The sequence below is a fragment of the Pseudoduganella sp. RAF19 genome (genome assembly GCF_052114165.1).
GTDB lineage: Bacteria > Pseudomonadota > Gammaproteobacteria > Burkholderiales > Burkholderiaceae_D > Rugamonas.
Genome location: NZ_JBFREF010000009.1, coordinates 109,805 through 166,652, shown reverse-complemented (window position 1 = coordinate 166,652; position 56,848 = coordinate 109,805). Strand labels below are relative to the sequence as shown.

Below are 56,848 nucleotides of genomic sequence, written 5' to 3'. Positions count from 1 at the left end.
ATCATACAGAGGGAAGTAGCCGCTGTCTCCAGGCGTATTGCTGTCGACAATTCTTACACTTAGCCTCGCTGTAATTTATTCTTTGCAACTAAGTATTTGATCCTGTTGAGATAGCGCTACTTGGCACACGAAGTGCTTAATCTCACTGTTCAAACTCGACAGACGCAGGGAGGTTATTATGCTTCGCAAGTCTCAGTTCTTTGCCGCTACTTTGCTTGCATTGGGCTCACTGGGCAGCCTGCCCGCGAAAGCAAACCTCGTGACCAACGGGGGTTTTGAAACCGGAGACTTCACTGGATGGGGAAACGGGTTCAACGCAGTCTGGGACGGCGTAGATGGCCTGGCGCCTCAGTCAGGTTCGTTCGCCGCGTTCTTCGGCAATCCCGGGGGCATCAGCACCATCAGCCAGAGCTTGTCGACCGTGGCCGGAACCCTTTATTCGATTTCATTCTGGCTGCAAAACGAGGCGGACGTGACCGGCAACGCCGCCCCCAATTCGTTTGAATTCGATTGGGACGGCGTCACGCAAATGTCGCTGACGAATGCGCCCGGTTCCGGTTACACCGAATACACGTTCCAGCTTGTCGCGAGCGGAGCCACGACCAACCTGGCCTTCAACTTCAGCCAGACGGCCGCTTTCTGGGATTTCGACTCGGTCGTAGTCGAGGCCGCGACCGTGCCGGAACCGGGCAGTCTCCCATTGCTGGCGGTAGGCGGCGTGCTGGCCTTCGCCACCCTGCGCGCCCGCAAGAACAGCTGAATCCGGCGTCGCCCGGCGCCAAGCCAGCGCCAGTGTCGCTAATAACAAAGTCGACCACAAGGCAGTCTTGAAAATCAAAGGCTTTTCCTGAAGCGTTATCACTTCAACGCATGCACTCAGGAGGCCGGGATGAAGCGGTATGTCGAGGGAGCAGATCGCAGCCAGTGTATTCTTTTTCCAGAGCAGTTGGACGACTACGTTGGCGAGGATAATATTGTTCGTGTCGTCGATGCTTTTATCGAAGCCCTGGACCTCAATGCTCTTGGCTTTACCGGCGCCGAACCTGCACGCACGGGCCGGCCTGCTTACCATCCGGCGGTTCTGCTCGGCATTTACATCTACGGTTATCTCAATCGAATTCAGTCCAGCCGACGCCTGGAGCGAGAAGCGCTGCGCAATGTCGAATTGATGTGGCTTACCGGAAGGCTTACGCCCGATTTCAAAACCATCGCAGATTTCCGTAAGAATAATGGCGATGCCATTTGCCAGGTGTGCAGGCAGTTCGTGCAGGTATGTCGTCGGATTGGGATGTTCTCTGAGAGCAGCGGCGTGGCTATTGACGGTAGCAAGTTCAAAGCGGTGAATAATCGTGACCGGAATTTCACCAACAATAAGCTGCAAGCTCGAATCGAACAGCTTGAAGAAGGCATTTCGCGTTATATGGAAGAGCTTGACCGAGCTGACCGGGAACCCATCCTGGTTCCGGAGGCACGCGTGGCGCATATCAAAGACAAGATCGCAGCCATCAAAGGTCAAATTGAAAGTCTTGCCGAAATCGACAAGAAATTGAAGGCCACACCAGACCAGCAGATTTCGCTGACGGATCCGGACGCACGCTCGATGTCAACAACCGGACGAGGCACGGCGACGGTAGGATACAACGTACAAACCGCCGTGGATACGCAGCATCATCTGATCATCGCTCATGAAGTAACCAATGTTGGTCATGACCGCACACAGCTCGCGTCGATGGCCAAGCAAGCCAGTGAGGTGCTACACAAGGGCGGTCTGGTGGTGTATGCCGACCGAGGCTATTTCAGCGGCCCTGAAATTCTGGCGTGTGAAGAGCTGGGGGTGATCCCATTGGTCCCCAAACCGCTAACTTCCGGCAATCGAGCAAAAGGGCAGTTCGACAAACGCGATTTTCAATACCTACCCGAGAGTGATGAGTTCCAATGCCCGGCAGGTGAGCGAGCAATACTGCGTTTCACCATAATGGAAAAGGGGCTTCTTTTCAAAAAATACTGGTCCTCAGCATGCCCCAAATGTTCAATCAAATCGCAATGCACCACTGGCACCAATCGCCGAATCGCACGCTGGGAGCACGAAGAAGTCCTTGATCGGATGGCGCAGAGGCTAGCCGAACGGCGGGACACTGCCAAAATTCGACGACGCACAGTGGAGCATCCGTTCGGCACTTTGAAATCGTGGATGGGGGCAACGCACTTTCTCACCAGGACTTTTTCGCGAGTGCGGACAGAGATGAGTTTGCATGTTCTCGCCTACAACCTGAAGCGAGTGATGCGCATCCTGGGAACTAACGGGCTGAGAACAGCCTTGATCGGGCTGTAAGCCCTTTCTTCTTCGACGCGTCTTCAATCGGTTCGACTCGTCTCGCCGACTGCAGCACCGGTAGCATCCAGCCGCGTTTTCACACGGCCTGGCCCCATTGCCGACGGTCGTCCTCGCTCCAATTTTGGATAGTGAGCGTGACTGAAAAGTTGTTCAACTTATCAGTCGTCGCTCGTACCATCGCATTAAAGGACGAACAGTTGCGCCATGGACGAGGATAGAAACGGCTGTGACACCAAGCGTTACTGATCGAAACTTTGAATCCGTCTTCCTCTAGTCCCTGGCGGATCGTTTCGATCACTTCTCTTCCTCGCCCAGCAGGGACGCCAGCTTTTTTCGAGCACGCAGTTCAAGCATCGCTTCACCATAGGCTTCTTGCAGCTCTTTGATCTGGCGTTCGTACTATTCGCGCACATCCAGGGGCTTAGCCCGTAACGCGTTCTCCATTCCGCGCTTGGCCTCGTCGACCCATTCCTCGATTTCAGACGGTGGCATATCGAAGGCACGACTGGCCTCGGCAACCGTCGTCTTTCCTTGGATAATTTCCGTCACCAGCGCCGCTTTGCGCTTCGCGTCCAGCGTTTTACTTCCTCTTCCATGACCATGCTCACGTGATGTCCTTTCTGTATTATCACCTGAGCAGGAATTCACTGGGTCATTACATGATGATACTAATGTCAGCAAAATTTCTCTGAGCGCCGCGTGAATGTTACGGATGAATCAAGTATCTCATTTTCTTAACAGAGATTTTTCTCTTTCCGCTTTCCCAAGAATGAGCTGCCTCAATCTAAGTATCGCTTTATGGAGCTTCTTGCGAACAGCAGCTTCGCTTAGGCACACAGGGTTTCGTCTGAGGGGCCGCTTTGCATCAAGTTGAGTCGACTTGCGGAGGATCGAAACGGCGTGGAAGCCCTGTGCCGGATAGTACCCGCTTAACGACATGCAACGGGACGCATCGGGACTGCACATAACGCCGGGCCTCATCCGCTCCGATAACGCTGCGTAGGGCAACGCCATACTGGACAGTTTCAGCGGTCCATATATCTATCCGGCGCACTACTTTTGCAGCGTCTTTCATTGGCTCTACTTCGGCGTCACCTAACCTCAGGAGTCGGAGGATGAATCGATTAGGTCGTCCAATGATCTCACAAAGAGGGTAGTAATATGGTTCACCCTGAAGAACTCTTGCGCTTGTGTCACGCGATCTTCTTCAGACATAGCATTTACTGTAAAGTGATAAAGGTCCGCATCCCACCTAAGAATTAAGTCCATCAGGTCTTCACTCAACGGTTCGCTTGGCATCCCAATATAAAGTGTGCCGATGCTTCCGTCCTGGCGGGCGTAGCAGGCTTTCCACTGCAGAATTCTATCCATCGAAAACGTCCTTCTCCGCATCATCCAAGCTCACCGTCATGCACGCGCGACACGTCCGAAGTTCACCGCTCGTATCGGCTCATGATCTAGTCCGAGGAAATGCCCGCTTGATAAGTTCGCTTCTTATCGAAGCGATTGAGGTAAAAACGAAGTTAAGGGCAACGGGATCGCTCGCAGGAAAAGTACCGCACAATGCTTCGTCTAAAGCCGCATCAAGGCGCACCTGCTCCACCGTTTCCGCCTCGTCACCCAGCAGCACATCGCCCCCATACTGGGGCACTGATAAGAATTCGCCCATGTTAACCTCGCATAAGGCTTGAGAGTCATCTGCGACCTGGCCATTAGTTCATCGACCGTGCAGATGTCTCGGTCAGATGCATCAGCTTCAACATCATCCAAAATCTAGATGTGGTCGGTACGTATGCTCACACATGGGCACAAAAGTCCGCCTGGGACGCGCTTGCATTCTGACTTCCCGCACGACCTGCCTGCCGAGTGATTTCTTCAACCAAAACGGATCTGAACCATGGCGAGTCGCGCATGGCGAGCTTAGGCTCCGTGGTGCAAGACAGACGTGAATATGTTCTAAGTCTTCACCGCGTGGCTACTTGATTTCAACAGTTACTTGGGGCTGGCAGATATCTCGTGGCGTGGGAGTGTGATGGTAAAAACACAACCAACATCAGGCAGATTACGGACGCTAAGAGCGCCACCATTTTCCACTACGAACTGCCTCGCGATCGTCAGCCCCAGACCGAGCCCCGTACGGTCGGTACCGCCCTGCTCAAATGGCTGAAACATACGTTCAGCCAAGTCGGAGCCTAGCCCGCCACAATGGTCGGAGACCTCGATCAAAATACTGTCAGCCAAAGTACGACACGCCAGGGTTACCTCGGTGTGCACGTGCGTGAATTTGAAGGCGTTTTGCAATAAATTTACAACTGCCGCGAGAAGCATTGCCCGGTTACCTTGTATAGCCAACTGTGGATTACCGGGCAAAACCGTCAGGCGGCATTCCTTCGCAACTGCAGCCAACGCTGTTGTCGTTTCCACTTCCGCGATAAACTCAGCAAGAGAAAAAAGGTTGCTTTGGTGATGGATCTGTTCGTCGCGTACTAACGAGACGGTGGTACTAATCAGATCCTCTAAGCCGTCCAAGCTGCGGCCCAAAATGCTCCCGGTTGCGCCATCCAGACTCAGATTGCCGACTTTACAAGCAGAAAAGGCCAATTTGGCGGTGCCAAGGAGATTGCGTAGCTCATGCACAAAGAAACCCATCCGTTTGTTTTCCTCGGCGTTGTGACGATCCGCCTCTCTGAAGTCGTGTTTGAAGCTAAATGCTGTAACCGCATACGCAATTGCTACATCAAGACAGCGATTCAAAGTCCTAAATTCGTCGACGGAAAAGGGAGCGTCACGCTCCACTGCAATATCTGTGATGGCCTGGCATAAATCACCGTAGTTGTGGACCACGTCATTGATAGTAAAGCCCAGCGTCATCATAGCTTCGCCGTGCAGTGTGGCGGACGCGCCGAGTTCACCCTTAGCAAGTCCCCCATCTGAGAGGGGAATCAATTGAAGTTCGAAAGCACTATTCGTGTGCTGAGCTCGTAAAGTACGAATAAGCTGTTCAAGAAACATCGGAACGCCGTTCCGCAGTTGCTCGGCAGTAGCGGTGTGCTCACGTGCAGCAACTTTTGCCCGACAACGGCTGATGAGTTCGGCTCGGTTGTTAGCCAGGAATTCGTGTAGCACCCGATCCCTCCTCTTCACAAATACTCGACCCAAGGTGTCTTAGGCGTGCATCAAAATCTGCCCTCATGCTGTAGTGTAGGCGAAAATCAGGGCATTGCGGACGCAGCGCAGATGGATACCATTGCAGCCTCAAACACCTGCTTGCTGAATAATAATTGAACTCTACCATGAATGGCGTGACCTCATAACTGCTCTTCAACTAAATTTGGCGCAGGATGGGTCTACCGCAACTGTTGCGGCGCACGATGCCGCAAGGGCTATGTCAGCTCAGCACGATTCAACTGATGGGAGGATAATGCGTATACTCTAGTGAACTGAATTAATTATATTTCGCACACGGAAGGAAAAAATAAATGCTCCAACAATCGTGCGCGACCGGCACACGCGTATATTGGCTAGACCGACGACGCATCTAGCCTATAAAGTGCTTGTTGGTGTCGCTATGACAGTAGGCAATTCTACTAAGTCCGGAACCTCTTGCCCAAAAGCGCGCGTAGCTCTCTCAATTAGGATGTGAATCGCATGCTATCCAGCTAGCAACTTTACCATCGAGCGTCGCCTCTAATTGCGGCGTACATCGGTATCGCTACGGTTAGGCGAAGAGCGTATCCCACGCTAAGAGTCGAAAAGCTGCTGCGGCAACACTTGAGCCCCGTGATCTATTTGTTCAATCGCGATGCGCTAAGGAAAACATTCAGTACAAGCAAGGGAGCTCTACGAGTTCTTTGCGATGCCACTGCGCTTAAGTAGGGGCCTAGCAGTCGTCTATCGAGGAGTCATCAATATGAAGATCGGGATCGTCGGTACAGGCGCCGTCGGCAGTACCGCCGCTTATGCGATGCTGATTCAAGGCATCGCCAGCGAGCTAGTGCTCGTAGATAGCAACTTGGCTTTAGCCGTAGCACATCGAGAAGACTTGCTACATGCGACGCCCTTCAGCTTTCCTATCCATATGCAGTCAGGCGACTTCCCTTTGCTTGACGGCTGCTCGATAGTTATCATTGCCGCCGGCGTAGCGCAGGTTCGTGATGAAACGCGCATGCAGCTCCTTGAACGCAACGCGGCGGTGTTCGCGCAAATAGTGTCCGAGATTATGCGTTACGCGCCTGGGGCCATACTATTGGTAGCCACCAACCCGCTTGACGTTATGACCCAGGTTGCCACGAATTTATCGGGACTTTCGCCTGATCGCGTAATCGGTTCCGGCACCATGCTCGATACTGCTCGCTTCCAGTCGCTTTTGGCCACGCGCTTAAAAATATCGCCGTCGTCAGTACACGCCTATGTGCTCGGTGAACACGGCGACTCGGAAGTGCTAATCTGGTCATCGGCCAGTGTGGCGGGCATTCCACTTATCGAATGTGCCGCACTGTGCGGCTATAAGCTGGATGACTCGGAAATTGTAGCCGTCGACCAGGCAGTGCGCAAAGCGGCCTACAAAATTATTACCGGAAAAGGCGCGACCTATTATGGCATTGGTGCAGCGTTAGCATTCCTGGCGCGTGCCATCCTACAGGATGAGTGTCGGGTTGTGAGTGCGTCTGCAGTAGCTCCGTCGTTTTCTGATGTCTGTGACGTTGCAATGTCACTTCCAGTCGTCATTGGCAAGCATGGGGTCCAACAACGTCTTGAGCCTGCTCTAAATACGACTGAACATGAAGCCTTGAAAGGCAGCGCTGCTTTGATCAAGAACAGCGTCAATCAGGCAATGCTTAGCATTAAGCAGGGCAATTAGCAGTGTTTGATGCCATCTGGGTGGCGTCATCGTTAAATAGGAGGAAATATGAACCGTCTGGATGCGGCGACGCGAAATCGTGTTTTGGAAATTATGAATCAAGCCAACGACATGACATTGGCAACGATTCGTCCAGATGGACACCCGCAGGCGACGACTGTTTGCTATGTAAATGAAGGGCTCACTCTTTATGTAGGCATCGGGTTAGGTAGCCAAAAGGCGGCGAATATTCAGTTCAATAACAAAGTTTCGTGTACGATCAATTTGAGTTACACGGATTGGAATCACATTCGTGGCTTGTCTTTAAGTGGCACTGCGGAATTCGTTCGCGGAGAAAATGACATAGAGCACGTAGGTAAGGCATTGCTTCAAAGGTTCCCGCAATTTGCCCATGTCTCGCCGGGGCCGGGCGCAACGCCTATAGAAGGAATGTTATTCGTACGGGTCACCCCAGTGATCATCTCCTTGCTAGACTATCGGCAAGGCTTCGGTCACACCGAACTGTATTCGGTTACTTAACTACAACAATCATTGGCTTCGATACGCTGACTAAAATGCGCGTCCCTCAGCTTTAGCCGTAAGCGTTGTCTGGGCACCGTCTAAACGCGATCCTGTCACTCAACCATGATCGAATTTCGGCACAGCGGTTGTGCCCACAAATTTGAGTTATGAAAACAAATTTCGATCCGGTCATTTCCCGCGGCTCGCGCGGCAATATCGCCAGCATTCGCTGGAATTCAAGCTAGCCCTGGTCGTGCTGGCCCTGCAGCCTGGCGCCTCAGGCGCCCGCATCGCGCGTGAGCACAACCTCAACGCCAACCTATTGTTCTGCTGGCGCAAGTTGTACCGGGCCGGATGTCTTGGACCTGCTCCGGAGCCGGCAGCCGCTTTGCTGCCGGCGGTCATGACTGGCGGGCCTGCGGCCTGCTTAGCCTAAGCGTCTGCTTCGTACCGTCTTGAGGGAAATCGGTGATGGCGCGATGATTTGCAGCGCACCGCTGGGAAGCGGAGTTCACGCTCGAGGCGTTTGGCGAACAGGCACAGGCCATCACCATCCCACCACAGCAGCTTGACCAGATCGCCGCGTCGGCCGCGAAACACGAACACGTGGCCACCGACAGTAATCACGGGCCTTACTTGATGACCTGGAACGCTGGCTAAACGCCACGCTCGGCACGCTATCGCGCAAGTCCGATACGGTGAACTCCGCTTCCCAGCGGTGTGAAGCGCATCATCGCGCCATCACTGAATTTCCTCAAGACGGTACGACGCAGCTGCTTACCTACTAAAGGCGGTCTGGCATTTCCAAACGTTCAGAAATTCTGCTTTATCGGTGGGGGGCGGCGCTGATCGAAGACCGGGCCGAAAATGGCAATGGCGCGGCTCAGGCGTTCGCCATCTGGTGCACCTGGTGTCGGAGATCGAGGCGAAGTCCGCCGGTCGGAAGCCGAAGCACTACACGATTTCTGACCTCACCGACCTAATTAAGCCTGCATGTCGCGCCGATCCACGCTAGTGTTCGTCCGCGCATCCCCCCGCCTTCGCGGACCGAGAGGTGATAAACGCGGTCAATAATCACTGTCGGAACGCCAACTCCCAATAAGTGACGCTTTGCCTCTACGGCACCCGCAATTAGTTTTTTGTTGGGTCACGCTTGCTCGATGGGCTACCTGGGCCCCGTGGCAAACATCAAGCACACGCAGCCGGACGAGGTCACAGCCTCGCAGCTTACTGTCGATGGCCAGGTAAAATAACGCCAGGTCCCTCGTTCTATCGAAGATTTCGAGTCGAACCCGTATCGCCCAAATTTCGCTGATCCTAAGCGGCGCCTTTTGGCCGACTAGTTTGCCCTTGTTCCAAGGAATCCGAGGGCTGTTGGTGAGTTCAAGTGTTTCCATGATAGACCTCCTTTGAAGGAAGCTTCACTTTGCATCAGGATCTACGCCGTTCAAGCCGCTCTCCTGAATTGTCGGTGTGAGAATCCGCGTATTTTTTCTTCCAAGCAAAATGTTATGCTGCCGCTGGGTGGCCAACGCCTCCATCTCCATAGGCCGGAGCTGCGTGGCAATATGTCAACGTTAGCTGATCACAGTTTTCAGGGGGGAAAAGGATGTCCGACGTGATGAACTGCTGTCCCTGCTGCGACTCAAAGGTAATAGAGTGTTCGTTTGTGAGCAGGATTGACCCGGTCGATTTGACCCTCCCTCCATGTCCTCGCGAACGCCGCGACCCTGTCGTAAGACCCCTCGAATCCTAATTCTTTTAGGTCCTCATGGATCTGCTTTAGCGTGCGTCGCTGCTTGCGCGATCGTGCCGCCTCAGTCTTGAGCATTGCCGAAAGTTGGAAAGCGTATTGGTCGATGGCGCGTTTGGAGCGCCGCTCAGCGTAGGCTGGCTCTATGGTTTCCGAACGCAGATAGCGCCGAACGGTGTTTCGCGAGATGCCCAAACGCCTGGCGATCTCTCTCAATGGGACCTGGTCTCGAATATGCCAGCGTCGAATAATGCCTAGTAATGCCACGTCGATCACTCCAATTCCCCGCTCAGTATCGTGAGCAGGATTGTGTCTTATACGTGGGTCAGATTCGTTTGCAAATTACGCGGTAAAGTGGGTCAGATTTCGCTGCAAATCAACACCTACAGCGAAGAGAATGCCACTTTCAGTGTAGGACTGGCTCTTATCGAGGCTGAGCATCTTGGAAAGGACAACCGAGATCAGAAACGGTCAATGAAGAAAGAGTTCCGCGAGAGCATTTGTTGGATACTGAAGGATCATCCTTATCCCGAAAACTTGCTCGCGCGCTTACCGGCTGCAATATATTCAGAAATAACCACGCAGCGATCCGGCTTGCAACGCGTGCTAACGCTACTTCGTCTGGTGACAGGCCGCGCCATTCCGCGACATGTTATTGCCAGCGTTGCCAACCAAAAAGATCCGCTTAAGCGGATTCGCAGCAATGGCGGAGCTAGATCAACCTTATGGAGTGACGGTCTGCTGGTTTTAAGCGGCACATATGTAGCCGATCGCGAGATAGCGGCGGAAGTATGCGGTATCGCGCTAGCGCGTGATGAGGTCATGTCCCTCAGTACGAAGTCAGCCGGTCCCGCGCCAATAGCGAAATATCGCGCTGAACATGGGCTATAGCAGCATGTCCTGGCTAGTCCCACCCATTTCCCCTTTTACGCGTGGGTTGCGGCTTCATCCGCTCTTACAGAAACGAATTAGATTGCACGCTTAAAATCGACAAGTATCAGATAGACACCATTCTGGATCGACTGACTTGTTCGTCGAAACGCCGACCTGCACGAGTCGGCGTTTTTGCTTTCATTCTTAGCACATCGAAGATAAATCCAACGCACTGACTTGTCTCAGACTTTAATTGCACGTCTCAGACTTTAATTGCATGTCTCAAACTATATTTGTACGAAACACCAGGGAATCACCATTCTTTGTTTTATTCGACCGTCACCGATTTCGCCAGGTTGCGAGGCTTGTCGACGTCGGTGCCGCGGGCCAGGGCGGTGTGGTAGGCCAGCAGCTGAAGGGAGACGACGTGCAGGATCGGGGATAGTTGGCCGTAGTGTTCCGGCAGACGGATCACGTGGACGCCGTCGCCGGAAGTGATGCGGGAGTCGACGTCGGCGAAGACGTAGAGCTGACCGCCGCGGGCGCGCACTTCCTGCATATTGGATTTCAGCTTTTCGATCAATGCGTCGTTCGGCGCGATCGTCACGACAGGCATTTCTTCCGTCACCAGCGCCAACGGGCCGTGCTTCAGTTCTCCCGCAGGATAGGCCTCGGCGTGAATATAGGAAATCTCCTTCAGCTTCAGCGCGCCTTCCAGGGCGATCGGGTAGTGCATGCCGCGACCCAGGAAGAGCGCGTTTTCCTTGCGGGCGAACTCTTCGGCCCAGGCGATGATCTGAGGTTCCAGCGCCAGCACGGATGCGATGGCGGACGGCAGGTGGCGCATCGCCTTCAGGTGTGCGGCTTCCTGCTCATCAGTGAGGCGGCCGTTGACTTGCGCCAGGCTCAGGGTCAGCAGGAACAGTGCGGCCAGCTGGGTGGTGAAGGCCTTGGTGGAGGCCACGCCCACTTCCACGCCGGCGCGGGTGATGTAGGCCAGCTTGCACTCGCGAACCATGGCGCTGGTGGACACATTGCAGATGGTCAGGGTGTGCTCCATGCCCAGTTCGCGCGCGTGCTTCAGCGCGGCGATGGTGTCGGCGGTTTCGCCGGACTGGGAGATGGTGACCACCAGCGTATTCGGATTCGGCACGCTGTCGCGGTAGCGGTATTCGGACGCGATCTCCACGTTCACCGGCAGCTTGGCGATCGATTCGATCCAGTATTTGGCGGTCAGGCCGGCGTAGTAGGAGGTGCCGCAAGCCAGGATCAGCACGCGGTCGATCTGCTTGAAGACTTTGTAGGCGCCGTCGCCGAACAGCTCGGGCATCACGCCGGTCACGCCTTCCAGCGTGTCGCCCACTACGCGTGGCTGCTCGAAGATTTCCTTCTGCATGAAGTGGCGGTAGGGACCCAGCTCCGCCGCACCGGTGTGAGCGTGAACCGTCTTGATTTCGCGTTGAACCTGGCGGCCGTGCACGTCGACGATCCAGGTACGGCCCAGCTGCAGGTCGACCACGTCGCCTTCTTCCAGGTAGATGATCTGGTCGGTGGTGCCAGCCAGCGCCATGGCGTCGGACGCGACGAAATTTTCGCCCTGTCCCAGGCCCACGATCAGCGGCGAGCCCTGGCGCGCGGCGACCACGCGGTGTGGTTCTTCGCGGCTGAACACGGCAATGGCGTAGGCGCCATGCAGGCGCTTGACGGCTTGCTGCACGGTTTCGAACAGGTCGCCGTTGTACATGTGGTCGACCAGGTGGGCGATCACTTCGGTGTCGGTCTGGCTCTGGAAAACATAGCCCAGTTTGGTCAACTCGGCGCGCAGCTCGTCATGATTTTCGATGATGCCGTTGTGAACCAGGGCGATACGGGCGTTGTCCGAGCTTGGCGAGAAGTGCGGGTGCGCATTGTGCGAGGCCGGGGCGCCGTGAGTAGCCCAGCGGGTGTGGGCGATGCCGGTGAAGCCTTGCAGGCCGACTTCGTTGATCTGCTTTTCCAGGTCCGCCACGCGCGAGGTGCTGCGGGAACGCTGCAGGGCGCCGTCCACGTGCAGGGCGACGCCGCAGGAGTCATAACCGCGATATTCCAGGCGCTTCAGGCCTTCCAGCAGGATTGGAGTGATATTGCGTTGCGCTACCGCGCCGACGATGCCGCACATAAATGCCTCTTCTCGTAAAAGAAAAACTAATGGATTTATCGTAGAGCAGTGGCGATGAAATATGCTTTCTTAATTTACCCGTGCGTGACAGAATATTTCATCGCTACTGATGCATGAAATATTCTTTCAAATGAACGAAAATTTTGACGAAATAGATCGTCGCATATTAAACGCTTTACAACAAGATGCGGCGCAAACCAATGCGGAACTGGCGCAAACGGTACATGTTTCGCCACCGACATGCTTGCGGCGAGTCAAACAGTTGACGGAAAGCGGCGTGATCGAGCGGCAGGTGGCCATCGTCTCGCCGGAAAAAGTGGGAGCGCGGCTGACGGCGATTGTGGAGATCACGCTGGATGTGCAGGCCTCCGATCGCATGGATGAGTTCGAGGCGCGCGTGGCCGGCGAGGAAGCGGTACTGCAGTGTTATCGCGTGTCGCCGGGTCCGGATTTTGTGCTGATCGTGCAGGTGGCGGACATGCCGGCTTACCACGCCCTGGCCCACCGTTTGTTCGCAACCCAGACCAATGTTCGCAATGTAAAGGCTTACTTCTCCACATTTCGGAGCAAGTTTGAAACCAGAATCTCGGTGTAGACCAGTTTTCCAATGCAATCCACTGGCCTTTCCACAGTGTTTTCCACATTAGCCGTGCAGCAACGTTGGGTTATTCAGCGCTGTGCACGTGCTTTTCACCGGATTCAAGCAGGCTTACACACAGCCTTATCCACAATTCGAAGTTATCCTGACTTATGAAATTGGTATGCACAGGCTTTTCCACAGCCTCATGCGAAAGTTATGCTGGGTAGTGCGCTGGGGATAACTGGACCATACCAGTTGGCGCTTATTCAGATGCTATCCAGTCCTTATACCGGGCTTCTTAAACCCTTTCAAACGTGCTTTTGCACATCTTTATCCACAGCCGTCTAGAATGGGCGCATGAACTATCTCGCGCACATCCTGCTAGCCCGCCAGAGCGACGCGGCCATGATCGGGGCGATGCTGGGCGATTTCGTGAAAGCGAACGATGTGCGGAACTATCCGGCCGAGATCGCGCTGGAAATCATCCTGCACCGGAATATCGACAGCTTTACGGACAACCATCCGGTGTTCCGCTCATCCGTGCAAATGTTTGGCGAAGGCCGGCGGCGGTATGCCGGCATCGTGCTGGACGTGCTGTACGACCATTTCCTGAGCCAGCGCTGGGATAACTTCTGCGATATCCACAGGCCGGAATTTATCGAACGCTTTTACCGCGCGCTGCTGGCGCATCAGGAAATGCTGCCGGAGAAATTGCGGGTGCTGGCGCCGCGCATCGTGCAACAGGACTGGCTGGGCAGTTATGGCGAACTGGAAGGCGTGGAGAGGGCGGTGACGCGCATTTCGCAGCGACTGAGCCGCAATGGCGAGCTACTGCGTGCGGGGCTGGCGGACGTGCGCGTGCACTATGCCGCCATTGCCGAGGGCTTTGAGGAATTCTTCCCGCAGTTGATGCGCTACGCCGGGGAACGGCGTAGCGAGTTGGTGCTTACTTCTTCACTTTGACCGGACGGGTCCAGCCTTCGATGGTCAGCTGCTTGGGGCGGCTGATGGTCAGCTTGCCTGGCGGCGCGTTCTTGGTCAGGGTGGTGCCCGCACCCAGAGTGGCGCCGGCGCCAACCGTTACGGGCGCCACCAGCTGGCTGTCGCTGCCGATAAAGGCGTCATCTTCAATCACGGTGCGGAACTTGTTGGCGCCGTCGTAATTGCAGGTAATGGTGCCGGCGCCGATGTTCACGCGCGAGCCGACCGTGGCGTCGCCCACGTAGGCGAGGTGGTTGGCCTTGCTGTGTGCCGCAACCTGGCTGTTCTTCACTTCTACGAAGTTGCCGATGTGGACGTCTTCGCCCAGTTCAGTGCCGGGACGCAGACGGGCATATGGGCCGATTTGCGAGGATGGGCCGACCTTGGCTTCTTCGATATGGCAGAAGGGCTTGATATAGGCGCCCGCTTCGATGGTGGCGTTGACCAGCACGCAGTTGGCGCCGATGGTCACGCCTTCACCCAGCTCGACCTTGCCTTCGAAGACGCAGCCGACGTCGATACTCACATCGCGGCCGCAGATCAGTTCACCGCGCACGTCAATGCGCGCCGGGTCGGCCAGCGTGACGCCGCGTTCCAGCAGAGCGTTGGCAATATTGGTCTGGTGGATGCGCTCCAGCTGGGCCAGCTGCACCTTGCTGTTCACGCCCAGCACTTCCCATTGCGCACCCGGATGGGCGGACACCACACCCACGCCTTCCTCCACCGCCATGGCGACGATATCGGTCAGGTAATACTCGCCCTGCGCATTCTCGTTCTTCAGCGCGCTCAGCCACTTCTTCAGCTTCAGCGTCGGGATGATCATGATGCCGGAGTTGATTTCCTTGATCAGGCGCTCAGCTTCAGTGGCATCCTTTTCTTCCACGATGCGCTTGATGGCGCCGCCGTGGCGGACGATGCGGCCCAGGCCATAGGGATCATCCTGGATCACGGTCATGATGCCGAGCTTGTCGTTGCCGGCCGCTTCCGCAAGGCGGCGCAGCGAGTCATCCGTGGTCAACGGCACGTCGCCGTACAGCACCAGGGTCGGCACGTCATTGTCGAGATGCGGCAGGGCTTGCATCACGGCGTGGCCGGTACCCAGCTGTTGTTCCTGCAGGGCGGACAGGATGGTCGTACCGCCCATGGTCATGTATTTGCCTAGCGAGGCCAGCACCGCTGCGCCGCCGTGCCCGTAAACCACGCATAATTTGGCGGGAGAAAGGCTGCGTGCCGTTTCGATAACGTGCGACAACAGTGGCTTACCTGCCAGCGGGTGAAGGACTTTTGGAAGCGCAGATTGCATACGCTTGCCCATGCCAGCGGCGAGGATGACGACGTTCATAGACCGTTCAATTTGTGAGTTAACAGATGAGAAAGTTTAACACGTGCATCGTAGCGGCTTTGTTACTTCTGCTCGCGGCGTGCAGCTCTCTTCGCCTCGCCTACAACAACGGCGATACCCTGCTGTACTGGTGGCTCGATGCCTATGTCGATTTCGACTCCGGGCAGAAGGGCGAGGTGAAGCAGGACATTGATGACCTCTTCCGCTGGCACCGCAAGACTCAGCTGCGCGACTACGTGCAGGTGATGCAGAAGGCGCAGCAGCAGTTGCAGGGCAATGTCACCCAGGCCGATCTGCTGGCGGATTATCAGGATATCCGCGCCCGCACCATGGCCCTGCTGATCAAAGCTTCACCGGATATTGCCGATCTGGCCCTGTCGCTGAAGCCCGAGCAGCTGGCGCAGATGGAGAAGAAATTCGCCAAGAACAACGCCAAGTTCCGCAAGGAGAACATGAAGGGCGACGCGGAGGAGCAGAACAAGTTCCGGTACAAGAAATCGATGGAGCAGTTCGAACTGTGGTTCGGCAGTTTCAGCAAGGAGCAGGAAGGCATCATCCGCAAGGCTTCCGACGCGCGTCCGCTGGACAATGCGCTGTGGCTGGATGAGCGCACACGCAGGCAGCGCAATATCCTGAACCTGGCGAAACGCATCATGACGGAGAAACCTTCGAAGGAGGTGGCCACCGGGTGGATTCAGGATCTGATCCGGCAGAGCTTTGACCGCATGGAGCATTCAGAACGCAAGCCCTTCTTCGACACCTACACCAATAGCACGGTGGAGCTGGTGAATCTGGTGGTGCATATCGCTACGCCGGAACAGAAGGCGCACGCCCAGAAACGCATGCAGGGCTGGATCAGCGACTTTAATACCCTGGCCGCCGAATCGCATTGAAACCCACGGCGTGAAACTGGTGGCAGGCACGCCGTGCCTGCCACCGGGGGTAACGGTTTCGGCGATAATATGGTCCATGCAAAAGAAGAAACCTCAACAGGTACGCATCATTGGCGGTGCCTGGAAACGCACGCCGCTACCGGTGCTTGATGCGCTGGGCTTGCGGCCTACGCCGGATCGCGTCCGCGAAACGGTGTTCAACTGGATTAATCACTTGCGCGACGGCGTTTGGGACGACGCACAGGTCCTGGACCTGTTCGCCGGCTCCGGCGCGCTCGGTTTCGAAGCCGCCAGCCGCGGCGCAGCCGCTGTGGCCATGATCGACGCCAACACCGCGGTCGTACGCCAACTGGAAGCGAACAAGGCCAAGCTGAATGCGGGTACGGTACGCGTCACCCGCGGCGATGCGCTGGCGGCCGCACAGTCGATGGCCGCACGTGGCGAGAAATTCGACCTGATCTTCCTGGACCCGCCCTATCAGCTGGATTTGCTTAGCCGTAGCCTGCCGCTGTGCCTACAATTAGTGAAGGAAGGTGGGCTGGTCTACGCTGAATCAGACACTCCGCTGGGCGAAACGCCCGGCTGGGAAGTGATCCGATCCGACAAAGCAGGCATGGTCTACTACCACCTGCTACGGGCAAGTGCCTGATTTTCAGGCATAATGCGCGTCTGAATGATGCTTTTAAGCAGGGAGCCGTAATGGTTACAGCAGTTTATCCAGGAACGTTCGACCCGCTGACCCGTGGCCACGAGGATCTGGTGCGCCGTGCGTCCGGCCTGTTCGACACCCTGATCGTTGGCGTGGCGGACAGCAAGAACAAGCGCCCCTTCTTCACCGTGCAAGAGCGGCTGGAGATTGCGAACGAGGTGCTGGGCCACTATCCGAACGTGAAGGTCGAGAGTTTTTCCGGCCTGCTGAAGGATTTCGTGCGCGAACATGATGCGCGCGTGATCGTGCGCGGCCTGCGCGCGGTGTCCGACTTCGAATTCGAGTTCCAGATGGCGGGGATGAACCGCTATATGCTGCCCGACGTCGAAACCCTGTTCCTGACCCCTTCCGACCAGTATCAGTTCATCTCGGGCACCATCGTGCGCGAGATTGCCGAGCTGGGCGGCGACGTATCCAAGTTTGTGTTCCCCTCGGTCGACCGCTGGCTTCGCAAGAAGATCGCGGCCAACAAGGGCGAATAAGCGAGTATTGCCATGGCTTTGATGATTACCGACGACTGTATCAATTGCGACGTTTGCGAGCCGGAGTGCCCGAACGACGCGATTTATATGGGCGCCGAGATTTACGAGATCGACCCGAACAAGTGCACCGAGTGCGTGGGCCACTTCAACGAGCCCCAATGCCAGCAGGTGTGCCCGGTGTCCTGCATTCCGTTCAACCCGGCGTGGCGCGAGACGGAAGAAGAGTTGCGCGCAAAATACGAACGCCTGCAGGCAGCCAAGACTGCCTGAACCATCTGTCTCCAAAATAGCATTACCGTGCGTTAAGGGTGGTATATTGCTTTCCGCAAGACACCCTAGGAGACAGAATGAACACCACCCGTAGAAAAATCATGCAGGGCGCCGCTGCCGCCGTCCTGCTCGCGTCCGCGTTCGTCCAGCCTGCGCTGGCTGCCGTGGAAGTCGCTGGCGTGAAATTCCAGGACATGGCCAATGTCGGCGGTCACGATCTGAAGCTGAGCGGCGCCGGCGTGCGTACCAAGCTGGTGTTCAAAGTGTATGCCCTGGGCTTCTACATGCAAGAGCCGCAAACCACGGTGCAAGGCGCCCTGAACATTGCCGGTCCCCGCCGTATCCAGCTGGTCAGCCTGCGCGACCTGAGCTCGGACGACTTCGGCCAGGCCTTCATGACCGGCCTGAACGCCAATACCACGGCGGACGAGCGCACCAAGTTCCTGCCGCAAACCAAGGCTTTCGGCGAAATGTTCGGCTCGATTGATGGCCTGAAAAAAGGCGATGTGCTGCTGGTGGACTGGCTGCCCGGTGTGGGTACGGTGTGCACGCTGAACGGCAAGAAGGTCGGCGATACGCTGCCGGACGTGGGCTTCTTCAACGCCATCATGCGGATCTGGATCGGCGACAAGCCGGCGGACAGTTCGCTGAAGCCCAAGCTGCTGGGCGGCCAGCCGAAGTGATTTTGCTGCGGCGCGGCAGGGACCTGCCGCGCGATAAGGCTTAAACGCGCGATGCCAGAGCTTGCAGCTCGGCAACGTGGCTTGGCGAGCCTTCCATCGAATTCAACATACGCTTGAGCATCATTGCATCGCGCATCTGGCGGCGCTGCAGGCGTTCTTCTTTGGTCAATTTTGGCTTAACAACAAGCACGGCGGCCTTGGCGCAACCGAACAGCAGGGGCTTGAAAACCATCACCAGCGCCAGCGCGAGGATCACCAGCGGCCAGTTGTGCACGATTTCCATCAGGGTCATGTAGGTAGACATGGGTGTTTCATTACAATTAGAATCTGATTGTAACTATAGTGCGCCGCAACATATTAATCCAATTGCGTTTCTCCATATCAATCATTCTTGCGGTGAATAACCCATGAGCTTCCTCACGCTGGACCTCAACCTGCTGCGCGTTTTCGATGCGGTAATGACCGAGCAAAACCTGACGCGCGCGGCGGGCCACCTCGCCATGACCCAGCCGGCGGTGTCCAATGCCATCAAGCGCCTGCGCGAAAGCCTGGGGGATGACCTGCTGATCCGTACCGCCTACGGCGTGAAGCCAACGCCGCGCGCCGAGGCGCTGTGGCCGCACGTGCGCAGCGCGCTGGCGGCGCTGGAGTCGGCGGTGACGCCAGGGACGTTTGACGTGTCCAAGGCCCATGCCACCTTCCGTCTGGCGATGGCGGACGCGACGGCGGCATTCTGGCTGCCTTCGCTGATGCRTTCGATCGAGCGGGAAGCCCCGGGCGTGAACGTGCGCATGGTGCCGCTGACCACGCGCGAGCCGCGTCCCATGCTGCTGCGGGGCGATATCGACCTGGCGGTGGGCTTCTTCCCAGGCGTGGCCGCTCAGCTGATGAGCGAGCCGAGCTCGCCGATCCGGCATGAACGGCTGTATTCGGGCACCTATGTGTGCGTGATGCGCCGTGGGCATCCGCTGGCCAAGGGCGAGCTGACGCTGGATAGCTATTGCTCCGCCAATCACCTGCTGGTGAGCTTCTCCGGCCGCGCGCACGGCCTGGTGGACGAGGCGCTGGCCCAGTTACAGCGCGAGCGTCGGATTCTGCTGACCGTGAATCAGTTCTTTACCGCGGGCCGCGTCGTGGCCAATTCCGATCTGGTGACGGTGCTGCCGAAACACCTGATCGCATCCACCGGCATGAAAGATGAGCTGATTTACAAAGATCTGCCGTTCCAGCTGCCGGCCGTGCACCTGGACATGCTGTGGCACGAGCGCGATGCGCGCAGCCCGGCGCACAAGTGGCTGCGCGGGCATCTGGAAAGCATGAATTCGGTGGCGGCCAAGACCGCGCCGAATACTTCGCCCAAAAGCGATACCTATTGAAACCCAAGGCGTGAACCTGGTGCCTGCCACGATGTGGCAGGCACCTGCTTTAACGGTTTAGTGGGCTGAAGAGCGGTAGCCGATCCGGAAGCCGCCCCAGTGCTTCCCATCCACATAAATCGGCGCCGAGAGGTCGTGCATGACCTCGCCCGTGTCGCGTTTATAGGTCTGTAGCAGGAAGGGCCGGGTATTCGAACCGCAGCGTTTTCCGGTGCGATCGCTGAAGATGCGCTTGGTTCGATTATTAATGATATCCACATCGTAGTCCCCAGTCAGCGGCTGGGAGAACTTCTTATTGTGGGTGGGGAAATACCCATTGTTATCCACAGCTCCGGCATAGGCCAGCTGGGGCATTGAGGACAGCAAACCTTCCTGTAAATCCGGCAAAATTTTATCGGTAAAGCGGTCAAACGTCGTGTGGAATTTGGGCGGATTCGTGTTCGGAATTTCCTCATAGCGGCGGTCGAACAACGCATCGCGGCTGATCTTGCCTGCCGCAATGGCGGATTCGAACATGCGGCCCACTTCGCGCGCCGCGTGCTGGGCGGCGCGGCGGATTTCATCGTGGGGCGTTTCGACGTCGGCGTCGCCCAGAGCGCCGGCAATGACCTCGGCGCGCTCCGCCAGGGCCATGGCGGAGCCCGTCACGCGCGGCAAATCGCGGTTGGTTCCCAGCATGGAGTCGCGGATCTGGGCGATAGCGTCCGCAATCACCTGCGTGGTTTCGACGTGCTCGCGCGAGGCATGGGCGATTTCGTCGATCTTGGCTTCGGATTCGCCAGAGGAATTCTCGATATTGCTCAGCAGGACATGGACCTTTTCCACATTCGAGGCCGCCTCCTTCACGTCCGTCGCCAGGGAGGACATGCCGCGCGAGGCTTTTTCCGCCTGCTCATTGATTTCACGCACCATCTGGCTGATTTCGTCGGTCGCTTCCTTGGTGCGCTGGGCCAGCTGGCGCACTTCCCCCGCCACGACAGCGAAACCGCGGCCTTGCTCGCCGGCGCGGGCGGCTTCGATCGCGGCATTCAGCGCCAGCAAATTGGTGCGAGCGGAAATTTCCGAAATGGCGGTAGTAAAACCGGAAATGCGGCGCGCCTTTTCCTGAAGGCTGGCCATGGTTTCGGCGGCAGCTTCGGCGTCGCGGCGGGCGGTGGAGATGCGTTCCAGGCCCTGGTCCGCCTCGGCGCGGCCGGCCACGGTTTCCTCGCGCACGCGGTGGGCGACGCGGGAAGCGCTTTCGGCGTTGGTAGCGATAAGTTCGGTCGTGCGGGCGTTCTGGCCGGAGCTGGCGACGATGCCGCTGGCGGTCTGCACGTCCTGCTCGATTTTCTTTTTGACGGAATCGACGAAGTAGGAAGTTTCTGCGGCGCCGATCATGATGGCGTCGATTTCCTTGCCGACCGTCTGCGCGAAGCGGCGCGGGCCGCCGTCCTCAGTGCTGCTGCGATTTGCCAGGGTGAGGCCGGCGCTGGCGGCGAGTGCCGCGAGGAAGGCGGTCCAGACGGGTCCTATGCCCGTCATCCATTGCACCAGCCAGGCTACCAGAGTTCCTACAACGAGGGCCGCGAGCAGGCCCCAGTTTCGCCGCAACAGCTCCATGCATCCTCCGTCTCCGGGAGCAAGGCGCCGTTGTGAAGATCGTTATTTAATCGGCAACTTGCTCGTGTTCTTAACTTCTTCCATCACGGCATAAGTATGGGTCTCGCGTACACCTTTTTGCAACAAAGTTTTTCCAAGGAATTCACGATAGGCGGCCATGTCCTTCACGCGCGCTTTGACGAGATAGTCAAAACCGCCCGCCACCATGTGGCATTCCAGGACTTCGGGGATGAGTTGTACGCTGTGTTTGAAGGCGTCGAACACCTCCGGTGTGGTGCGGTCGAGTACCACTTCGATGAAGACAAGCAGTGACACATCCAGCAATTGCGGATTAAGCTGGGCGGTGTAGCCCATGATGTATCCCGCCTCGTGCAATTTACGCACACGCTCCAGGCAAGCGGCCGGCGACAGATTGACGCGTGCAGCAAGTTCCACGTTGCTGATCCGTCCGTCGCTTTGCAGCTCCATCAGGATCTTTTTACTGATCTTGTCCAGCATGTAAATCCCCTGTTTAATTTTATTTGGTTAAATTCTCTCACCAAAAAGAATGTATTGCTAGCCCCCAGCAATACCAGAATTAATCCAGAAGATTCCGGCTTACAATCGAATCATCAGCAGTACCGCCAGACACGCCTCGCAAACACGCTTTGCCGGGCGTGTTTTTGTACGTGCTGCCATTAACTAAAAACCACACTTAATAGAGTTTTTACATGCATTCTAAAGATCTTCCGTTCGCCACCCTCCAGAGTGAAATCCTGCGTGATCCGACCCCGCTGCGCGCTGCCATTACTGCCGCCTACCGCAAAGATGAGCAATCCGCCGTGCAGTGGCTGCTGTCGCAAATCCGCGAGGGCGCGCCGGAAACCACGCTGGAAGCCCAGTCGCTGGCGAAGCGCCTGGTGACAGCTGTGCGCGAGAAGCGCACCCGTTCCTCCGGCGTGGACGCACTGATGCACCAGTTCTCCCTGTCGTCGGAAGAAGGCGTGGCACTGATGTGCCTGGCCGAAGCCCTGCTGCGCATTCCGGACAGCGCCACCGCAGACCGCCTGATTGCAGACAAGATTTCCAAAGGCGACTGGAAAAAACACCTCGGCGAATCGCCATCCCTGTTCGTGAATGCCGCGACCTGGGGCCTGGTGGTGACCGGCAAGCTGGTCAGCTCGTCCAGCGAAGAAGGGCTGGGCGCTGCGATTACCAGCCTGATCGCCAAAGGCGGCGAACCGCTGATCCGCAAGGGCGTGGACCTGGCGATGCGTATGCTGGGCAACCAGTTCGTGACCGGCCAGACCATCGACGAAGCGATCAAGAACGGCAAGGACAACGAAGCGCGCGGCTATCGCTATTCCTACGACATGCTGGGCGAAGCCGCTTTGACCGAAGCGGACGCCGCCTACTATTACGCAGCCTACGAAAAAGCGATCCATGCGATCGGCAAGGCATCCAATGGCCGCGGCATCCGCAACGGCCCCGGCATTTCGGTGAAACTGTCCGCCCTGCACCCACGCTACAGCCGCGCTCAGCGCGACCGTGTGATGAGCGAACTGCTGCCGCGCCTGACCAAGCTGGTGCAGCTGGCCAAGGAATACAACATCGGCCTGAACATCGATGCGGAAGAGGCTGACCGCCTTGAGCTGTCGCTGGACCTGATGGAAGCGATGGCTTTCGATCCGTCCCTGGCCGGTTTCGACGGCATCGGCTTCGTGGTGCAGGCTTACCAGAAGCGCTGCCCGTTCGTGATCGACTACCTGGTCGACCTGGCCAAGCGCAGCGGCCGCAAGTTCATGGTGCGTCTGGTGAAGGGCGCTTATTGGGATGCGGAAATCAAGCGCGCCCAGGTGGACGGCATGTCCGGCTATCCGGTCTATACCCGCAAGGTCTACACCGACGTTTCCTACCTGACCTGCGCCCAGCGTCTGCTGGCTGCGACTGACGTCATTTACGCGCAGTTCGCCACACATAACGCGCAAACCCTGTCGATGATTTACACCTGGGCCAAGCGCGATGGCGTCACCGGCTACGAATTCCAATGCCTGCACGGTATGGGCGAAACCCTGTACGACCAGGTTGTCGGCGCCGACAAGCTCGACAAGGCTTGCCGTATCTACGCTCCGGTCGGCTCGCACGAAACCCTGCTGGCTTACCTGGTACGCCGCCTGCTGGAAAACGGCGCCAACTCGTCCTTCGTGAACCAGATCGTGGACGAAAGCATTCCGGTCGATTCGCTGATTCAGAATCCGCTGGACGTGGCGCGCGAGCTGCAAGGTTCGCCGCACCCGGCCATCAAGCTGCCGCTGCAAATGTTTGGCGACGAGCGCAAGAATTCCAAGGGCCTGGACCTGTCGAACGAAGACGTGCTGCGCGAAGTTTCCGCAGTGCTGGCCGAGCCTCGTAGCTGGACCGCTGGTCCGCTGCTGGCTGTTGAAGCGAGCGCCGGCGCTGCTCAGCCGGTGATCAATCCTGCTCGCAAGGATGACGTGGTTGGCCAGGTAAGCGAAGCCAACGCCGCCGATGTGGATGCCGCGCTGACCAGCGCCAGCCATTTTGCGATGGATTGGCAAACCACCGAACCTTCGGAACGCGCTGCTGCACTGAACCGCGCCGCCGATCTGTTCGAAACGCATATGCTGGAACTGATGGCGCTGGCAATCCGTGAAGCAGGCAAGTCGCTGCCGAACGCCATTGCTGAAGTGCGCGAGGCGGTCGATTTCCTGCGCTACTACGGCGCGCAAATCCGTACGTCGACCAATTCCCTGGCGCTGGGTCCCGTAACCTGTATCAGCCCCTGGAACTTCCCGCTGGCGATCTTCACTGGCCAGGCTGCTGCTGCGCTGGCTGCCGGTAACGTCGTGCTGGCCAAACCTGCGGAGCAGACCCCGCTGATCGCTCACCGCGCTGTGCAGCTGATGCATGAAGCGGGCATTCCGCGCGCTGCGCTGCAATTCCTGCCGGGCCGCGGCGAAGTGGTTGGCGCTGCGCTCACCAACGACAGCCGCGTGAAAGGCGTGATTTTCACCGGCTCGACCGAAGTAGCCCAGCTGATCAACCGCACCCTGGCCAAGCGTGCCGTGGCTGAAAATGTGGATATTCCGCTGATCGCTGAAACCGGCGGTCAGAACGCCATGATCGTGGATTCGTCCTCGCTGCCGGAACAGGTGGTAATCGACGCGATTTCGTCCGCTTTCGACTCGGCCGGCCAGCGTTGCTCGGCCCTGCGCGTGCTGTTCCTGCAGGAAGATATCGCCGACAAGACGATCAAGATGCTGAAGGGCGCAATGCAGGAGCTGAAACTGGGCTCGCCGGACCGCCTGGTGACCGACATCGGCCCGGTGATCGACACCGAGGCGCAGCAGAATCTGCTCAACCACATCGAAAAAGTGAAGAAATCTGCCAAAGCGAGCTTCTCGCTAATCGTTCCAGACGCGGACCAGGGCACTTTTGTGCCGCCAACCGTGCTGGAAATCGGTTCCCTGGACGAGCTGACCAAGGAAGTCTTCGGTCCGGTCATGCACGTGATTCGCTACCACCGAGCCGACCTGCCGAAAGTCATCAATCAGATCAACAACAGCGGTTTTGGCCTGACCCTGGGCGTGCATTCGCGTATCGATGAAACCATCGATTTCATCACTTCTCGCGCTCATGTCGGCAATATCTACGTGAACCGCAATATCGTCGGCGCAGTGGTGGGTGTGCAGCCATTCGGTGGCGAAGGTAAATCGGGCACTGGTCCGAAGGCTGGTGGTCCGCTGTATCTGAAACGCCTGCAAAAAGCCGTGGTTTCGACCGAACGCCATGAGCGCCAGGCTTCTGCCGGTGCTGATGCACTGGCTGGCTGGGCGAAAGCACAGGGCAAACAGCGTCTGCTGGCCCAGGTCGAGCAGTATGTTCGTACCACGCCGGCCGGTACGGTAATTGGTCTGCCAGGCCCAACGGGTGAACGCAATACGCTGAGCTATGTTCCGCGTGGCGCAATTGCTTGCGTGGCTGGTAGCCGTGAAGTGCTGCTGAATCAATTGGCAGCCGTGATGGCGACCGGCAACCAGGCGGTGATTGTGGATGGCGCAGCACTGCTTCCAGGCGATTTGCCGGCAGCTGTGAAGGGCCGCGTACAGATGGCGCAAGGTTTGAATGGCCTGAAAGAGGGCATCCAGATCGCACTGGTTGAGTCCGGCATGAGCGCAGGCGTGCGCGAACAACTGGCAGCACGTGATGGCGCCCTGGTTTCGGTCATTGATACGACGGAAGAGGGTGAAATTCCGCTGTGGCGTCTGGTTGCAGAGCGTGCTCTGTGCGTCAACACCACAGCGGCGGGCGGTAATGCCTCCCTGATGACGCTGGAGGCTTAACCGGACGGCGGATCAATGATCCGCCTTACGCCTTACGCATTACAGAAGTTTTTAATGATGCCAAAGGCATAGCGGGACGCGACGGTTTTCACGAAATGCATGAAATCCGTCGCTGCATCCTCATTCGCGTTGTCGGAAATCGTCCGGATTACCGCAAACGGCACGCCCAGTTCGAAACAGACCTGGGCGACTGCCGCTCCTTCCATTTCCACTGCCAGTAAATCGGGCAGTGCGTCTTTCAAAGCCGCCAGTTTCACCGGATCGCTCATGAATTGATCGCCGCTGCCGATCAATCCACGGTGCAATTGGGGATTTTCAGTCTCGTTTTCCAGGAAATCGCGTGCTGCGGCACCCAATTTGCGGCTCAAATCGCGGTCAGAAGGCAGGTGCGACAGGCCTGTCAGGGGAACTTCAAAGCGCGGAAACAGCGGGCTGGCATCAACATCGTGCTGAACCAGGCTTTCAGCGACCACAACATCGCCAACTCGAACGCCAAAATCGGCACTTCCAGCGACGCCGGTAAAGATGATGTGGGTAACTCCGAACTTCTCCACAAGGCTGGTAGCTGTCATGGCAGCAGCAACCTTCCCAATTCGCGATAAAACGCACACAGAATCGATTTTCCAGAGATTTCCGGCTGTGTACTCACGCATGCCGTGGATGAGCTTAGAAGGGCTCTCCATGGCTTCGATCAATCCTTGCTGTTCTTCCGCGAGAGCGGAGATGATGCCAAGTCGCATAAAACTTTTCCTTTAATAAGGTAAAAGTATAGATAAGGATAGTAGTAGATAGTAAACGAAGGGTCATCTGTGGATAAAGCTGTTAACATCCACAAGATCAGTAGTTTACGATTTGCAAAACCTGCTGAACAAGCATTGTATCCAGCGAGGATGAGTTCTGAGCAAATTTTTGGCCTGTGCGTAGTTTGGGCGTTTACGCACATTCGATCCTGTGGATATTCATGAGGTTATCAACAGCTGAGTGAGTTCTTCGGCTGAAATCGGGCCTTTGAGCAGATATCCCTGAGCAAAATCACATCCAGCGGCCGTCAGATTGGCCATTTGCTGCTCGGTTTCGACATGTTCGGCCACGACCTTGATACCCATGCGGTGCGCCATCACCGTGATTGCTTCGCAAAGATCCGGATTGTTGGTGAAACCGGGGTCCAGTTTCAGGTAATCGAGCTTGAAGTGCTTCAGGACGGCCAGAGAGGAGTAGCCGGCGCCGAAATCGTCCAGGGAAACCTGCATATGGGCATCGCGCAAGGATTTCAGGCGGATGGCAACTTCCCGATTGGCTTCGAGCAGCAGGTTCTCCGTGATTTCGATGACGATGCTGTGTGGCGAGAGGGCAAATTTGTCCAGCAGTTCGATCCAGTGGTTCACGCTGACCGATTCATGACGGAATTGCCAGGCCGATTTGTTCACACAGATCTGGAAATTGACGCCTCCCGCATCCTGCAGCCGTTTCACCTGCTGGGCCGCTTCTTCGAAAACCCACTCTCCCAGCGCCGAAATCAGGCCGCTGTGCTCGGCAACCTCGATGAACTGGGCCGGGGTGAGCAATCCCCGTTCTGGATGCTGCCAGCGCACCAGGGCTTCGGCCATCTCGATTCGTCCGCTGCGCAAGTTGTGAATCGGTTGATAGATGAGTCGGAATTCTCCGAGTTTGAGGGCTGCACGCAGCTCGTTGGCCAGTTCGATGCGCATCTGGCTGGCTTCCTGCATGAAGGGCGCGAAATAGTTGAAGCGGTTGCGCCCCTGCTGTTTGGCTGCGTACATGGCCTGGTCGGCGTTTTTGATGAGGGTTTCGGCGTCCTGGGCATCTTCCGGGTAAAGCGTAATGCCGATGCTGGCCGAAATTTCCGCCACTTCCTGGCCGAGGCGGAAGGGCGTGGACATATTGGTCAGAATATCCTGCACGATGCGCACGGCATCCGCGCTTTCCTTCATTTCGCTCAGGATGACGGTGAACTCGTCGCCACCCAGGCGGGCCACCGTATCGGTATTGCGCACGCTTTGCAGCAGGCGTTCTGCCACTTGTTTGAGCAGAATGTCGCCGTAGTCATGGCCGAGCTTGTCGTTGACGGCCTTGAAGCCGTCCAGATCGATGAACACCAGGGCCATGGGCAGGAAATCGCGGCTGGCTTTCTTCATTTCCTGGCGCAGACGGTCGTTGAACATGCGCCGGTTGGGCAGGCCAGTCAGAGCGTCGAAGTTGGCTTGCTTCCAGATCGCTTCCTCGGTTGCTTTCTTCTTCGTGATATCGGAGAACAGGGCGACGTGGCGTAGGGCTTTTCCGTCCTTATCGTAGACGGTGTTGAAGCGCAAAGCGACCAGGTAGTGATCGCCGTTCTTGTGCTGGTGCCAGATTTCACCTTCCCAGTGGCCGGTGTCGCTGATGGTCTGGCGCATGCGGCTGTAGAAATTGATGTCCTGGCCGCCGGAAGTCAGTTCGTAGGCCTGGTGGCCGATGACTTCTTCTTTGGCATAGCCGCTGATGTGGGAAAAAGCGGGATTAACCGACAGGATTTTGCCTTCAGCGTCGGTCACCATCATGCCTTCGCTGCTGTTTTGGTACATCAGGGCTGCCAATTGCATGGATTCTTCGGATTTTTTGCGCTCGGAGATGTCCTCCGCCATGACGAAAATTCCGACGACGCAGCCGCTTTCGTCTTTGTCGGGCACATAGGTGATGCCGTCACAGCATTCGACGCCATCGCGGACCGTTTTTCGTTCGAAATAGACCGATTCGCCACCGAATGCGCGATGCAAAAACGGCTGGGTCCGGACATACAGTTCGGTGCCGAGCACTTCAGCGACGGTTTTGCCGGGATCGGCAGGATACGGCAGGCCGAATATCTCGGTGAATTTGCGGTTGATGAAGGTGTAGTTTTCGAAGCGGTCGACGTAGGCGATGACGATGGGCAGGTTGTCGGCGATTAGCCGCAGGCGTTGTTCGCTCTGAGTCAGCTTTTCTTCGGTCGCAACCGTATCCACGTAGAGCGAGCGGTAGCGGTTTTCACGCTCTTCGAGTGCCGCAAACGCCCGTAGCGCCACCAGCGTTCCAGCGGCCATCAGGAGCAGGAACAGGATCAGGCCAATGCTGGCGATGGTGTAGTGGCGACGGGAAAGCAGGGCAACGCCCACATCCGAGCTGCCGGCGTTCACGACGAGCGGCAAATTCGGCAATTTTCGGTAACTGAACATGCGCGATCGGTTGTCCACCATGCTGGTCGCCTGGAATGTGCCGCTGTCGTCCTGCATGATGCGGTGGTAAATCGGCCATTTGCTGACGTCGCTGTTGAAGGTGCGTTCGAATTCGGGGGCGCGAGCGATGACGCGGCCATTTGTATGCATCAGGGTGATCGCAACATCGCTGCTGAGGCGGGCGTTTTCGAAGACCTCGGCGTAACGGGCCGCGTCCAAAGGCGCGACCAGAACTCCCAGGAATTCGCCATTCGCGTCTTCAACGCGTCGGCTGATGAAAAAAACGCGGCTTTTCGTGATTTTCCCGATGGCGGGACCACCAACAAAGAGTCCTGCACCAGGTTTCAGATGAGCCTGGAAGTAGTCGCGATCGGAATAATCCGTGCCGATGACAGCGGATTCGTCTGAGGAAGCGAAACCTTTTCCGCTGCTGTCGAGGAAGGCGAGCCAGAAATTGCCGTGAAAATTCGTTCTTCCAGCAGAAAGTAGCGCAGAAATGGCATCCGGCGTCCGATGCGGCATGGACTTAATTGCGTTTGCAAAACCAAGCAGGGAAACGTCAGCCAGCTGCAAGGAATACAGCACATGCTGAGACATCGCTTGCGCGTAATGCTGGGTCTGCAGCTTGATCGATTGTTCGCGTTCGTTGGCAGAGTAGTTCAGCTGCCAGGCGACGATGGCAATGGCCAGAGCAGCCAGAGCAAACATTGTGGCCAAGAGCCGTCGACGGAAGCGCAGATAGGCTTCCGAAGCAACCTGTTTCGGCTGTTGGTTTGGATATAACAAGGATTCCCCAGCTCGCTTGCATGGATGAACTTGCTGTTTTCAGTATAGCCACACAACGGCTGAGCGTTTTCGTTTACTTTAGATTAGTGTGTATACAAAATAGTAGTGGTTGTTAACAACCCCCACTTTCTGTGGATAAGTAGGGTTGGCAGTGAAAAATCAAATGTTTACGCGATGCATAAGCAGGCGCGTAAACCTTGTATGGACAAAGAACTGTTTTGGGACAATTTTTGCGTTCTCAACAGGGACTTTGTTTACTCACAAACCGTACCTGTGGATATTCATACGGTTATCCACAGCTGAGAGGGGCAAAAAATGGCTTTATTGGACCTTTTTCCTCATCCGATCATCCAGGGGCCGATGGCGGGCGGCTCAAATACGCCTGCCCAGGTGGCAGCCGTGTCGAACGCAGGGGCGTTGGGCTCGCTCGCCGCGTCGATGCTGACGCTGGATGCGATCCGCAATCAGGTGGCGGAGATTCGAAGGCTGACCAACAAGCCGTTCATGCTGAATTTCTTTGTGCAGCAGGTCCCCTCGCCGACCGAACAGGACGTAGAACGTGGGATTGGCTATCTGCGGCCGATCTGGGCATCGCTGGGCTGGTCGGAATTGCCGCGGCCGGCCAAATGGTGCGAAGACTTCAACGCCCAATTCGAGCTGTTGCTGGAGCTGAAACCGGCGGTGGCGAGCTTTACTTTCGATATTCTCAAGGCCGAGCAAGTCCAGCGCCTGCATGACGCGGGCATTTTTGTCATTGGTACGACGACTACGGCGGATGAAGCGCTGGCCTGGCAAGCCGCTGGCGCCGACGCTGTGGTGGCTTCCGGCGTGGAGTCGGGCGGTCATCGCGGCACCTTCATAGGCGATCAGACGGCGGCCACCTTGGGTGCGGTTGAGCTGCTGAAGGCCACGGTAGCGGCGGTGAACATTCCCGTCATTTCGGCCGGCAACGTCATGACCGGCGCGGATATCAAGGCGCGGCTGGCGCTGGGTGCCTCGGCGGTGCAGATGGGAACGGCTTTCCTGGTGGCGGACGAGTCGGGCATTCATCCGGCCTACAAGGCACGGCTGCTGAACCCGGGCAATACGCCGACCCGGCTGACCCGGTCATTTTCAGGCCGCTATGCACGCGGTCTGGAAAACCGCTTCATGAAGACGATGGCCGAGGTGGAAACTCAGGTGCCCGCCTACCCGGTTCAGAATGCGCTGACCGGCAGCATTCGCGCCGAAGCAGGGAAGCGGGGCGATACGGAATTGATGTCGCTCTGGTGCGGCACAGGCGTGGCGCGTGCACGGGCGATGGCGGCCGGGAAACTGGTGGAAACGCTGGTCGCAGAGATGCAGCAGGCTTAAGAGGAGAGATTTTGGAATCAGCAGGCCAGTACGACTACATCATCATCGGCGCGGGCACTGCAGGTTGCGTGCTCGCCAACCGGCTCACGCAAAACGCCAAAGTAGAAGTCCTGCTGATCGAGGCGGGCGGTAAAGACGATTACGTCTGGATTCACATTCCCGTCGGCTATCTCCACTGCATCGACAACCCGCGCACCGACTGGCTGTTCCGCACCGAGCCGGATGCCGGCCTGGGTGGCCGCAGCCTGATTTATCCACGCGGGAAAGTCCTGGGCGGAAGCTCATCCATCAACGGCATGATTTACATGCGCGGCCAGTCGCGCGATTATGATTTGTGGGCTGAACTGGCGGGCGATCCGAGCTGGCGCTGGTCGGAAGTCTTACCCCTGTTCAGAAAGAGCGAAGATCATCACGGCGGCGCCAGCGACTTTCACGGTGCCGGCGGCGAATGGCGTGTGGAAAAGCAGCGCCTGTCCTGGCCGATTCTGGATGCCTTCCGCGAGGCCGCAGCCGAAACGGGCATTCCGAAGGTCGAAGATTTCAATTGTGGGGATAACTTCGGCTGCTCTTACTTCGAAGTGAACCAGAAGCGCGGTATCCGCTGGAATACGGCGAAAGGCTTTCTGCGCGCAGCCAGCCAGCGCCCTAACCTGACCCTGATGACCGGCTGCCATGTGGAAAAGCTGATCATCGAAAAAGGCGAGGGCGGTGCTGTCTGCAAGGGCGTGATTTTCACGGGCGACGGCCGGCAATGGACCGCCGAAGCCAGGCGCGAAACGCTGCTGGCGGCCGGTGCTATTGGCACGCCGCAGATCCTGCAGCTGTCAGGCATTGGCGCCGCAGAGGACCTGCACAAGGCCGGCGTCCAACCGCTGGTCAATCGGCCAGGCGTCGGCGCCAATTTGCAGGACCACCTTCAGCTGCGCATGGTCTTCAAAATTCAGGGCGCTAAGACTTTGAACATCCTGGCCAGCAACTGGTTCGGCAAGATGCGCATCGGGCTTGAGTATGCGTTGTTCCAGAGCGGGCCGATGTCGATGGCGCCATCGCAGCTGGGGGCTTTTGCGAAGTCGCATGCCAGCGAGGCGACGCCCAATTTGCAGTACCACGTGCAGCCCTTGTCGCTGGAACGCTTCGGCGAGCCGCTGCATAGCTTCCCCGCATTCACCGCGAGCGTGTGCAATCTGCGCCCTACTTCGCGTGGCCACGTGCGGATCGCTTCGGCCGATTCCTATGCGCCGCCTAAGATCACGCCGATGTATCTCAGCACGCCGGAAGACCGGCAGGTCGCTGCCGCCGCTTTAAATCTGACCCGTAAAATCGCCGCAGCGCCCGCGTTGGCGAAATATAGGCCGGAGGAATATAAGCCTGGAATTCACTTTCGGACGGATGAGGAATTGGCAGAAGCCGCCGGCGCGATCGGCACCACGATTTTTCACCCGGTGGGTACCTGCAAAATGGGCAAAAGCGACGATCCGCTGGCCGTTGTGGACAGCAAATTGCGGGTGATCGGCGTCGCCGGTTTGCGCGTGGTCGATGCCTCTGTCATGCCGACCATCACCTCGGGCAATACGAATTCTCCCGTCATCATGATCGCGGAAAAAGCCGCACTCGATATCGTTTCGTCTGCGTAGTTTTACTGTATTGCGTGAGCTTTAATAGTGTGTATTATCTAAGAAAAAATTTAGCAGGTTGTAAAGAATAACCGGGAGACATGGATGTCAAACTTCATCTTGGAAACAAGGAATTTGACCAAAGAGTTCAAGGGATTCACGGCCGTTAATGATGTGAATTTGAAGGTTCAACGCGGCCATATTCACGCCCTGATCGGCCCTAACGGCGCCGGTAAAACAACCTGCTTTAATCTGCTCACCAAATTTCTGGTGCCGACCTCGGGCCAGATTCTTTTCAACGGCAAGGACATCACGTCCGCCAAGCCGGCGCAAATCGCCCGCATGGGCGTGATCCGCTCGTTTCAGATTTCGGCAGTCTTCCCGCACTTGACGGTGTTGCAGAACGTGCGCATCGGCTTGCAGCGCCAGCTCGGCACGACCTTCCATTTCTGGAAAAGCGAAAGCAGCTTGAATCAGCTGAACGAGCGCGCCATGCAGCTCCTGGCTGAAGTCGATCTGACCAGCTTTGCCGACACCGTCACTGTCGATATGCCCTACGGCCGTAAGCGCGCTTTGGAAATCGCCACCACGCTGGCCATGGAACCTGAGTTGATGCTGCTGGACGAACCGACCCAGGGCATGGGCCACGAAGATGTGCACCGCGTGACTGAGCTGATCAAGAAGGTATCGCAAGGCCGCACCATCCTGATGGTTGAACACAATATGAATGTGGTGTCCGGCATCTGCGACCGCATCTCGGTGCTACAGCGTGGCGCCATGCTGGCCGAAGGCACCTACGCCGAAGTCTCGAAAAACCCGCAGGTGATGGAGGCTTATATGGGCACCGAAGCGACCGAACTGGTGGGGGCGCACTGATGGCGGCCGCACTGGAAATCAACAAGCTGCAAGCCTGGTACGGCGAGTCCCACATTCTGCATGACGTGAACATCTCGGTGAATCCGGGCGAAGTGGTGACCCTGCTGGGCCGCAATGGCGCCGGCCGTACCACCACCCTGCGCGCCATCATGGGGCTGACGGGCGCGCGCAAGGGCTCCATCAAAATCAATGGAAAAGAAGCGATCGGTTTGCCGACGCACAAAGTGGCCCACCTCGGCGTGGGCTACTGTCCCGAGGAACGCGGCATCTTTTCTTCGCTGTCCACGGAAGAAAACCTGATGCTGCCGCCGGCGCTGAAGACGGACGGGAAGGGCATGCCGGTGGAGGAAATCTACGAGATGTTCCCCAACCTGAAGGAACGCCGCAATAGCCAGGGCACGCGGCTTTCCGGCGGCGAGCAGCAGATGCTGGCCGTGGCGCGCATTCTGCGAACGGGCGCGCGCCTGCTGCTGCTGGACGAGATCTCGGAAGGACTGGCGCCCGTCATCGTGCAGGGACTGGCGCGCATGATCACCACGCTGAAATCGAAGGGCTACACCGTCGTGATGGTGGAACAGAATTTCCGGTTTGCCGCGCCGCTGGCGGACCGGTTTTACGTGATGGAGCACGGTCAGATTGTGGAGACTTTTGCTGCATCGGAATTGAGCGCCAAGATGCCGGTCCTGAACCAGCTGTTGGGCGTTTGAATGGGCATCTAAATCGAAAAACCACCCAGACGGAGACAATATGAAACGCACAGCTATCGCCACTACTGCCGCCGCCATTTGCGCTATGGGCTTCTCCTTTGCGGCACAGGCGCAGATTTCCGGCGACACCATCAAGATCGGCTTCATCACCGATATGTCCGGCCTGTATTCCGATATCGACGGCCAGGGCGGCGCGGAAGCGATCAGGATGGCGATTGCCGATGCGGGCGGCAACATCAACGGCAAGAAAATCGAATTCATCCAGGCCGACCACCAGAACAAGGCCGATATTGCCGCCTCCAAGGCGCGCGAATGGTTCGACCAGCAGGGCGTCGACATGCTGATCGGCGGCACCAACTCCGGCGCCAATCTGGCGATGGCCAAAGTGGCTGCCGAAAAGAAGAAAGTGTTCATCTCCATCGGCGCCGGCTCGTCGCGCCTGACCAATGAGGAATGCACGCCCTACACCGTGCACTATGCCTACGACACCGTGGCGCTGGCGCGCGGTACCGGCGGCGCGATCGTGAAGCAGGGTGGCAAGAGCTGGTATTTCATGACCGCCGACTACGCCTTCGGCCAGTCGCTGGAAAAAGATACCGCTGAAGTGGTCACCAAGAACGGCGGCAAGGTACTGGGCTCGGTGAAGCATCCGCTGTCGGCATCAGACTTCTCGTCTTTCCTGTTGCAGGCGCAATCGTCCGGCGCACAGATCCTGGGTCTGGCCAACGCGGGCGGCGATGCGATCAACTCGATCAAGGCGGCCAATGAATTCGGCATCACCAAGAAGATGAAGCTGGCCGGCCTGCTGATCTTCATCAACGACGTGCACTCGCTGGGCCTGAAGACCACCGAGGGCATGTACCTGACCGATGGCTGGTACTGGGACATGAACGACGCGACGCGTGCCTGGTCCAAGCGCTACTTTGCGAAGATGAAGAAGGAGCCTTCCATGCTGCAGGCGGGCGACTACTCCGCCGCTACGAATTATCTGGCGGCAGTGAAAGCGGCGGGCACCGACGATTCGGACAAGGTGATCGCGAAGATGAAGGCTACGCCGATCAACGATATGTTCGCCAAGGGCGGCGTGATTCGTCCGGATGGCCGCATGGTGCACGATATGTATCTGATGGAAGTGAAGAAGCCTGGCGAGTCGAAGTATCCATGGGATTACTACAAGGTCGTGGCCACCATTCCGGGCGACCAGGCTTACGCCACCAAGGCGGAAACCAAGTGCGCGCTGTGGAAGTAGGGCGGGTCGTTTGACCCGCAGCGCGTTTCGCCGTCGTAACCGGCGGGTCAAACGACCCGCCCTACCACCGCTAAATCTATGGAAATCTTTGGCGTCCCCTTGCCCGCCATGATGAGCCAGCTGCTGCTTGGCCTCGTCAATGGCTCGTTCTACGCGATGCTTTCGCTCGGGTTGGCGGTCATCTTTGGCCTGCTGAATGTGATCAATTTTTCGCACGGCGCGCTCTACATGATGGGCGCTTTCCTGGCCTGGATGGGGATGGCTTACTTTGGCCTGAACTACTGGGTGATGCTGGTGCTGTCGCCGTTTATTGTGGGCGTGCTGGGCATCATCATCGAGAAGACCATGCTGCGCTGGCTCTACAAGCTGGATCACCTGTATGGCCTGCTGCTGACGTTCGGCATTACGCTGCTGATTGAAGGCGTCTTCCGTTCCTTCTACGGCGTGTCCGGCCAGCCGGTGGATACGCCTGAATTGCTGCAGGGGGCGACGGACCTTGGATTCATGGTGATGCCGAATTACCGGGGGTGGGTGGTGGTCGCTTCGCTGCTGGTGTGTCTGGTGACCTGGTTCGTGATCGAGAAGACCAAGCTGGGTTCTTATTTGCGTGCGGGGACAGAGAATCCGAAACTGGTGGAGGCCTTCGGCATCAACGTGCCGCTGATGGTCACCCTCACCTATGGCTTCGGCGTCGCTTTGGCCGCGTTTGCAGGCGTTCTGGCGGCGCCAATCATCCAGGTGACCCCTCTGATGGGGTCGAACCTGATTATCGTCGTATTCGCCGTTGTGGTGATCGGAGGCATGGGGTCCATCATGGGCTCGATCCTCACTGGTCTTGGTCTTGGCGTGATCGAAGGGCTGACCAAGGTTTTCTATCCGGAGTTTTCGTCCACCGTCGTGTTCCTGGTGATGGTGATTGTGCTGCTGCTGCGTCCAGCTGGCCTGTTCGGTAAGGAAAAATGATGAACAAGAAAGTTGGCTACGCAATTGCTTTGGCGCTGGCGCTGGGGGCGCCGTTTGTCGGCTATCCCGTGTTCCTGATGAAGCTGCTGTGCTTCGCGCTGTTTGCCTGCGCCTTCAATCTGCTGATCGGCTTTACGGGCTTGCTGTCGTTCGGACACGCGGCCTTCTTTGGCGCTGCGGGCTACTTTGCCGGCAATGCGATCAAGAACTGGGGCCTGCCGTTCGAGCTGGCGATTCTGACGGGCGTTGCGGCTGGGGCGCTGATCGGCCTGGTGATGGGGGCGCTGGCGATCCGCCGCCAGGGCATTTACTTCGCGATGATTACCCTGGCGCTGGCGCAGATGGTGTTCTTCGGTGCGCTGCGTTTCGGTAGCTTCACCGGCGGCGAAGACGGCTTGCAGGGCGTGCCGCGCGGGAAGCTGCTGGGCGTGATTGATCTGCAGAGCGATCTGACGCTGTATTACGTGGTGCTGGCGATCTTCGTTGCGGGCTTCGCGCTGATCGTGCGCACGGTGCACTCGCCGTTTGGCCAGGTGCTGAAGGCGATCAAGGAAAATGAGCCGCGCGCCGTCTCGCTGGGCTATGACGTGGAGAAGTTCAAGCTGATGGCCTTTGTGCTGTCGGCCGCGCTGGCTGCACTGGCGGGCGCCACCAAGACCATGGTGCTCGGCTTCGAGACGCTGACGGATGTGCACTGGTCCATGTCCGGCATGGTGATTCTGATGACCCTGGTTGGCGGCATGGGCACGATGGTCGGGCCGATCCTGGGCGCGATCATCATCGTTGCATTGGAAAATAAGCTGGGCGACTTCGGGACGTTGATGGCGTCGCTGACCGGCATCGAGTGGTTTAACACGCTGGGGGAGGCCGTGAGCATGGTGACGGGCCTGATCTTTGTGGCCTGTGTGCTGCTGTTCCGCCGCGGCATTATTGGCGAAGTCCTGGCCTACTTCGATAGGAGAAAGCCAGCATAAACCTCTAAGGAGTAAGTCATGCGCAACTTCGTTTTTGCAGCTGCTTCCGTACTCCTCGTTTCTTGCGGCAGCCATCGCCAGGGTGGCGATGAGCCGGAGAATATCAACATGCCGCCGAGCTATCTCGGCGCTGTCACCATCACCAGCTACGACGGTAATTCTGACGATCTGCTGACTGCGGGCCTCGGCAAAAGCGGGCTCGCAGGCTCGGTGCCCGCTTATGCCGATGCGAATAATCCGACGGCCCGCGAGCTGCGCCGGAACGCGATCTACACCAATTACCGCGCTGTGCTCGATATCAGCGCCAACAGCGGCTATGGCACGCTGTACGGCCCGAATGTGACGGCGCAGGGCCAGGTCACGGCGAATGAGGGCAAGATCGCCGGCACCGAGTACATCGCCTACGCGGACGATGGCACCGGCAAGTTCAATGTGACCTTGATGGTGCAGGTGCCGAATGGCTTCGACGCCAGCAACGCCTGCATTGTGAGCGGCGTTTCCAGCGGCTCGCGCGGGATATACGGGTCCATCGGTAGCGCGGGTGAATGGGGGCTGAAGAACAATTGCGCTGTGGCTTATGCGGACAAGGGCGGCGGCACCGGTCTTTATACTTTTGACGACGATTCCGTGAACGTGCAGAGCGGCCAGCGCGCGACTCGCGGGGCGGCCGCCAACAACGCGATCTTTGCGCCGGCGCTGAGTGACGCGGACCGCGCGGCGTTCGCTACCAGCTTCCCGAACCGCATCGCGTTCAAGCATGCGCACTCACGGCAGAATCCGGAGAAGGATTGGGGCAGGGTGACCTTGCAGGCGCTGGAGTTTGCCTTCTACGTCTTGAACGAAAAGTACGGCGTGCTGGCGAGCGATAACAAGAGCAAGATCGTCCGCCTGACTCCGGCCAATACGGCGACGATTGCATCGAGTATTTCCAATGGCGCGGGGGCGGCACTGCTGGCGGCTGAACAGGATAGCAAGGGGCTGATTGATGCGGTAGCTGTGACTGAGCCGCAGATTCAACCGAATAAGACGACCGGCTTCGCGGTGCGGCAGGGCGGCGTGAACGTTGCGTCGCAGGGCAAGCCGCTGCTGGATTATTCAAGCTTTGCGGCGCTGTATGAACCGTGCATCGCCGGTGTAACGGGGCGTTGCGATGCGCTGGTGGCGAAGGGGCTGCTGAGTGGCAGTAATTTGCTGTCGCAACAGAATGATGCGAAGGCGCGCATGCGCGCTTATGGCTGGCAGTCCGAGGCGGAGATCCTGGAGGGGGCGCATGCGCTGACCAATATTCTGGTGGCGGTGACTTATGTGAATGCGTATGGACGCTTTTCCGTGACCGATAAGGTGTGCGGGTTCAGCTGGGCGAACGTGGAGGGCAGCGGCACGCCGATTCCGCTTCCGCCAGCTGTGCGGGCAGCCAGTTTTGCGGCGCAGAATGGGATTGTCGGCTCGCCGGTGTATGAGGATGCTGTCGGTGGCGCCAGGGCTTACTCGGCGGCGGTTTCGCCGTCCACAGGCGTGATGGACCAGGCGCTGGACGGTTTTTTGTGCATACGCTCGCTGGCGATTGGGGCTGATGCGATTACCGGTGCCCCGCTTGCAGGCAATATGGCCGCGCTGAGCACGAAAGTGCGCACGGGGATGATGGAGGTGCAGGCGACTGGAAATCTGCACGGCAAGCCCGCTATCATCGTTGCTGGACGCAGCGATACCTTGATCCCGGTGAATCACGGCAGCCGTGCTTACCTCGCGCTGAATGCATCCGTGGAGGGAAACAACAGCAAGCTGCGCTATGTCGAGGTGACGAACGCCAATCACTTCGATTCATTCACTAATGTACTACCCGCCAGCATCGTGCCGCTGCACGTCTACCTGTTCCGGGCGCTGGATGTAGCGCTGGCCAATATAAGAACCAACACCGCTCTGCCGCCGTCCCAGGTAGTACGTACATTTCCCCGCGCATCAGCCGACGTCCCGATCACCACGGATAATGTGCCGCCATTCAGCGCCGCGCCTGGCGCGAATGCCATCAACATCAATGGCACGGTAGTAGATGTGCCGAACTAGGTGGCAGCTATTGATGCGCCGCAGATCCCCATTGATCTCTTGCGGGTTCCAGGCAGGTCCTATCTATACTTCATAAATGTGAACTGCCTGGAGAACATCATGAGCAGCACTACCTTTCGCCTATCCGACGAAGCCGATCTGATGCTGACAGAGCTGGCCGACCGCCGCCGGATTACCAAGATGGAAGCAATTCGGCGCGGCTTGGCGCTATTGCCGGTGGCTGATGAGGAAGACTTGAAGCGCGGTAATCAGTTGGCCATAGTCGACAAGAACTTTAAGCCTGTGGCTCGGATCAACGGCGTTTTGTGATGGACCAATATCCGGACACCATTGTTCGGCGCGACGCTGCGTCGCCATCCGCTGACGAGCCGCTTGGCTCAGTTGAGTTGAATGATCGGTTAAGCGGCTCGGTTGGTAGGTTGCCGCTGGTGACGCTGGTTATCGGTTTCTACTTCCCGAACAATTCCAAATAGCTTCTTCAGAGCGCTGCCGCGTAGATGGCGCGGGCGTCGGGGCGGGTGACTTCGCGGGGATTGTTGCCGAGGAGGCGGGTTTGGAGCATGGCGTCGTCGGTGAGGCGGTCGAGATCGGATTCGGTGATGCCGACTTGCTGCAGCGTCCGCTCGATTCCGGTGATGATGGCGATTTGCTGCATCGCAACAACCAGAGCCTCGGACTTTGCCTCGTCGGAGCCGCTGGCGTGAGGCACGACGATCGACGCCAGTTCGGCATAAAGCGGCGCCGCGGCGGGCGCGTTGAAGCGCAATACATGAGGCAGCACCAGCGAGTTCGATAGTCCGTGGGGAACATGGAATATCCCGCCGATTGGATAGGCCAGCGCATGCACGGCGGCGACCGGGGCGTTGGAGAATGCCTGCCCCGCCAGCATGGCGCCCAGCAGCATGCCCTGCCTTGCCGCCAGATTGCGTCCATTCTCGCAGGCCGGAATCAGGTTGGCCGACAGCAGACTGAGCGCCTGTCGGGCGAGTCCATCGGACAAGGGATTCTTCTTGTGCTTGCTCGTGTAGGCTTCAATGGCGTGGACCATGGCGTCAATACCGGTGGCCGCCGTCACGGCGGGCGGCAGGCCCAGCGTCAGCTCGGCATCCAGCACCGCCATGTCGGCGTACAGCTGGGGCGCGACCACACCCATCTTGGTCGTGGCGCCTGTGGTGACGATGGAGATATTGGTGACTTCAGAGCCGGTGCCTGCCGTGGTCGGGACCAGGACCAGCGGCAGCCGGCCACCCTTCACATTGCCAATCCCGTAGATCTCGCGCAGCGTCTGCTTGCTCTCGGCCATGACCGCAATGAGCTTGGCTACGTCCATCGAGCTGCCGCCACCGATGCCGATAATGATGTCGGCTTCATGTTGACGGGCTGCGGCGACCGCTTCCAGCACGATCTGCTCGGGTGGATCGGCGATCACGTCAGAGTAAGTTTTCACGTGAAAACCGGCCGACTGCAGACTCTGGATCGGCAGGTCCACCAGTCCGGCACGCAGCAGTCCGGGATCGGTCACGACAAGGGCGCGGGTGACGGATGGGAACTTTGCGCGCAGGTGGTCGCCCAGGGATCGGGCTGCTCCAAGTTCCGAAATGATGTGTGGGACAGTGCTGAAGCTGAAGGTCGGATTCGGGTTCATCACGGTGTCTCAACTGGAGTGACGGTGTAGGAAAGCTTACACCAGTGGCGGGCGGCGTGTGGATTTCCTGCGTACAATGTGAGGTTTGCGTTTGGGGAGCAGGGCGGTGGTGTTCGATCTGGGTGTTGGTGTTTTGGCGGTCGCGGCGTTTGCTGCCGGCTTCGTGGATGCGGTAGTGGGCGGCGGTGGCTTGATCCAGATTCCCGCGATTTTCTCCGTCATGCAGGGTACGTCTCCGGCGACCTTGCTGGGTACCAACAAGCTGGCCAGCGTATTCGGCACCAGCGCGGCGGCCATGAATTATGCGCGCCGGACGCCGGTGGCGTGGTCGACGGTGGCCCCGGCGGCGGCGACGGCTTTCCTGTTTTCCCTGATCGGCGCCTGGACCGTTACCCGTATCCCCGCCGATTTCCTACGCAGTCTGTTGCCCTTCGTGCTGTTGGCGGTGGCCATTTATACTTTCCGCCGCAAGGACCTGGGCAGCGTCCATGCACCGCTGCATACCGGAACCAAAGAGAAGGTAATGGCTGTGCTGGTCGGCGCTGGCCTGGGTTTCTATGACGGCTTCTTCGGTCCGGGTGTGGGCAGCTTCCTGGTCTTCCTGTTTGTGCGCAGCTTCGGCTTTGACTTCCTGAGCGCGTCGGCGGCATCCAAGGTCGTCAATGTGGCGACCAATATTGCCGCCCTGCTCGTGTTTGGCTTCAATGGCCACCTGATCTGGCAGCTGGGTCTGATGATGGCGGTGCTGCAGATTATCGGTTCGGTGCTGGGGACGAAGCTTGCACTGAAGCATGGCAGCGGATTTGTGCGGCGACTTTTCCTGGTCGTTGTAGGAATCTTGATTCTCAAGACCGGCTATGACGCTTGGTTGAAGTGAACTGTTTCACGTGAAACAATGTTGGAAAGGGGCCTGATGGCCCCTTTTTTTGTTCCACGTGAAACATTAACAGACAAAAATTTCTGCCCAAAAAATTCGCAAGGCGCAAAAAACTTTATAATTCTGTTCGATCCCCAGATTTCCCCCAATTTTCACCATGCTATTTCCTACTGAATTCGACGTCATCGTTGTCGGTGGCGGTCACGCCGGCACCGAGGCGGCCCTGGCTTCTGCTCGAATGGGACAGAAGACGCTCCTGTTGACCCACAACATTGAGACGCTGGGCCAGATGTCGTGCAACCCGTCCATCGGCGGTATCGGCAAGGGCCACCTCGTCAAAGAGGTCGACGCCATGGGCGGCGCAATGGCTATCGCCACTGACGAGGCGGGCATCCAGTTCCGTATCCTGAACTCGTCAAAAGGCCCGGCAGTCCGCGCCACGCGCGCCCAAGCCGACCGTATCCTGTACAAGGCCGCCATCCGTTCGCGCCTGGAAAACCAGCCGAACCTGTGGCTGTTCCAGCAGGCCGTCGATGACCTGATGGTGGAGGGCGACCGCGTGGTCGGCGCCGTCACCCAGATCGGGCTGAAGTTCCTGGGCCGCGCTGTCGTGCTGACGGCCGGCACCTTCCTGAACGGAAAAATCCACGTCGGCCTGGAGAACTACTCGGCCGGCCGTGCCGGCGATCCGCCAGCCATCTCGCTGGGCGCCCGTCTGAAGGAATTGAAGCTGCCTCAAGGCCGTCTGAAGACTGGCACGCCGCCGCGTATCGACGGCCGCAGCATCGACTTTTCGCAGATGACCGAGCAGCCGGGCGACCTCGATCCGGTGCCGGTGTTCTCGGTAATGGGCAGTGCCGCCATGCACCCGCAGCAGCTGCCGTGCTGGGTGACGCACACCAACACCAAAACCCACGACATCATCCGCAACGGCCTGGACCGCAGCCCGATGTTCACCGGCGTGATTGAAGGTGTGGGTCCGCGCTACTGCCCGTCGATTGAAGACAAGATTCATCGCTTCTCGTCCAAGGAATCGCACCAGATTTTCCTGGAACCGGAAGGCCTGACCACGCACGAGTTCTACCCGAACGGCATCTCGACCAGTCTGCCATTTGACGTGCAGATCGAGCTGGTGCGCTCCATGAAGGGCCTGGAAAATGCGCACATTCTGCGTCCGGGCTACGCCATCGAGTATGACTATTTCGACCCGCGCGGCCTGAAGGCTTCGCTGGAAACCAAGGCCATCAATGGCCTGTTCTTCGCTGGCCAGATCAACGGCACCACCGGCTACGAAGAAGCCGCGGCGCAGGGCATGCTGGCCGGCATCAACGCCGCGCTGCAAACCCAGGGCAAGGAATCCTGGACGCCGGGCCGCTCCGAAGCTTACCTCGGCGTGCTGGTGGACGACCTCGTCACCCAGGGCGTGCAGGAACCATACCGCATGTTCACCAGCCGCGCGGAATACCGCCTGAGTCTGCGTGAAGACAACGCTGACATGCGCCTGACAGAAATCGGGCGTAAGCTGGGTGTGGTTGGCGATGCGCAGTGGGAAGCATTCGAGCGCAAGCGCGAGGCGGTGGCCGTTGAGCTGGAACGCCTGAAATCGACCTGGGTGAACCCGCGCATTCTGGCGGCAACCGAGTCCGAGCGTGTGGTGGGCCAGGCGATCGAGCGCGAGTATTCGCTGGCCGATCTGCTGCGCCGTCCGGGCGTCGAGTACGACAAGCTGATGAGCATGACCGGCAACGAAGGCCAGGCACTGGCTGGTCCAGGCGTGGCCGACGAGTCGGTGAAAGAGCAGGTGGAGATCACCCTGAAGTATTCGGGCTATATCGATCGCCAGCTGCGCGAAGTGGAGCGTCACGAGCACTACGAAAACCTGAAGCTGCCGGAAGGCTTCAACTATGCCGAGATCACGGCGCTGTCGATGGAAGTGCGCCAGAAGCTGCAGAAGCATCGTCCGGAAACCCTGGGCCAGGCTTCGCGTATTTCGGGTGTGACCCCGGCTGCGATTTCGCTGCTGCTGGTGCATCTGAAGAAGGCCGGCTACGGTGGCTTCGTTACGCTGAAAGATGAGGCTGCTTGATGGCGCTGTTCGACCGCGCGCGGCTGGCGCAAGTATTGCAGAATGGCGTAACGGATCTGAAGCTGGGACTGTCGCAAGAGCAGCAGGAGAAGTTGCTGGATTACCTGGCCCTGCTGAACAAATGGAATCACGTGTACAACCTGACGGCGGTACGCGATCCGATGGAAATGATGACGCTGCACGTGCTGGATTCGCTGGCTTCGGTGCCCGCCTTCGAGCAAGCGCGGAATGTGCTGGACGTTGGGGCAGGGGGCGGACTGCCGGGCATGGTGCTGGCGATCTCCCGGCCGGGCATGAAAGTGTCCATGATCGATACGGTGCACAAGAAGACGGCCTTCCTCACGCAAGTGAAGGCGGAGCTGGGGCTGAGCAACGTCACGGTCTACACGAAGAAGGTGCAGGACCTGCAGGTGAAGACGCCCTTCGACGTGATCACCTCGCGGGCCTTCGCAGACCTCTCGGACTTCGTGAACTGGTCCGGGCACCTGCTGGCGGATGGCGGGCAATTCATCGCCCTGAAAGGCACGGCGCCGGCAGACGAAAGAGAGCGACTGCCAGAGCCCTGGAAAGTGAGCGATCTGCAAGCGCTACAGGTGCCAGGGCTGGACGCGGAGCGGCATCTCGTGTTTATCAAGAAAACAACTACGACAGCTACGACTATAGAAACGGTATAAACGATTTATACCGTATAAACTGAATAAATAGTATTAACAATTTATACCGTATAAACGATTTATATCAAAAGAAGAATACATGGCCAAAATTTTCTGTGTAGCAAATCAAAAAGGCGGCGTGGGCAAAACCACCACGACAGTGAACCTCGCCGCCGGCTTGGCCAAACTTAACCAGCGCGTATTGCTGGTAGACCTGGACCCTCAGGGTAACGCCACGATGGGCGCAGGCATCAACAAAGCAGGCCTTACTTCCTCCACCTATGAAGTCATGCTCGGTACTTCCGACGTGGCCACTGCGCGCCAGCGTTCCGAGGCAGGGCGCTTCGACGTGCTGCCTGCCAACCGCGAGCTGGCCGGCGCGGAAGTGGAGATGGTGCAGCTGGATAACCGCGAACGCCGCCTGCGCGATGCGCTGGCCAAGGTGGATAGCGAATATGACTTCGTCCTGATCGACTGCCCTCCGGCACTGTCGATGCTGACGCTGAACGGCCTGTGCGCCGCACACGGCGTGATCATTCCGATGCAGTGCGAATACTATGCACTGGAAGGCCTGTCCGATCTGGTGAACACCATCAAGAAGGTGCACGCCAATCTGAATCCGGACCTGAAGATCATCGGCCTGCTGCGCGTGATGTTCGATCCGCGCATGACACTGTCGCAGCAAGTCTCGCAGCAGCTGGAGCAGCACTTCGGCGACAAGGTCTTCAAGACCATCATCCCGCGCAATGTGCGGCTGGCCGAGGCGCCGTCCTACGGCATGCCGGGCGTGACGTTCGACCCGGCTTCCAAAGGGGCGCAGGCATACATTGCCTTCGGCGCCGAAATGGTTAAACGCATCAAGAAAATGTAATCACACATGGCAAAGAAAATGAAAGGCCTCGGACGAGGCCTCGACGCATTGTTGGGCGGCGACCAGGACCCGGCAGATCCGACCTCCCATCCAAACCCGCACGAAATGCAGGTGGCTTATCTGCAGGCGGGTAAGTACCAGCCGCGTACCCAGATGGACGAGGGCAGCCTGGCCGAACTGGCGGCATCGATCAAAACCCAGGGCATCATCCAGCCGCTGCTGGTACGCCCGGTAGGTGTGGATAAGTCCAACGGCCACGTGCGTTACGAGATCATCGCCGGCGAACGCCGTTTCCGCGCGGCGCAGATTGCGGGCCTGGAAAGCGTGCCGGTCCTGGTGAAGGATGTGGACGACACGACTGCGGCCGCCATGGCCCTGATCGAGAATATCCAGCGCGAAGACCTGAATCCGTTGGAAGAGGCGCAAGGCATCCATCGCCTGATCACCGATTTCAACTTCACCCACGAGCAGGCGGCGCATGCCGTCGGCCGCTCGCGTTCTGCCGTGTCCAACCTGCTGCGCCTGATGAACCTGGCCGAGCCGGTGCAAACCATGCTGATGGCAGGGGATATCGACATGGGCCACGCCCGTGCGCTGCTGGCCGTCGACGCCGCCAGCCAGATCCAGCTCGCCAATGTTGTTGTTGCAAAACGACTGTCCGTGCGCGAAACGGAAAAACTAGTGCAGAAGCACATGGAGGAGGCGGCCGAGAAACCGGCCGCCCGCGTGCGCGAAAAATCGGGCGACATCAAGCGACTTGAAGAAGAGCTATCTGACACATTGGCAACTTCCGTGGTGTTCAAAATGGGCGCCAAAGGCCGTGGACAGATGATTATCGACTTCGCCGACCTCGATATCCTGGATGGCGTGATCGCCCGATTGCGTAGTTAGAACCCAAGGCCAGGACCAGGTGGCAGGCACGATGTGCCTGCCACCAGATTTTGCACTGTGGTTTTGTATGCAAGTTCCGCGTCAGCCAGCTGCGCTAAGCTGGGCGGCGATTACGTTGCAAGTAGTCGTCAGTTGACTGCGAATTCAGCAGAATAACGTTGTTGTTAGGGTGCTTTTTGCGTTGCACCATGTTTGACCATGCCCGTGTAAACCGACTATAATCCCGTGTCTTTGGGTCTATAGGAACGCGGTAAGTGAGTGATTCTTCGAAGAGTATCGCCAAACCAGTCTTCCGAGTAGTTGCCCTGCAGTTAACAATCGCCGTCCTTTTCTCAGCCCTCGTCGCGCTTTTCGCCGGGGTGGGGAAAGGCTGGTCCGCTGCCATGGGCGGCATTATTGCGGTCTTGGGTAGCCTGGTCTACGCGACCATGGTAGCGCGCGGTAGCGAGGATGCAAAAAAAGCATTCCGGACGCACTTCCGCGGCGAGATGGCAAAAGTATTTGTAACGGCAGTGCTGTTTATTTTGGCACTGGTGCTGTTCCCGTCAGCTGCATGGTTGTGGCTGATTTTAGGATTCGTGGTGACGACCTTCGCATACTGGTTGGCACTGCTCACGGTTTAAAAATCAATACATTTAATTATGACCACTGAACACACTGTGGGCCATGAGGGCCCGGCTAACGCCACAGAGTATATTCAGCACCACCTTTCCCACAATAGCCTGACCGATTCCAGCGTCGCCGCCGGCACGTTCAACCTGGATACGTTCTGGATCTCCGCGATCCTGGGCCTGGTTTTCCTCGGCATTTTCTACATGGCTTCCAAGCGCGCCACCGCTGGCGTTCCTGGCAAGCTGCAGAACTTCGTCGAATGGATCATGGAACTGGTGAACGACACCGTTAATTCCGCCTTCCACGCCAAGTCGAAAGTGATCGCCCCGTTGGCCATCACCATCTTCGTCTGGGTCTGGCTGATGAATGCAATGGACTTCCTGCCAGTCGACCTGCTGCCGAAGTTCCTGACCTTCTTCGGCGTGCACAAGCTTCGCGTTGTTCCTACCGCTGACGTGAACCACACCTTCGGCATGTCGATCGGCGTCCTGCTGTGCATCATCGGCTTCTCGATCAAGGCCAAGGGCATTGGCGGCTGGGGTAAAGAACTGTTCACCGCGCCGTTCCACGCGCACGGTGTGGCCGCCATCTTCCTGGCGCCTGTGAACTTCATCTTCCAGATGCTGGAACTGTTCGCCAAGCCAATCTCCCTGTCGCTGCGACTGTTCGGCAATATGTACGCCGGCGAACTGATCTTCATTCTGATCGCGCTGCTGCCATGGTGGGCACAGTGGCTGCTGGGCGGTCCATGGGCAATCTTCCACATTCTGATTGTTACCCTGCAAGCGTTTGTGTTTATGGCGTTGACGGTTGTGTATCTGGCCCTTGCGGTTGAGAAGCATTAATCAGCAACTTATTTTTGGTTTATTGGTATTTAGTTTTTTGGTATTTTCGTTTTTTTAAATTAGGAGAAATCTAATGCAAGCTCTGATCGCACAAGTACAAAGCATGACCGTTCTGGCAGTTGCCATCATCGTTGGCCTGGGCGCCATCGGCACCGCACTCGGCTTCGCTATCCTGGGCGGCAAATTCCTGGAAGCTTCCGCACGCCAGCCTGAACTGATGCCTCAGCTGCAAACCAAACTGTTCGTTATCGCTGGTCTGCTGGACGCGATCTCCATGATCGGCGTTGGTGTTGCTCTGCTGTTCACCTTCAACAACCCGTTCCTGACCGCCCTGGCTACCGCTGCTGCTCAGTAATCTTTCTCCTCTTTTCGGAGAAAACTTTTAGGAGCAAGGTATGAACATCAATATGTCTCTCATCGGTCAGATGATCACCTTCGCGGTGCTCGTCTGGTTCTCGATGAAGTTCGTATTCCCGGCGCTGAATAATGCGCTGGATGAGCGTGCCAAGCGTATTGCAGACGGTCTGGCTGCCGCCGACCAGGGCCAAGTGCTGGTAAAGCAAGCTGAAGAGCGTGCTTCCACCGCTCTGGCCGCTGCCCGCGACGAAGCTGCCCAGCGCGTCGCGGACGCCGAAAAGCGCGCTCAGCTGGTTGCTGAAGAAATCAAAGCCAACGCACAAGCTGAAGCCAACCGCATCATTGCGCAAGCGAAAGCAGAAGCCGACCAGCAAGCAACCCAGGCCCGCGAAGCACTGCGTGGTCAAGTGGCTGATCTGGCTGTGAAGGGCGCCGAGCAAATCCTGAAGCGCGAAGTCAACGCGTCGGCTCACGCTGACCTGCTGGCCCGCCTGGCAACCGAGCTCTGATCATGGCAGAACTCGCAACCGTCGCCCGTCCTTACGCGGAAGCCCTCTTCCGCGTAGCCAAGGCTGGTAACCTCGCGCAGTGGTCCGATCTGGTGTCCGAAATGGCCCAGATCGGTTCGCATTCGGAGGTGCTGGCGTATGTCCGCAACCCGAAAGTTTCGGCTGCCGACATCACCGCCACCATCCAGTCCCTGCTGAAATCGCCGCTCAACGCGGAAGCGAACAACTTCCTCTCGATGCTGATCGATAACGGCCGCATCGAACTGCTGCCTGAAATCGGCGCCCAATTCCAGCTGCTGAAGAATGCAGCGGAAGGTGCGGCAGATGCCGAAATCACGAGCGCATTCGACATGAGCGACGCCCAGGTGGCAGCGCTCGTCACGACGCTGGAAAAGAAATTCAGCCGCAAGCTCAAGCCGGCCGTTACCGTGGACCCAAGCCTGATTGGCGGCGTCCGCGTGGTGGTCGGCGACGAAGTGCTCGACACTTCGGTGCGCGCCAAGCTGCAAGACCTGCGCAATGCGCTGGTTGCTTGAGCCCCGCTTCGGCAGAGACCCTTTACCCTCGCGCAAGCTGAGAGAGAAAACATTTAGGAGTTAGTATGCAACTCAACCCATCTGAAATCAGCGAGCTGATCAAGAGCCGGATTCAAGGCATTGATGGCGGCGCTGAAGTGCGCAATCAAGGCACCGTAATTTCCGTTGCCGACGGTATCTGCCGCATCCACGGTCTGTCCGAAGTGATGCAAGGCGAGATGCTGGAATTCCCGGGCAACACCTTTGGTCTGGCAATGAACCTGGAGCGTGACTCCGTCGGCGCCGTGATTCTGGGTGCTTACGAGCACATCTCCGAAGGCGACACCGTGAAGTGCACGGGCCGCATCCTGGAAGTGCCGGTTGGTCCGGAACTGAAAGGCCGCGTGGTCAACGCCCTGGGCCAGCCGATCGACGGCAAAGGTCCTGTGGCTACCACCATGACCTCCCCAATCGAAAAGATCGCTCCAGGCGTTATCGCCCGTGAGTCCGTCGGCCAGCCTATGCAGACCGGCCTGAAGTCGATCGACGCGATGGTTCCAATTGGCCGTGGCCAGCGTGAGCTGATCATTGGCGACCGTCAAACTGGTAAGTCCGCCGTAGCGGTTGATGCGATCATCAACCAAAAAGGCCAGGGCATGACCTGCATCTACGTTGCAATCGGCCAGAAAGCATCGACCATCAAGAACATCGTGCGTTCCCTGGAACAGCACGGCGCGATGGAGTACACCATCGTTGTTGCCGCTTCCGCTTCGGAATCGGCTGCGATGCAGTACATCTCGGCTTACTCCGGTTGCACCATGGGCGAATACTTCCGCGACCGCGGTGAAGACGCCCTGATCGTGTACGACGACCTGTCCAAGCAAGCTGTTGCCTACCGTCAGATCTCCCTGCTGCTGCGCCGTCCACCAGGCCGCGAAGCATACCCAGGCGACGTGTTCTACCTGCACAGCCGTCTGCTGGAACGCGCAGCCCGCGTGAACGCCGACTACGTCGAGAAGTTCACCAACGGCGCCGTGAAAGGCAAGACCGGTTCCCTGACCGCACTGCCGATTATCGAAACCCAGGCTGGTGACGTTTCCGCCTTCGTTCCGACCAACGTGATTTCGATTACCGACGGTCAGATCTTCCTGGAAACCTCGCTGTTCAACGCCGGTATCCGTCCTGCGATTAACGCCGGTATCTCGGTGTCGCGCGTGGGTGGTGCTGCTCAGACCAAGGTCATCAAGGGCCTGTCCGGCGGTATCCGTACCGACTTGGCACAGTACCGTGAACTGGCTGCGTTCGCGCAGTTCGCTTCCGATCTGGACGAATCGACCCGTAAGCAGCTGGACCGCGGTGCCCGCGTGACCGAACTGCTGAAGCAGGCGCAATACTCGCCGCTGTCGATCTCCCTGATGGGCGCCTCCCTGTTCGCAGTGAACAAGGGCTTCCTGGACGATATCGCTGTCAAGCAAGTGCTGGCTTTCGAAGCCGGTCTGCACTCGTACCTGAAGACCAAGCAAGCTGCCCTGCTGGCCAAGATCGAAGAAACCAAGCAACTGGACAAAGACGCCGAAGCAGCGCTGTCGGCCGCCATTGCTGATTTCAAGAAATCCGGCGCATTCTAAGATGCACGGCGGCCTCGCAAGGGGCCGCCATCAAGCGCAAAGGAGTAAGGACTCATGGCAGTAGGCAAAGAGATACGTGGCAAGATCAAGAGCGTAGAGAATACGAAGAAGATCACCAAGGCGATGGAAATGGTCGCCGCATCGAAAATGCGCAAGGCGCAGGACCGCATGCGTGCCGCCCGTCCCTACAGTGACAAGATTCGTAATATCGCTGCGAACCTGGCAAATGCCAACCCCGAGTACACGCATTCCTTCCTGGCGGAAGCCAAGACGGACGCCAAGGCTGTAGGTTTTATCGTTGTCACGACCGACAAGGGTCTGTGCGGCGGCCTGAACACCAACGTTCTGCGTATGGTGACGAATAAAACCCGCGAGCTGGAAGCTGCAGGGAACAAGATTGAAGCAGTAGCGATTGGTAATAAAGGTTTGGGCTTCCTGAACCGCGTCGGTGTACCTGTTGTCGCTCAAGCTACCCAGATCGGCGATACGCCGCACCTGGAAAAGCTGATCGGCCCGGTACAGGTGATGCTGGAGAAATTCCAGGAAGGCAAACTGGACGCCGTCTACCTGTGCTACACCAAGTTCATCAACACGATGAAGCAAGAGCCTGTCGTCGAACAGCTGCTGCCGCTGGCCGCAGACAAGATGAAGGCCGATGCGAACAGCCACAACTGGGACTACATCTACGAACCAGACGCGGCGACCGTGATTGACGAACTGCTGGAGCGCTACATTGAAGCGCTGGTGTACCAGTCGGTAGCGGAAAACCTGGCATCCGAACAGTCGGCGCGCATGGTGGCCATGAAGGCCGCCAGCGACAACGCCGGTAACGTGATCGGTGAACTGAAGCTGGTCTACAACAAGACCCGCCAGGCGGCAATTACCAAAGAACTGTCCGAAATCGTGGCCGGTGCGGCAGCGGTTTAAACGAATTTAACTATATTTGAAGGAACGAACATGGCTGATGGCAAAATCGTTCAGTGTATCGGCGCTGTGGTGGACGTTGAGTTCCCACGCAACGCGATGCCTAAGGTTTTTGACGCGCTGAAAATGGAAGGCTCCGAGCTGACCCTGGAAGTGCAACAGCAGTTGGGTGACGGCGTGGTCCGTACCATTGCTCTGGGCTCCTCCGACGGTCTGCGTCGCGGCATGACCATCCAGAACACCGGCAAACCAATCATGGTTCCAGTGGGTAAAGCTACCCTGGGCCGTATTATGGACGTGCTGGGCAACCCGATCGACGAATGCGGCCCTGTGGCGCATGACCAGATCGCTTCCATCCACCGCGTAGCTCCGGCTTACGACGAACTGTCCCCTTCCCAGGATCTGCTGGAAACCGGCATCAAGGTTATTGACCTGGTGTGCCCGTTCGCAAAAGGCGGTAAGGTTGGTCTGTTCGGCGGTGCAGGTGTGGGCAAGACCGTGAACATGATGGAACTGATCAACAACATCGCTAAAGCGCACTCGGGTCTGTCCGTGTTCGCCGGTGTTGGTGAGCGTACCCGTGAAGGTAACGACTTCTACCACGAAATGGCTGACGCCAAAGTGGTTGACCTGGAAAACCCGGCCAACTCCAAAGTGGCCATGGTTTACGGTCAGATGAACGAACCACCTGGCAACCGTCTGCGCGTGGCGCTGACCGGTCTGACCATCGCCGAGTCCTTCCGTGACGAAGGCCGTGACGTTCTGTTCTTCGTGGATAACATCTACCGCTTCACCCTGGCCGGTACCGAAGTGTCCGCACTGCTGGGCCGTATGCCTTCCGCAGTGGGCTATCAGCCGACTCTGGCTGAAGAAATGGGCCGTCTGCAAGAGCGTATTACCTCCACCAAGACCGGTTCGATCACCTCGATCCAGGCCGTGTACGTTCCAGCGGATGACTTGACCGACCCGTCGCCAGCGACCACCTTCGGTCACCTGGATTCGACCGTGGTTCTGTCCCGTGACATCGCTGCTCTGGGTATCTACCCTGCAGTGGACCCACTGGATTCGACCTCCCGTCAGCTGGACCCGCTGGTCGTTGGCCAAGAGCACTACGACACCGCGCGCGCCGTGCAGGGCACCCTGCAGCGCTACAAAGAACTGCGTGACATCATCGCAATTCTGGGTATGGACGAACTGGCTCCGGAAGACAAGCTGCTGGTGGCGCGTGCTCGTAAGATGCAGCGTTTCCTGTCCCAGCCGTTCCACGTTGCTGAAGTGTTCACCGGCTCCCCAGGCAAGTACGTTTCGCTGAAAGACACCATCAAGGGCTTCAAGATGATCTCTTCCGGCGAACTGGACCACCTGCCAGAGCAGGCCTTCTACATGGTTGGTACCATCGAAGAAGCCATCGAAAAAGCCAAGAAACTGGGCTGATCGATTGACGTAGCGGCCTCCTGATCGAGGCCGCTATCACCGAGGATAAACATGGCAAACACTATTCACGTTGATGTGGTTTCGGCCGAAGAGCAGATCTTCTCGGGCGAAGCGACTTTCGTGGCGTTGCCGGGCGAGCAGGGCGAGCTGGGTATCTACCCGAAGCACACCCCGCTGATCACCCGTATCCGTCCGGGCGCGGTGCGCATCCAGGTTCCTGGCCAGGCTGAAGAAGAGTTCGTCTTCGTCGCCGGCGGCCTGCTGGAAGTGCAGCCGAACTCCGTGACGGTCCTGGCCGACACCGCAATCCGCGGCCACGATCTGGACGAAGCCAAGGCAACCGCCGCCAAGAAACTGGCGGAAGAAAACCTGGCCAACAACAAGACCGGTATCGACTACGCGAAAGCACAGGCGGAACTGGCAGCGGCCATCGGCCAGCTGGCAGCTATCGCCAAACTGCGTCAGACCAAGCACTAATCCGGTTTGCGCATCACAAAAAGGCAGCTACGGCTGCCTTTTTTTATTGTGTTAGCATTTCCCTTTTTGCAATGAGGGGTCTATGCGTCGCATTCTTCTGGCTGCACTTGGCCTGCTGTTCAGCGGCACGGTCGCCGCAGCGGAATTCCGTGATCTGACCGCGACCTTCACCGCGACCTGGGACGCGACCCAGCAGCTGTCCGAGCCGCAGCGTGTGGCAGCCATGAAGCAGGCATTGATGGCGCAGTATCCCGAGTTCTATGGCCGCGGCGAACCGGCCCAGCAGGATGCGCGCATCAGCCGCGCCATCAAGCGCTTTCCTACGATTCGCGCTGCCTATCTGGATCAGGCGCAGCGCTTCTCCGCTGCCATGCAGCAGCATCTGCAAACCTTTAACGCGGTCTTTCCCGACTTCCGCCTGACTGTGCCGACCGAACTGGTGCACTCGCTGGGCGAAATGAATGGCGGCACGCGCGAGCTGAACGGCAAGACGCACCTGATCTTCGGCGCCGACATGATCGCGGCGCTAGACCCGAAAGGCGATGCGGCGCCGCTCTTCCATCATGAGCTGTTCCATGTTCTGCATCAGCAGCATTTCACCTGCTCCGAAGATATCGTCTGGTCGCATATGTGGATTGAGGGCTTGGCGACGTACGTGTCGGCAGTCATGAATCCGCAAGCGAATGAAAAGGAACTTCTGCTGGACTATCCGGCCGGGATGGCCAGTGCGACAAACGCCCTGTTGCCTGCCGCCTGGGCGCAATTGAACACGGTGCTCGACAGTGCAAACGAAAAGGTGAACGAAGATTTGTTCTCCATGGGCGACAAGACGGACAAGCTGCCGCCGCGCCGCGCATACTATCTGGGCTACCTGATTGCAAAAGACGCCGCGAAGACGCACGATCTGCCGGCGCTGGCAAGGCTCGACTGCAAACAGGTGCGCGCGCTGGTCGGCGCCACGGTGGCCAGATTTGCGAAGGAGTCCGCACAATGAAGACCGTTCTGATCACAGGTGCGGCAGGTGTCCTCGGCCGCGCAGTAGTGGCTGCGTTCCGCACCGCCGGCGATAACGTCGTCGCTTTGGGGCGCGACCGCGCGCAGCTGGAGCAGGCGTTTGGGCCGCAGGCGGATGGCATGCTCTACGTTGCAGTCGACCTGCGCGATGCGGCCCAGGTGGCGTCTGCCGCTGCGGCCGCCAGGCAATGCTTCGGCGGCATCGATGTGCTGGTGAATGTCGCGGGCGCCTTCCGCATGGGCACGCCCGCGCACTCGGCGCCGGACGAGGAATGGGACCAGATGCTGGATGTGAACTTCCGCAGCACGCTGAATGCGGTGCGGGCGGTGGTGCCGCATATGCTGGAGGCGGGCGGCGGCAGGATCGTCAGCGTGGCCTCGGCAGCCGCGCGGCAGGGGCAGGCCAATATGGCGCCTTATGTCATCAGCAAGGATGCGGTGATCAGGCTGACGGAATCGATGTCCACCGAACTGCGCGGCAAGGGTATCAACGTCAACTGCGTGCTGCCGGGGATGATCGACACGCCGCAGAACCGCGCCGACATGCCGAACGCCGACCGCAGCAAGTGGACGGCGCCGGAAGCGTTGGCGGACGTGATCGTCTTCCTCTCCAGCGAAGGCGCCCGCGCCATCCACGGCGCGGCGATTCCCTGCACCTGAGCCGCGAAGGCGGGTCAATGACCCGCCCTACGCACCTCCGTCGATGACCCGCCATACGCGGGGCGGTCGATGATTCGCCGTGCCTACCGGCACATCGAATACGACTTCTTCTCTTCGACCCAACGGAAGGTGAAGGTGCGCGACTCGTAACGGGTCTGGCCGATCATCACGTCCGGCGTGACGAGGTCGAAGCGCTGCGGCAGCTTGCCCTTCAGGCGCAGGCGATAGCGGAACTGGGTGTCGTCGCTGGTTGCCACCGCTACCAGGGCCAGCGGCACGCCATTGACGATTTCCACAATCTCCGGCTTCTGGTTGGTGGGCCGCTGATAGACGCTGATCACCTGCGCTTTTTCGATCAAGGCGCCTTTCGGCTGCGTGGCCAGGAAACCATCCGTCTTGAACTGCAGCTGCGTGGAACGCGGCAGCATGTAGTTCAGGCCGATGTCGATGCCACCGTCCGGCGAAGCCGTCGGCGTGGTTGCCGAAACTGTGATGCCGCGCGGGAGCGGGAAGGTGTCGCCGTCCAGCAGCGTGCCGCAGTCGGCCGACGTGGCCTGATACAGCGGCGGAGGATTGTAGGCTTCGCCACAAGCGGCGAGAGCGAGGAGCAGGGCAAATGGCGCGTAGCGGCGCATGATGTGATGTCTTGTTGTTCTTGAGTCCCGCAAGTTTACCTGACTTCGCGGAACTCCAGCCAGAGTCCATGTGCCGAGGAGGGCGGCAGGAAGATGCTGCGGCCGGGTGGCGTCGTCACCGGCTCTGGCGGCGGCAGCCCGCTCGCCTTCATCGCAGCCTGAAGCGCAGCCAGATCGTGCGTTTTCAGCACCGCGCCGATGATGCGCCGTCCCGGTACGAGCTGCCGTGCGGCAGGCAGGAAGACGACCTCGCCTTCAGCGAGCCGCGCGACCGTCGCGGTGCCCGGCTCCGGCGTGTTGACCGGCTGGTTTGCGGCCAGGTCCGCGCCGAGCATGGCCAGCAGGGGCTGGTCGTCATCCGGGCCGGCGAGCCAGACGCCTATCAATCCATACGCGCCGTTGGCATGCGTGAAGTAGGCCTGGCTATCGGTCGGCGATGCGAGCCGCGATGAAAAGAAGAGGTGTTGGGGCGACTCCAATGCGACCGTCGCCCAATCACGGCGGAACGGCAGGCTCAGCGCCTTGAGCCGCGTGCCGAGCGCATCGAAATCCGGTGCGTAGAAGGCTACAAAAGCCGGGCCGTCGCTGTCCCGTAGGTGGTGGACATACTGGCCGCTCAACTCGTCACGCGCAGCGGGCGCGGTAATCAGTTCAATTTCTGTGCGATCGGGGAATTTCA

53 protein-coding genes and 3 pseudogenes (1 of these 56 only partly in view) are annotated in these 56,848 nt (G+C 58.2%); 40 read left to right on the top strand and 16 right to left on the bottom strand.

Annotated elements, in window-relative coordinates; all coding sequences use genetic code 11:
• Positions 1–178 precede the first annotated feature (178 nt).
• On the top strand, positions 179–760 hold the full coding sequence (locus AB4Z19_RS23345) for a PEP-CTERM sorting domain-containing protein (protein ID WP_442028229.1): 582 nt from the start codon (positions 179–181) through the stop codon (positions 758–760).
• 129 nt (positions 761–889) lie between these two features.
• Complete coding sequence (locus tag AB4Z19_RS23340) at positions 890–2,332, top strand: IS1182 family transposase (protein ID WP_442029981.1); 1,443 nt, start codon at positions 890–892, stop codon at positions 2,330–2,332.
• Positions 2,333–2,629: 297 nt separating this feature from the next.
• Here the strand turns inward: AB4Z19_RS23340 and AB4Z19_RS23335 are convergent.
• The 3 genes and pseudogenes from AB4Z19_RS23335 to AB4Z19_RS23325 all read right to left on the bottom strand — a co-directional run bounded on the left by AB4Z19_RS23335 (position 2,630) and on the right by AB4Z19_RS23325 (position 5,461).
• Positions 2,630–2,943: pseudogene (locus AB4Z19_RS23335) on the bottom strand (transposase).
• A gap of 493 nt (positions 2,944–3,436) precedes the next feature.
• Entirely contained in the window at positions 3,437–3,706 is a 270-nt protein-coding gene (locus tag AB4Z19_RS23330; RefSeq protein ID WP_442026021.1) for a hypothetical protein, read from the bottom strand.
• Between the two features lie 621 nt (positions 3,707–4,327).
• Positions 4,328–5,461, bottom strand: a complete 1,134-nt coding sequence (locus AB4Z19_RS23325; protein ID WP_442036151.1) for a sensor histidine kinase — start codon at positions 5,459–5,461, stop codon at positions 4,328–4,330.
• A 784-nt stretch (positions 5,462–6,245) separates the two neighbouring features.
• Between AB4Z19_RS23325 and AB4Z19_RS23320 the strand changes: the two genes are divergently transcribed.
• The 3 genes from AB4Z19_RS23320 to AB4Z19_RS23310 all read left to right on the top strand — a co-directional run bounded on the left by AB4Z19_RS23320 (position 6,246) and on the right by AB4Z19_RS23310 (position 8,133).
• Positions 6,246–7,196, top strand: coding sequence for an L-lactate dehydrogenase (locus AB4Z19_RS23320; RefSeq protein ID WP_442026023.1), 951 nt, complete (start codon positions 6,246–6,248; stop codon positions 7,194–7,196).
• Between the two features lie 48 nt (positions 7,197–7,244).
• Positions 7,245–7,715 (top strand): pyridoxamine 5'-phosphate oxidase family protein, encoded by a 471-nt coding sequence (locus AB4Z19_RS23315; protein ID WP_442026024.1) that lies wholly within the window; start codon positions 7,245–7,247, stop codon positions 7,713–7,715.
• A 130-nt stretch (positions 7,716–7,845) separates the two neighbouring features.
• A complete protein-coding gene (locus AB4Z19_RS23310) occupies positions 7,846–8,133 on the top strand; it encodes a transposase (protein WP_442026025.1) in 288 nt (95 codons plus the stop codon).
• Here the strand turns inward: AB4Z19_RS23310 and tnpB are convergent.
• The 3 genes and pseudogenes from tnpB to AB4Z19_RS23295 all read right to left on the bottom strand — a co-directional run.
• Positions 8,130–8,303, bottom strand: coding sequence for an IS66 family insertion sequence element accessory protein TnpB (gene tnpB, locus AB4Z19_RS23305; RefSeq protein WP_442036331.1), 174 nt, complete (start codon positions 8,301–8,303; stop codon positions 8,130–8,132). The two genes, AB4Z19_RS23310 and tnpB, sit on opposite strands and share 4 nt — an antisense overlap.
• 527 nt (positions 8,304–8,830) lie before the next feature.
• Positions 8,831–9,094: pseudogene (locus AB4Z19_RS23300) on the bottom strand (integrase); the annotation flags it as partial.
• 308 nt (positions 9,095–9,402) lie between these two features.
• Positions 9,403–9,726 (bottom strand): annotated as a pseudogene (locus AB4Z19_RS23295) (helix-turn-helix domain-containing protein); the annotation flags it as partial.
• Positions 9,727–9,804: 78 nt separating this feature from the next.
• Between AB4Z19_RS23295 and AB4Z19_RS23290 the strand changes: the two are divergent.
• Entirely contained in the window at positions 9,805–10,341 is a 537-nt protein-coding gene (locus AB4Z19_RS23290; RefSeq protein ID WP_442026027.1) for a NaeI family type II restriction endonuclease, read from the top strand.
• Between the two features lie 310 nt (positions 10,342–10,651).
• Here the strand turns inward: AB4Z19_RS23290 and glmS are convergent, their stop codons facing one another.
• Positions 10,652–12,481 carry a glutamine--fructose-6-phosphate transaminase (isomerizing) gene (glmS, locus tag AB4Z19_RS23285; RefSeq protein ID WP_442036149.1) on the bottom strand — a complete coding sequence of 610 codons (1,830 nt, stop codon included), beginning with the start codon at positions 12,479–12,481 and terminating at the stop codon, positions 10,652–10,654.
• A gap of 130 nt (positions 12,482–12,611) precedes the next feature.
• Between glmS and AB4Z19_RS23280 the strand changes: the two genes are divergently transcribed.
• Complete coding sequence (locus tag AB4Z19_RS23280) at positions 12,612–13,076, top strand: Lrp/AsnC family transcriptional regulator (RefSeq protein ID WP_442036147.1); 465 nt, start codon at positions 12,612–12,614, stop codon at positions 13,074–13,076.
• 342 nt (positions 13,077–13,418) lie between these two features.
• Positions 13,419–14,024 (top strand): ACP phosphodiesterase, encoded by a 606-nt coding sequence (locus tag AB4Z19_RS23275; protein WP_442026599.1) that lies wholly within the window; start codon positions 13,419–13,421, stop codon positions 14,022–14,024.
• Here the strand turns inward: AB4Z19_RS23275 and glmU are convergent.
• Positions 14,008–15,384, bottom strand: coding sequence for a bifunctional UDP-N-acetylglucosamine diphosphorylase/glucosamine-1-phosphate N-acetyltransferase GlmU (gene glmU, locus AB4Z19_RS23270; RefSeq protein WP_442026600.1), 1,377 nt, complete (start codon positions 15,382–15,384; stop codon positions 14,008–14,010). The two genes, AB4Z19_RS23275 and glmU, sit on opposite strands and share 17 nt — an antisense overlap.
• A gap of 26 nt (positions 15,385–15,410) precedes the next feature.
• On the opposite strand from glmU, the gene AB4Z19_RS23265 reads away from it, so the two are divergent.
• From AB4Z19_RS23265 to AB4Z19_RS23245, 5 genes are all read left to right on the top strand, one after another.
• Positions 15,411–16,277, top strand: coding sequence for a DUF6279 family lipoprotein (locus tag AB4Z19_RS23265; protein ID WP_442026601.1), 867 nt, complete (start codon positions 15,411–15,413; stop codon positions 16,275–16,277).
• A 76-nt stretch (positions 16,278–16,353) separates the two neighbouring features.
• Positions 16,354–16,926 carry a 16S rRNA (guanine(966)-N(2))-methyltransferase RsmD gene (gene rsmD, locus AB4Z19_RS23260; protein ID WP_442026603.1) on the top strand — a complete coding sequence of 191 codons (573 nt, stop codon included), beginning with the start codon at positions 16,354–16,356 and terminating at the stop codon, positions 16,924–16,926.
• A gap of 50 nt (positions 16,927–16,976) precedes the next feature.
• Positions 16,977–17,468: a pantetheine-phosphate adenylyltransferase gene (gene coaD, locus AB4Z19_RS23255; protein ID WP_442026604.1), complete on the top strand. Its 492-nt coding sequence runs from the start codon at positions 16,977–16,979 to the stop codon at positions 17,466–17,468.
• Positions 17,469–17,480: 12 nt separating this feature from the next.
• Positions 17,481–17,738: a YfhL family 4Fe-4S dicluster ferredoxin gene (locus AB4Z19_RS23250; protein ID WP_442036145.1), complete on the top strand. Its 258-nt coding sequence runs from the start codon at positions 17,481–17,483 to the stop codon at positions 17,736–17,738.
• A 77-nt stretch (positions 17,739–17,815) separates the two neighbouring features.
• The gene (locus tag AB4Z19_RS23245) at positions 17,816–18,421 is read left to right on the top strand and encodes a chalcone isomerase family protein (protein WP_442036143.1); all 606 of its coding nucleotides are present in this window, start codon (positions 17,816–17,818) and stop codon (positions 18,419–18,421) included.
• Between the two features lie 40 nt (positions 18,422–18,461).
• Here AB4Z19_RS23245 and AB4Z19_RS23240 read toward each other — a convergent pair whose 3' ends face one another.
• A complete protein-coding gene (locus tag AB4Z19_RS23240; RefSeq protein ID WP_442029349.1) occupies positions 18,462–18,725 on the bottom strand; it encodes a hypothetical protein in 264 nt (87 codons plus the stop codon).
• Positions 18,726–18,828: 103 nt separating this feature from the next.
• Between AB4Z19_RS23240 and AB4Z19_RS23235 the strand changes: the two genes are divergently transcribed.
• Positions 18,829–19,797, top strand: a complete 969-nt coding sequence (locus tag AB4Z19_RS23235) for a LysR family transcriptional regulator (RefSeq protein WP_442036141.1) — start codon at positions 18,829–18,831, stop codon at positions 19,795–19,797.
• A 57-nt stretch (positions 19,798–19,854) separates the two neighbouring features.
• Here AB4Z19_RS23235 and AB4Z19_RS23230 read toward each other — a convergent pair whose 3' ends face one another.
• Positions 19,855–21,399 carry a methyl-accepting chemotaxis protein gene (locus tag AB4Z19_RS23230; protein WP_442036139.1) on the bottom strand — a complete coding sequence of 515 codons (1,545 nt, stop codon included), beginning with the start codon at positions 21,397–21,399 and terminating at the stop codon, positions 19,855–19,857.
• 42 nt (positions 21,400–21,441) lie between these two features.
• Positions 21,442–21,897: an Lrp/AsnC ligand binding domain-containing protein gene (locus AB4Z19_RS23225; protein ID WP_395404032.1), complete on the bottom strand. Its 456-nt coding sequence runs from the start codon at positions 21,895–21,897 to the stop codon at positions 21,442–21,444.
• Positions 21,898–22,109: 212 nt separating this feature from the next.
• Here AB4Z19_RS23225 and putA point away from each other — a divergent pair, with 212 nt between their 5' ends.
• A complete protein-coding gene (putA, locus tag AB4Z19_RS23220) occupies positions 22,110–25,742 on the top strand; it encodes a trifunctional transcriptional regulator/proline dehydrogenase/L-glutamate gamma-semialdehyde dehydrogenase (RefSeq protein ID WP_442036137.1) in 3,633 nt (1,210 codons plus the stop codon).
• Between the two features lie 32 nt (positions 25,743–25,774).
• Here the strand turns inward: putA and AB4Z19_RS23215 are convergent, their stop codons facing one another.
• Entirely contained in the window at positions 25,775–26,482 is a 708-nt protein-coding gene (locus tag AB4Z19_RS23215) for a 5'-methylthioadenosine/adenosylhomocysteine nucleosidase (protein WP_442028462.1), read from the bottom strand.
• A gap of 219 nt (positions 26,483–26,701) precedes the next feature.
• Positions 26,702–29,659, bottom strand: a complete 2,958-nt coding sequence (locus AB4Z19_RS23210) for an EAL domain-containing protein (RefSeq protein ID WP_442036135.1) — start codon at positions 29,657–29,659, stop codon at positions 26,702–26,704.
• Positions 29,660–30,052: 393 nt separating this feature from the next.
• On the opposite strand from AB4Z19_RS23210, the gene AB4Z19_RS23205 reads away from it, so the two are divergent.
• From AB4Z19_RS23205 to AB4Z19_RS23165, 9 genes are all read left to right on the top strand, one after another.
• The gene (locus AB4Z19_RS23205; RefSeq protein WP_442026436.1) at positions 30,053–31,090 is read left to right on the top strand and encodes an NAD(P)H-dependent flavin oxidoreductase; all 1,038 of its coding nucleotides are present in this window, start codon (positions 30,053–30,055) and stop codon (positions 31,088–31,090) included.
• Positions 31,091–31,101: 11 nt separating this feature from the next.
• The gene (locus tag AB4Z19_RS23200) at positions 31,102–32,724 is read left to right on the top strand and encodes a GMC family oxidoreductase (RefSeq protein WP_442026437.1); all 1,623 of its coding nucleotides are present in this window, start codon (positions 31,102–31,104) and stop codon (positions 32,722–32,724) included.
• Between the two features lie 84 nt (positions 32,725–32,808).
• On the top strand, positions 32,809–33,579 hold the full coding sequence (locus tag AB4Z19_RS23195; RefSeq protein ID WP_442026438.1) for an ABC transporter ATP-binding protein: 771 nt from the start codon (positions 32,809–32,811) through the stop codon (positions 33,577–33,579).
• Positions 33,579–34,286, top strand: coding sequence for an ABC transporter ATP-binding protein (locus AB4Z19_RS23190; RefSeq protein ID WP_442026439.1), 708 nt, complete (start codon positions 33,579–33,581; stop codon positions 34,284–34,286). Before AB4Z19_RS23195 ends, AB4Z19_RS23190 begins: the two co-directional genes overlap by 1 nt.
• A gap of 40 nt (positions 34,287–34,326) precedes the next feature.
• Complete coding sequence (locus AB4Z19_RS23185; protein WP_442036133.1) at positions 34,327–35,535, top strand: ABC transporter substrate-binding protein; 1,209 nt, start codon at positions 34,327–34,329, stop codon at positions 35,533–35,535.
• Positions 35,536–35,613: 78 nt separating this feature from the next.
• Positions 35,614–36,498, top strand: a complete 885-nt coding sequence (locus tag AB4Z19_RS23180; RefSeq protein ID WP_442036130.1) for a branched-chain amino acid ABC transporter permease — start codon at positions 35,614–35,616, stop codon at positions 36,496–36,498.
• The gene (locus AB4Z19_RS23175; protein WP_442036329.1) at positions 36,498–37,472 is read left to right on the top strand and encodes a branched-chain amino acid ABC transporter permease; all 975 of its coding nucleotides are present in this window, start codon (positions 36,498–36,500) and stop codon (positions 37,470–37,472) included. Before AB4Z19_RS23180 ends, AB4Z19_RS23175 begins: the two co-directional genes overlap by 1 nt.
• Positions 37,473–37,490: 18 nt before the next feature.
• Positions 37,491–39,536, top strand: a complete 2,046-nt coding sequence (locus AB4Z19_RS23170; RefSeq protein ID WP_442023150.1) for a 3-hydroxybutyrate oligomer hydrolase family protein — start codon at positions 37,491–37,493, stop codon at positions 39,534–39,536.
• 99 nt (positions 39,537–39,635) lie between these two features.
• Positions 39,636–39,845 (top strand): hypothetical protein, encoded by a 210-nt coding sequence (locus AB4Z19_RS23165; RefSeq protein WP_442023151.1) that lies wholly within the window; start codon positions 39,636–39,638, stop codon positions 39,843–39,845.
• A gap of 169 nt (positions 39,846–40,014) precedes the next feature.
• On the opposite strand, the gene AB4Z19_RS23160 is transcribed toward AB4Z19_RS23165, so the two are convergent.
• A complete protein-coding gene (locus AB4Z19_RS23160) occupies positions 40,015–41,181 on the bottom strand; it encodes an iron-containing alcohol dehydrogenase (RefSeq protein WP_442023152.1) in 1,167 nt (388 codons plus the stop codon).
• Between the two features lie 109 nt (positions 41,182–41,290).
• Between AB4Z19_RS23160 and AB4Z19_RS23155 the strand changes: the two genes are divergently transcribed.
• The 16 genes from AB4Z19_RS23155 to AB4Z19_RS23080 all read left to right on the top strand — a co-directional run bounded on the left by AB4Z19_RS23155 (position 41,291) and on the right by AB4Z19_RS23080 (position 55,534).
• Positions 41,291–42,058, top strand: a complete 768-nt coding sequence (locus tag AB4Z19_RS23155; protein ID WP_442023153.1) for a TSUP family transporter — start codon at positions 41,291–41,293, stop codon at positions 42,056–42,058.
• 157 nt (positions 42,059–42,215) lie between these two features.
• Positions 42,216–44,144, top strand: coding sequence for a tRNA uridine-5-carboxymethylaminomethyl(34) synthesis enzyme MnmG (gene mnmG, locus AB4Z19_RS23150; RefSeq protein WP_442023154.1), 1,929 nt, complete (start codon positions 42,216–42,218; stop codon positions 44,142–44,144).
• A complete protein-coding gene (gene rsmG / locus AB4Z19_RS23145) occupies positions 44,144–44,818 on the top strand; it encodes a 16S rRNA (guanine(527)-N(7))-methyltransferase RsmG (RefSeq protein WP_442023155.1) in 675 nt (224 codons plus the stop codon). The genes mnmG and rsmG overlap by 1 nt, the downstream gene beginning before the upstream one ends.
• A 79-nt stretch (positions 44,819–44,897) precedes the next feature.
• The gene (locus tag AB4Z19_RS23140) at positions 44,898–45,668 is read left to right on the top strand and encodes a ParA family protein (RefSeq protein ID WP_442023156.1); all 771 of its coding nucleotides are present in this window, start codon (positions 44,898–44,900) and stop codon (positions 45,666–45,668) included.
• 6 nt (positions 45,669–45,674) lie between these two features.
• Positions 45,675–46,559 (top strand): ParB/RepB/Spo0J family partition protein, encoded by an 885-nt coding sequence (locus AB4Z19_RS23135; protein WP_442036128.1) that lies wholly within the window; start codon positions 45,675–45,677, stop codon positions 46,557–46,559.
• 254 nt (positions 46,560–46,813) lie between these two features.
• Positions 46,814–47,182 (top strand): ATP synthase subunit I, encoded by a 369-nt coding sequence (locus AB4Z19_RS23130; protein ID WP_442023158.1) that lies wholly within the window; start codon positions 46,814–46,816, stop codon positions 47,180–47,182.
• Positions 47,183–47,200: 18 nt separating this feature from the next.
• Positions 47,201–48,016, top strand: coding sequence for a F0F1 ATP synthase subunit A (atpB, locus tag AB4Z19_RS23125; RefSeq protein WP_442023159.1), 816 nt, complete (start codon positions 47,201–47,203; stop codon positions 48,014–48,016).
• A 73-nt stretch (positions 48,017–48,089) separates the two neighbouring features.
• Complete coding sequence (gene atpE, locus AB4Z19_RS23120) at positions 48,090–48,371, top strand: F0F1 ATP synthase subunit C (RefSeq protein ID WP_395404002.1); 282 nt, start codon at positions 48,090–48,092, stop codon at positions 48,369–48,371.
• Between the two features lie 40 nt (positions 48,372–48,411).
• Positions 48,412–48,882 carry a F0F1 ATP synthase subunit B gene (locus tag AB4Z19_RS23115; protein ID WP_442023161.1) on the top strand — a complete coding sequence of 157 codons (471 nt, stop codon included), beginning with the start codon at positions 48,412–48,414 and terminating at the stop codon, positions 48,880–48,882.
• A 2-nt stretch (positions 48,883–48,884) separates the two neighbouring features.
• Positions 48,885–49,418 carry a F0F1 ATP synthase subunit delta gene (locus AB4Z19_RS23110; RefSeq protein WP_442023163.1) on the top strand — a complete coding sequence of 178 codons (534 nt, stop codon included), beginning with the start codon at positions 48,885–48,887 and terminating at the stop codon, positions 49,416–49,418.
• Positions 49,419–49,483: 65 nt separating this feature from the next.
• On the top strand, positions 49,484–51,025 hold the full coding sequence (gene atpA, locus AB4Z19_RS23105) for a F0F1 ATP synthase subunit alpha (protein ID WP_442023165.1): 1,542 nt from the start codon (positions 49,484–49,486) through the stop codon (positions 51,023–51,025).
• Positions 51,026–51,079: 54 nt separating this feature from the next.
• On the top strand, positions 51,080–51,952 hold the full coding sequence (gene atpG, locus AB4Z19_RS23100) for a F0F1 ATP synthase subunit gamma (protein WP_442036126.1): 873 nt from the start codon (positions 51,080–51,082) through the stop codon (positions 51,950–51,952).
• Between the two features lie 30 nt (positions 51,953–51,982).
• A complete protein-coding gene (gene atpD / locus AB4Z19_RS23095) occupies positions 51,983–53,383 on the top strand; it encodes a F0F1 ATP synthase subunit beta (protein ID WP_442036124.1) in 1,401 nt (466 codons plus the stop codon).
• A 51-nt stretch (positions 53,384–53,434) separates the two neighbouring features.
• Positions 53,435–53,860, top strand: a complete 426-nt coding sequence (locus AB4Z19_RS23090) for a F0F1 ATP synthase subunit epsilon (RefSeq protein ID WP_442025790.1) — start codon at positions 53,435–53,437, stop codon at positions 53,858–53,860.
• Positions 53,861–53,942: 82 nt separating this feature from the next.
• Positions 53,943–54,854 (top strand): hypothetical protein, encoded by a 912-nt coding sequence (locus AB4Z19_RS23085; protein WP_442025791.1) that lies wholly within the window; start codon positions 53,943–53,945, stop codon positions 54,852–54,854.
• A complete protein-coding gene (locus AB4Z19_RS23080) occupies positions 54,851–55,534 on the top strand; it encodes an SDR family NAD(P)-dependent oxidoreductase (RefSeq protein ID WP_442036122.1) in 684 nt (227 codons plus the stop codon). The genes AB4Z19_RS23085 and AB4Z19_RS23080 overlap by 4 nt, the downstream gene beginning before the upstream one ends.
• Positions 55,535–55,617: 83 nt before the next feature.
• Here AB4Z19_RS23080 and AB4Z19_RS23075 read toward each other — a convergent pair whose 3' ends face one another.
• Entirely contained in the window at positions 55,618–56,169 is a 552-nt protein-coding gene (locus AB4Z19_RS23075; RefSeq protein WP_442025793.1) for a hypothetical protein, read from the bottom strand.
• 35 nt (positions 56,170–56,204) lie between these two features.
• Positions 56,205–56,848, bottom strand: the 3' portion of a protein-coding gene (locus AB4Z19_RS23070; RefSeq protein WP_442036120.1) for a VOC family protein. It continues 154 nt past the right edge of the window; the window shows 644 of its 798 coding nt (coding positions 155–798); the start codon falls outside the window, past its right edge — the gene reads right to left on this strand; it ends in the stop codon at positions 56,205–56,207.

Bases quoted from the DNA above. Each gene is read 5' to 3' on its own strand.
- glmS (WP_442036149.1), bottom strand. From the start codon at position 12,481: ATGTGCGGCATCGTCGGCGCGGTAGCGCAACGCAATATCACTCCAATC.
- AB4Z19_RS23315 (WP_442026024.1), top strand. From the start codon at position 7,245: ATGAACCGTCTGGATGCGGCGACGCGAAATCGTGTTTTGGAAATTATG.
- AB4Z19_RS23280 (WP_442036147.1), top strand. From the start codon at position 12,612: ATGAACGAAAATTTTGACGAAATAGATCGTCGCATATTAAACGCTTTA.
- AB4Z19_RS23215 (WP_442028462.1), bottom strand. From the start codon at position 26,482: ATGCGACTTGGCATCATCTCCGCTCTCGCGGAAGAACAGCAAGGATTG.
- atpD (WP_442036124.1), top strand. From the start codon at position 51,983: ATGGCTGATGGCAAAATCGTTCAGTGTATCGGCGCTGTGGTGGACGTT.
- glmU (WP_442026600.1), bottom strand. From the start codon at position 15,384: ATGAACGTCGTCATCCTCGCCGCTGGCATGGGCAAGCGTATGCAATCT.
- AB4Z19_RS23075 (WP_442025793.1), bottom strand. From the start codon at position 56,169: ATGCGCCGCTACGCGCCATTTGCCCTGCTCCTCGCTCTCGCCGCTTGT.
- putA (WP_442036137.1), top strand. From the start codon at position 22,110: ATGCATTCTAAAGATCTTCCGTTCGCCACCCTCCAGAGTGAAATCCTG.
- AB4Z19_RS23225 (WP_395404032.1), bottom strand. From the start codon at position 21,897: ATGCTGGACAAGATCAGTAAAAAGATCCTGATGGAGCTGCAAAGCGAC.
- mnmG (WP_442023154.1), top strand. From the start codon at position 42,216: ATGCTATTTCCTACTGAATTCGACGTCATCGTTGTCGGTGGCGGTCAC.
- AB4Z19_RS23190 (WP_442026439.1), top strand. From the start codon at position 33,579: ATGGCGGCCGCACTGGAAATCAACAAGCTGCAAGCCTGGTACGGCGAG.
- AB4Z19_RS23115 (WP_442023161.1), top strand. From the start codon at position 48,412: ATGAACATCAATATGTCTCTCATCGGTCAGATGATCACCTTCGCGGTG.
- AB4Z19_RS23345 (WP_442028229.1), top strand. From the start codon at position 179: ATGCTTCGCAAGTCTCAGTTCTTTGCCGCTACTTTGCTTGCATTGGGC.
- AB4Z19_RS23085 (WP_442025791.1), top strand. From the start codon at position 53,943: ATGCGTCGCATTCTTCTGGCTGCACTTGGCCTGCTGTTCAGCGGCACG.
- AB4Z19_RS23320 (WP_442026023.1), top strand. From the start codon at position 6,246: ATGAAGATCGGGATCGTCGGTACAGGCGCCGTCGGCAGTACCGCCGCT.
- AB4Z19_RS23330 (WP_442026021.1), bottom strand. From the start codon at position 3,706: ATGGATAGAATTCTGCAGTGGAAAGCCTGCTACGCCCGCCAGGACGGA.
- AB4Z19_RS23265 (WP_442026601.1), top strand. From the start codon at position 15,411: ATGAGAAAGTTTAACACGTGCATCGTAGCGGCTTTGTTACTTCTGCTC.
- AB4Z19_RS23175 (WP_442036329.1), top strand. From the start codon at position 36,498: ATGAACAAGAAAGTTGGCTACGCAATTGCTTTGGCGCTGGCGCTGGGG.
- AB4Z19_RS23185 (WP_442036133.1), top strand. From the start codon at position 34,327: ATGAAACGCACAGCTATCGCCACTACTGCCGCCGCCATTTGCGCTATG.
- AB4Z19_RS23140 (WP_442023156.1), top strand. From the start codon at position 44,898: ATGGCCAAAATTTTCTGTGTAGCAAATCAAAAAGGCGGCGTGGGCAAA.
- AB4Z19_RS23205 (WP_442026436.1), top strand. From the start codon at position 30,053: ATGGCTTTATTGGACCTTTTTCCTCATCCGATCATCCAGGGGCCGATG.
- AB4Z19_RS23110 (WP_442023163.1), top strand. From the start codon at position 48,885: ATGGCAGAACTCGCAACCGTCGCCCGTCCTTACGCGGAAGCCCTCTTC.
- atpG (WP_442036126.1), top strand. From the start codon at position 51,080: ATGGCAGTAGGCAAAGAGATACGTGGCAAGATCAAGAGCGTAGAGAAT.
- atpE (WP_395404002.1), top strand. From the start codon at position 48,090: ATGCAAGCTCTGATCGCACAAGTACAAAGCATGACCGTTCTGGCAGTT.
- AB4Z19_RS23180 (WP_442036130.1), top strand. From the start codon at position 35,614: ATGGAAATCTTTGGCGTCCCCTTGCCCGCCATGATGAGCCAGCTGCTG.
- atpB (WP_442023159.1), top strand. From the start codon at position 47,201: ATGACCACTGAACACACTGTGGGCCATGAGGGCCCGGCTAACGCCACA.
- AB4Z19_RS23340 (WP_442029981.1), top strand. From the start codon at position 890: ATGAAGCGGTATGTCGAGGGAGCAGATCGCAGCCAGTGTATTCTTTTT.
- AB4Z19_RS23250 (WP_442036145.1), top strand. From the start codon at position 17,481: ATGGCTTTGATGATTACCGACGACTGTATCAATTGCGACGTTTGCGAG.
- AB4Z19_RS23240 (WP_442029349.1), bottom strand. From the start codon at position 18,725: ATGTCTACCTACATGACCCTGATGGAAATCGTGCACAACTGGCCGCTG.
- rsmD (WP_442026603.1), top strand. From the start codon at position 16,354: ATGCAAAAGAAGAAACCTCAACAGGTACGCATCATTGGCGGTGCCTGG.
- AB4Z19_RS23090 (WP_442025790.1), top strand. From the start codon at position 53,435: ATGGCAAACACTATTCACGTTGATGTGGTTTCGGCCGAAGAGCAGATC.
- AB4Z19_RS23195 (WP_442026438.1), top strand. From the start codon at position 32,809: ATGTCAAACTTCATCTTGGAAACAAGGAATTTGACCAAAGAGTTCAAG.
- AB4Z19_RS23160 (WP_442023152.1), bottom strand. From the start codon at position 41,181: ATGAACCCGAATCCGACCTTCAGCTTCAGCACTGTCCCACACATCATT.
- AB4Z19_RS23165 (WP_442023151.1), top strand. From the start codon at position 39,636: ATGAGCAGCACTACCTTTCGCCTATCCGACGAAGCCGATCTGATGCTG.
- AB4Z19_RS23275 (WP_442026599.1), top strand. From the start codon at position 13,419: ATGAACTATCTCGCGCACATCCTGCTAGCCCGCCAGAGCGACGCGGCC.
- AB4Z19_RS23135 (WP_442036128.1), top strand. From the start codon at position 45,675: ATGGCAAAGAAAATGAAAGGCCTCGGACGAGGCCTCGACGCATTGTTG.
- AB4Z19_RS23230 (WP_442036139.1), bottom strand. From the start codon at position 21,399: ATGGAGCTGTTGCGGCGAAACTGGGGCCTGCTCGCGGCCCTCGTTGTA.
- rsmG (WP_442023155.1), top strand. From the start codon at position 44,144: ATGGCGCTGTTCGACCGCGCGCGGCTGGCGCAAGTATTGCAGAATGGC.
- AB4Z19_RS23245 (WP_442036143.1), top strand. From the start codon at position 17,816: ATGAACACCACCCGTAGAAAAATCATGCAGGGCGCCGCTGCCGCCGTC.
- AB4Z19_RS23210 (WP_442036135.1), bottom strand. From the start codon at position 29,659: ATGTTTGCTCTGGCTGCTCTGGCCATTGCCATCGTCGCCTGGCAGCTG.
- coaD (WP_442026604.1), top strand. From the start codon at position 16,977: ATGGTTACAGCAGTTTATCCAGGAACGTTCGACCCGCTGACCCGTGGC.
- atpA (WP_442023165.1), top strand. From the start codon at position 49,484: ATGCAACTCAACCCATCTGAAATCAGCGAGCTGATCAAGAGCCGGATT.
- AB4Z19_RS23080 (WP_442036122.1), top strand. From the start codon at position 54,851: ATGAAGACCGTTCTGATCACAGGTGCGGCAGGTGTCCTCGGCCGCGCA.
- AB4Z19_RS23170 (WP_442023150.1), top strand. From the start codon at position 37,491: ATGCGCAACTTCGTTTTTGCAGCTGCTTCCGTACTCCTCGTTTCTTGC.